Consider the following 54,955-nt stretch of genomic DNA (forward strand, 5'->3'; position numbering starts at 1 on the left):
TTCCTTGCTGTTGGTGTGGGTCTCACTTGGCTGGTGATCGCCGGTCCGAAGCATCACCGCCCGATCGTCCGCTCGATTGCGCAGGGCGTGATCTGGGTGCTCTCGCTGAAATTCCTGCAGCTGCTCGGCCGCCATTCGCTTCAGGTCTATGTCTGGCACGTGGCTATCGTCTATGGCGTCTATTATCTGGATGGCCGTACGGCCGAACTGTCGCAGGTCAGCAAGACGCTGATCGCCCTTACCGCAATAGGCTTGCTGGCTTTGCCGGCCCTGTGGAGGGAGCGCGACAAGTGGATTGGCAGCAGCGGCCAGAAGACGGCGGGCGCTTAACAACCGGTCACCACCTCACTCTGATGGCTTTACGGGGCGGTTTTCCGCCCCGTACTTGCGTGCGCGGCCATTCCTTTCTATATGCAGCCCTTAAATCCGCATGATGGCGAGGCAGGACAGTCTTTTTGGACTAAGGCTTCCCGCAGCGGATGACCGACAGGCGGCGGGGCCTTTACCCCCGTTATGACTGACGATGGGAAAAAACGTGAATACGCTCGATTTTGACAAGAGGCCGGAAGACACCCGGATCGTTGTCGCCATGTCCGGTGGCGTCGATTCTTCGGTTGTGGCCGGTATCCTCAAGCGCGAGGGCTATGACGTCCTCGGCATAACTCTCCAGCTTTACGACCACGGTGCGGCTGTGCACCGCGCCGGCTCCTGCTGTGCGGGACAGGATATTGACGATGCGCGCAGGGTCTGCGAAACGCTCGGCATTCCCCACTATGTGCTGGATTATGAAGCGCGGTTCCGCGAAACCGTCATCAATCCCTTTGCCGAAGCCTATGCGATGGGTGAAACGCCGATCCCCTGCGTTGCCTGCAACCAGACGGTAAAATTCGCCGATCTGCTCGCCACTGCTCAGGAACTCGGCGCAGATGCGCTGGCGACCGGCCACTACATCCGCTCGCGTCCCAATCCCGTTGCCGGCCAACCAGGACGCCGCGCGCTCTATCGCCCGATCGATAGTGATCGTGACCAGAGCTGGTTCCTGTTTGCAACGACGCAGGAGCAGATCGACTATCTGCGGTTTCCGCTCGGCGGTCTCTCCAAGGCCGAAACACGCGCGCTGGCGGAAGACATGGGTCTCGTCGTCGCCAAGAAGGCCGACAGTCAGGACATCTGTTTCGTGCCGCAGGGCAAATATACCGATATCATCAACAAGCTGAAGCCAAATGCGGCGTTCGCGGGCGATATCGTCCATCTGGACGGGCGCGTACTCGGCCGCCATGACGGTATCGTGCATTATACCATCGGTCAGCGCCGGGGTATTGGTGTCGCGACTGGAGAGCCGCTGTATGTCGTGCATCTCGATGCGCGTGGCCGCAGGGTCATCGTCGGCCCGCGGGAGGCGCTGGAGACCCGCCGTGTCTATCTGCGAGACATGAACTGGCTTGGCGATGGCGCGCTTGCGGACGAGGCCGGGCAGGGCTTTGCCTGCTTCGCCAAGGTGCGCTCCACCCGCCCGCCAACCGAAGCGATGTTGCATGCCGATGAAAACGGCATCTACGTGGATTTGATGACCGGCGAGGCGGGTGTCGCTCCCGGTCAGGCCTGCGTGCTCTATTCTGCACCGGGCGCTGATGCCCGCGTTTACGGTGGTGGTTTCATCGAACGTTCGGAACGCTCGGTGGACGCCGAGGCTTCGCTGAAGGCGCTTTTGGAAAAGCCGGTTGCTGCCTGAAACAATTCGGTTTTCACCGTCGTGTGGAAAGCGAATTTTTTGCGCGTCATGCGCTTGACACTTTGGGGAGCGGCACCTTATAAGCCGCTCATCCTGATGGAGCGGACGGTCACATGGCTGTCACGTTTTCCCTGTGGCGGGGTAGCTCAGGTGGTTAGAGCAGCGGAATCATAATCCGCGTGTCGGGGGTTCAAGTCCCTCTCCCGCTACCATTCATCTTCAATGAGAAAAGTAAAGTTTGCGTCGTCTTCTGGACGTACGTTGAGAATTTGCGGCATTCCTCGCACTGCCTGTGGCTGGCCGGACGCCAAAAAAAGGGAAACCCGCTTGCCGTATCGAAACAGCCAGCGGGTCTCAACCTTTACCCCCTCCCACAAGGGCGAGCGAACAAAAGCACATCAAATGAATTATGACAAGATCAAGGCGACCATATTGTTGCGGTAGAAGACTCTGTTTGCCAGTTTAGCGGCGGATGGCAGAGAGTAACCACTTCCGTATGCCGCTCGTAAGGGGAGCGGTAAGACACGATATTCTCGTTGCAGCGTAAGGGCGCGCCGGCAGCATACACATTTGCAACGGCACGTGGATGATGGTGCACTTTGTATTTCGGGGCCGTTTCTCTTCCGTAAGTGATCATGTCGGCAGCGAAAGAAGCAGCCGGGATGGACAGGACGGCAAATACGGCAACCACACAAGTTCGTCTGAGATTTATGGACATGAGCTATCCCCTCGCGTTGAACAACGCAGGAAAACGCGATGCGCCCGGAAGCTGTTCCCTGTGCCAAATGGTATTTTCACGGGGTGACAAAAAAATGCCCGCTCACGGCGGGCAATTCAGAGGGGAACTGAGGTTAGGAGCCTCGCGTCAAGAACGGATATCCTTGCCATAAGTTCCGCCTGATTACATGTCGCCCGATAAAAATCATGCACGACAAGCCGACAGACCAGTAGTGGCGTCTTCATAAGAAGTCGAAATAACGCAAATAACTGTGTCCTGGGAAATTTTGGAGCGGGCGAAGGGATTTGAACCCTCGACCCCAACCTTGGCAAGGTTGTGCTCTACCCCTGAGCTACACCCGCTCAAATCCATCGGTCCGGGGTAGTACGCTGAACCGTGGGCCACCGCAATGCGGCGACGGGCGCTATATCGCTCAATCGATTTTGGAATGCAACAGGGAAATGACAAAAACGCGAAAATTTCTTTGAGAAATGCGACAAGCGGCGGAAATGATTGGGAATTTTCGCGCCGTCGCTTTTTCACGCGTTGCCAAGCCGCGGTTGCCCCCTTAATCATGACGGAGAGGATATCGGAATCGGCAAAGGCAGGCGGCAGGATATGGCGGAAAATTCTCCGAAGACGGCAGCGGACTTGTTCGCGTTTCTGGACGGGCTTGGCATCGAGCATAAGACAAAACAGCATCAGCCGGTCTACACCGTTGCCGAATCCCAGTCGTTGCGTGATCTAATCCCGGGCGGTCACACGAAGAACCTTTTTGTGAAGGACAAGAAGGATCAATATTTCGTTCTGACCGTTGAGGAGAACGCGGTCGTCGATCTGAAAAGCGTTCACAAGACGATTGGCGCGGCAAGCCGCGTATCCTTCGGCAGGCCGGAAAAAATGCTTGAATATCTGGGTGTCGTGCCGGGATCTGTCACGGTTTTCGGCGCCATCAACGACACCGGTGGGCAGGTCACCTTCGTACTCGACAGCGATCTTCTGGAAAACGAGCTGATCAACGGTCACCCGCTTTCCAACGACCAGACGACGACGATAGGAAACAAAGACCTCATTCGCTTCCTGGAGGCGACCGGCCACACGCCGCTTGTCTTGAAAGTCAGCGAGTGAGATACGATCTTTGCTTCAACCAAGACAATACGACAGAGATTACGGGAGACCGGCATGAGCGGCACGAACAATCCTTACGGCAGTTCCTATGGCGGGCAGATGTCCGGCAACGCGCAATATAGCGGGGAGCTGTACGGCGCGTCTTCCGGTCACATCAAGGACACCACAACGGCGGCCTTCTCCAAGGATGTTCTCGAGGAATCGCGCCACCAGCCGGTTCTGGTGGATTTCTGGGCACCGTGGTGCGGCCCGTGCAAGCAGCTGACGCCGGTTCTCGAAAAGGCAGTAAACGAGGCGAATGGCCGCGTGAAGCTTGTGAAATTGAATATCGACGATCACCCGTCTATTCCAGGCCAACTCGGCATCCAGTCCATTCCCGCCATCGTTGCTTTCCTGGATGGCAGGCCGGTGGACGGCTTCATGGGCGCGGTACCGGAAAGCCAGATCAAGCAGTTCATCGACAAGATCGCCGGACCTGATGCGGGTGATCCGAAGGCTGAGATCGAAGCGGTTCTGGCAGAGGCAAAGCAGCTTCTGGCGGATGGCGATCATAATGGTGCGGCACAATTGTTCGGCGCGGTTATGCAGGCCGATCCCGAAAACGCCGCCGCAATCGCTGGTATTGCCGAATGCATGATTGCCGTTGGACAATATGAACGGGCAAGCGAACTCCTCTCGTCCCTGCCGGCGGAAGTGGCCGCAGATGCTGGCATTCAGCTCGTCTCGAAAAAGATCGCGCAATATGAAGAAGCCCGCAAGATTGGCGACCCGGTGGCGCTGGAACGTGATCTCGCGCTCGATCCCGATAATTACGAGGCGCGTGTGAAGCTTGCCAAGGTCCTCAACGCTCAAGGGCGGCGGGATGAGGCAGCGGACCATCTGCTCTATGTGATGCGCAAGGACAGAACCTTTGATGATGACGGCGCGCGCCGCCAGCTTCTGGAATTTTTCGAGGCCTGGGGCTTCAAGGATCCGGCAAGTGTGGCCGGGCGCCGGAAGCTTTCGGCGATCTTGTTTTCGTAATGCGGGCATATCCCGGCCATGGCGGTTGATCCGCCGGCCGGGCAGCGGTGAACAGGGGGCTTGATCCCATGCATGTCGGAAATGCGAGATATGTGAAGAACAACGATTTGCCGGAAACTGTGCCGGTATTTCCATTGTCGGGCGCGTTGCTTTTGCCGGAAGGCCACCTGCCGCTCAATGTCTTCGAGCCTAGATACCTCGCCATGATCGATATGGCACTGGCCGGCCACCGGGTCATCGGCATGGTGCAGCCGGCCCTTCACGTCATTGAGGGGGGGCATGATGGTGGTCCTTTGAGCGCTGTCGGATGTCTTGGTCGCATCACTTCCTTTTCGGAAACCGGGGATGGGCGTTATGTCATTTCGCTCACCGGCATCTGCCGCTTCCGCCTGCTGGAAGAGGTGGATGTGGGCAAACCCTATCGCAGTTTCCGGCACGCGCCCTTCATCGCCGATCTTTCCGGCGAGTATGATGAGGACGCTGTGGACCGCGAAAATCTGCTGCGGGTGTTCCGCGCGTTTCTGGATGCGAACCAGCTGGAAGCGGATTGGGAAAGCGTGGAGCGCGCAGGCAATCGTGTCCTCGTCAATTCGCTTTCCATGATGTCTCCCTTTGGTCCCGCCGAAAAGCAGGCGCTGCTGGAAGCGCCTGACCTGAGGACGCGGGCCGAAACATTGATCGCCATCACCGAGATCGTTCTTGCCCAGGGCTCGGGCGAGGCCGGTACTGTGCTGCAGTAGGATCGCCGCCATGGACGACAGGATGAGCAATGCCGATCCCAAGCTGCTTGAGCTGCTGGTCTGCCCCTTGACGAAGGGACGTCTTTCCTACGATCGCGCCCGCAACGAGCTGGTGTCCGAAAGCGCAGGGCTCGCCTACCCGATCCGCGACGGGGTGCCGATCATGCTGATTTCCGAAGCGCGCAAATTAGAAGACTAGCGTTAGCCCTGCCTGCCGCTCTCTCCACAGTGTCACGTCGCAAATTGACGATGATGCGTTGACAACCGTGCGTGGATTTGACCAGAGTCCCGCCCGACATGTCTGTTGCGGGGAGAAAACTGATGTCGTTGCGCGCGCTCGTCCGGATCTCGTTGATTGCGGTCTCAACCGCCATTACTTTTATTCCAGCTGTGGCGGCGGAACCTTCCCGCAAGGTGGTTACCACCAAAAATGGCGATTATTTCGGGTTCGATCTCAGAACCGAGCAGAATGTCTCGCTTGAGCAGTGCGGCGAGATTTGCGTCGGCGATACCGCCTGCAAGGCGTTCACCTACAATCCCAAGGTGCAATGGTGTTTCCTTAAATCGGATTTCAATCAGCTCAATGCCTTCCCCGGTGCCGTCGCCGGCAAGATCGTGCAGGTTGTCGCTGAAGCCGATATCGGTGCACCGCAGCGTCTTTCTTTCGTGACTGATAGCCTGCAGCAGGAAGCGCGCCGGCTGAAATCGGGCCTTGCGGCAAGCGCGGAGCAGCAGAGCCAGGGACTGGAGAGCCTGCTGCAAACGGCAAGGCAGCAGGCGGCAGCCGACGCGATCGAAACCTACAAGGCGGCTCTTGCGATTTCGCCCGATGACGGTGCTCTCTGGGCCGAATTTTCGCAAAGGGCGGCGCAGGTTACCGACAATTACGCGATTGCCGGCCAGGCCGCTTCCGCTGCCATCAATGCCTATCAGTTGAGCCGCACGGTCAGTGCCCGCACCGAGGCGTTGAACCGGCTGGCCCAGGCTTTCGAAAAGACCCAGAATTATCGCGCGGCGCTTAATGCCTATAAGGAGAGCCTCACACTTTCCGATAATGCGCAGACGAAGGCGGCCTATGCCGATCTGCGCACGCGCCAGGGATTCCGCGTCATCAACAATACGATTGATACGGATAATGTCAGCCCGCGCGCATGCGTGCAGTTTTCCGAACCGCTGGTGAAGAACGGTGTCGATTATTCCTCTTTCGTCACATTGGATGGTGCTGCACCCAAGGCGATCGAGGCGAAGGGCAGTGAGATTTGCGTCGAGGGGCTGACCCATGGTCAGCGTTACAAGATTGCGTTCCGCGCCGGCCTGCCGTCCTCGGTGGAAGAACCGCTGGAAAAGCAGGTCGATCTCGATATCTACGTGCGTGACCGTGCAGCGAGCGTCCGCTTCACCGGCGAGAACTTCGTGCTGCCGGGCACGGCGCGGCGCGGCATTCCCATCGTTTCGGTCAATGCCGAGAAGGCCGATCTGAAGCTTTACCGTATTGGCGACCGTAACATCACGTCGGTCTTGGCAAACTCGCAGTTTTTGACGCAGATGGACGGTTACAACGCCGACCGTATTGAAAACGAGATCGGCGAGCTGGTCTGGCAAGGTTCGATAGACATTCAGCCGGACCTCAACAAGGACGTAGTGACGAGCTTTCCGGTGGACGAAGCCTTGCCGGAGCGGAAGCCCGGCATCTATGTGCTGACCGCCGTACCGCCCGGCACCGCACCGGAGACATGGGATTCGCGCGCCACGCAGTGGTTCCTCGTTTCCGATACGGGCATCACCACCTATGCCGGCACCGATGGCCTGAACGTATTCGTGCGCTCGCTCGGCAGCGCCGCACCGCTTGGCGGGGTGGACTTGCAATTGCTCGCCAAGAACAACGAAGTGCTCGGCACGGCAAAGACGGATGCAGACGGCAGGGCAGTATTTTCGGCGGGCCTGATGCGTGGCACAGCGGCGCAGGCGCCCGCTATCCTCACAGCTCGCAACGGCGACAAGGACTACGTCTTTCTGGACATGACGCGCGCCGGTTTCGATCTTTCCGACCGTGGTGTGACTGGCCGCGCGGCCCCCGGCGCCATCGACGTGTTCAGCTGGACAGAGCGCGGCATCTACCGCGCCGGCGAGACCGTGCACGCGGCAGCGCTGGCCCGTGATGTTGACGGCAAGGCGATCGAGGATCTGCCGCTAACCTTCATCTTCTCGCGTCCTGATGGCGTCGAGGACCGGCGTTTCGTGAGTGACGGCAAGGCGCTCGGCGGCCATGCGGTCGATCTGCCCTTGCAGGCGAATGCCATGCGCGGCACCTGGACGCTGCGCATTCATACCGATCCGAAAACGGCTGCGATCAGCGAAAAGAGCTTTCTGGTCGATGATTTCGTGCCTGATCGCACCGAATTTGATCTCTCCAGCAAGGTGAAACAGATCGAGCCGGGCGCGGAAACGGCAATCGACGTCGATGGCCGTTATCTCTACGGCGCGCCCGCAGCTGGCCTGACGCTGGAAGGTGAGGTCGCCGTCAAGCCAACCCGGACGAGTACCGACTTCGAGGGTTATTTCTTCGGTCTAGCGGATGAGGAAAGCGAAGAGGAAAATCGCACCGCACTTGCCGATCTTCCGGCGCTGGACGAAGAAGGCAAGGCAAGCTTCAATGTCGATCTGACGGATTTGCCTTCCACCACGCAGCTGCTTTCCGCCAACATCACCGTTCGGATGCGCGAGGCCGGTGGCCGCGCCGTCGAACGATCTCTGACGCTGCCGGTGAAGGCGCAAGCACCTGTCATCGGCATCAAACCGCAGTTTTCGGGTGATCTCGCCCAGAATTCCGTTGGCCGTTTCCACATTATCGGCGTGACAGCTGATGGCGCGAAACAGGCGATGAGTGGCCTCAGCTGGAAGCTCATCAAGGTAGAGCGAAACTATCAATGGTATCGTCAGGGTAACTCCTGGCGGTACGAACCGGTGGAATATACCAAACAGACCGAAACCGGCACGGTTTCCGTCGATGCCAATGGCGGGGAGATTTCCGTGCCTGTCACCTGGGGCCGCTACAGGCTGGAAGTGGAAGGTGCCGGCAATGGCGCACCGGTTTCGAGCGTCGAATTCGATGCTGGTTTCTACGTCGAGGCAAGCTCGACAGAGACGCCGGATGCGCTGGAAATCGCGCTGGACAAACAAAACTACAAGATCGGCGATACCGCAAAACTCAAGGTATCGTCGCGTTTTGCCGGTCAGCTGATGGTCACGTCAGGTTCGGAAAAGCTGATTTCCGTGCAGAATGCTGAGATCGGTGAGGATGGCGGCGAGATCGACATTCCCGTTACCGAGGAATGGGGCGCGGGGGCGTATGTGACGGCCACGCTGTTCCGTCCGGGCGATGCGCAGGAAAGCCGCATGCCGATGCGCGCCATAGGCATCAAGTGGCTTGCCGTCGATCCCGCCGAGCGCAAGCTTGCGGTAACGCTAGGCGCGCCGCAGAAGACGCTGCCGCGTCAGCCGCTCGAAATTCCGATCAGTGTCGCTGGCGCGGGCGTGGGCGAAAAGGCCTATGTCATCGTCGCGGCTGTGGATGTCGGCATATTGAACCTCACCCGCTATGAACCGCCGAAGCCGGATGAATGGTATTTCGGTCAGCGACGGCTGGGGCTGGAAATCCGCGACCTCTATGGCCGCCTGATCGACGGTTCGCTTGGCGCCACCGGTCGCCTGAGAACGGGCGGTGATGGCGGGGGCGCAGCACTGCAGGGCAGCCCGCCCACCGAAAAGCTCGTGGCCTTCTTCTCGGGACCTGTCGAACTTGACGCAGACGGCAAGGCGACGGTGAGCTTCGATATTCCTCAGTTCAACGGCACGGCCCGCATCATGGCTGTCGCCTGGACGAAGACGGGCGTGGGACATGCGGTCTCCGACGCCGTCATTCGAGACCCCGTGGTGGTGACTGCCAGTGCACCGAAATTCCTCGCGCCCGGCGATGTCTCGCAATTGCGGCTCGATATCGCCAATACCGATGGCGAGGCCGGCGACTACCGGCTGGATGTGACCAGCAACACGGCACTTACAGTCGATCAGGGTGAGATGTCGCAGACCCTGGCACTGCAAAAGGGCGGGAAGTCGTCGCTGACCGTGCCGTTGACAGGCGAACAGCCGGGCAATGGCGCAATCACCATCAAGGTCTCCAATGCCGCCGGTCTTTCGCTGGAGCAGGTATTGAATGTTCCCGTGCGTCCAGCCGTTCTGCCGGTCACGACGCGGCGTGAAATCAAGATCGCGCCCAATAGCAGCCTGACGATCAATGGCGACCTTCTGGCCGATAGCATGCTTCTCGGTTCGTCCGTCGCCGTCAACGTCACACGCTCGCCAGCCTTCGATATTCCGGCGCTGGTGATGATGCTCGACAAATATCCTTACGGCTGCGCCGAGCAGACGACGAGCCGCGCTTTGCCGCTGCTTTATCTCTCGGAAATGACCAAGGATAGCGGCATTGCCGAGGACCCGGATACCCGCCGCCGCGTGCAGGAGGCGATCTACCGGGTGCTTTCCTTCCAGTCGAGTTCCGGCAGTTTCGGCCTCTGGTCTCCCGGTTACGGAGATCTGTGGCTGGATGCCTATATCAGCGACTTCCTGACCCGTGCGCGCGAGCAGGGCTACGATGTTCCCGAACAGGCGATGGTGCAGGCTTTGAGCAACCTGCAAAACGGTCTTTCCTACGATAGCAATGTCAAGGATCGCGGCAACGAGATCGCCTATTCGCTTTACGTTCTGGCGCGCAACCGCAAGGCGGCGATCAACGATCTCAGATATTATGCGGATACGGCGCTTGCCGATTTCCCCACACCGCTTGCCAAGGCGCAGGTTGCCGCAGCCCTTTCGCTTTATGGAGATCAGGCACGCGCGAAGACTGTGTTCGGTGCCTCGCTCGATATGGCGAGCCGTGCCACCAAGGTTAGCTTCGCAAGGGCGGATTACGGTTCCGCCCTGCGTGATGGCGCAGCGACGCTGGCGCTTGCGGCGGAAAGCCGTCCGGTTCCTGCCGTCGTGCCGCAACTTGCAGGTGCCGTGGCGAAGGAATGGGAAAAGAAACCCTATACCAGCACCCAGGAACAGGCATGGATGCTGCTTGCCGCCCGCGCCGTCAAAGGTGAGGACAAGGATATCCGTCTTGATGTGAACGGCGATTTGCAGACCGGCGGGTTCGGCAAACGGATGACCGGCGACGAATTGCTGGCGGCACCCTTGAAGATCGCCAACGCGTCGGCTGATCCGGTCACGGCGGTGGTAACCACGGTCGCGCCCCCGGCACAACCGCTTGCCGCCGGTGGCGAGGGCTTCACCATTACCCGTACCTATTATTCCATGGATGGCGAGGAGGTGAACGCGAGCGAGGTGGTGCAGAACGAGCGTTATGTGGCGGTGCTGAATGTCACGCCTAAAAATGACTGGCAAGCACGCATTCTCGTGACTGACCTTCTGCCTTCCGGTTTCGAGATCGACAATCCGAGCCTCGTCAATTCTGCCGCCCTTTCGAATTTCGACTGGTTGCCGGAAACCGAAGCTGCGCATACCGAATTCCGCTACGACCGGTTCGTTGCGGCCTTCGACCGCACGGCTGGCGACAGTTCGGAAATCACGCTGGCCTATGTGGTCCGGGCCGTCACCCCGGGCACTTATGATCATCCGGCGGCCTCGGTCGAGGATATGTACCGGCCGCAATTTTCCGCCCGCACGGCAACGGGCCGCATGGAGGTGCGTTCGGCAACCCCATGAGGCGAAAAAAGGCGATCATCGTCGGCATCGTGTCGGCCGCTCTGCTTGTAGGCGGTGCGGCCTTCGGTCTCGATGCGCTGGACAAGGCCTATCCACCACCGCTGGAGGCTGCGCAGCAGCGGTCCTTCGAGGTGCTGGATAAAGACGGGCGGTTGCTGCGCGCATTTGCGACACCTGATGGCCGCTGGCGGCTGAAAACCAGCGCTGCAGAAGTCGATCCGCAGTTCCTGCGCATGCTGATCGCTTATGAGGACCAGCGTTTTTACAACCATCACGGCATTGACCCGTGGGCGCTGCTGCGCTCCGCCTGGCAATTGGCAAGCAACGGCCGGATCGTCTCCGGCGCCTCGACGCTTTCCATGCAGGTGGCGCGGCTGATCGAACCGCGCACCGACCGGTCGTTTTCGGCGAAGTTTCTGCAGGGATTGCGCGCGCTCCAGATCGAAAGACGGCTCGACAAGGCGGAAATCCTCGATCTTTATCTGAATATCGCGCCTTATGGCGGCAATCTTGAGGGTGTTCGTGCCGCAAGCCTCGCCTGGTTTGGCAAGGAGCCCGCCCGGCTCGACACGGCGGAGGCGGCTCTTCTGGTTGCGCTGCCGCAATTGCCGGAGAAACGCCGACCGGACCGCTTTCCGGATGCGGCAAGGCAGGCGCGGGAGAGGGTTTTGCAGCGCCTTGCCGTGGAACGCGTGGTAGGTGAAGGCGAAGCAGAGCGGGCGACCCTTGCAGCCGTTCCCGCCAACCGGCGCGATCTGCCGGCCTATGCACCGCACATGGCGGCTGCCGCACGCGTGAAGTTTGCCAATGCCACCGAGGCGCACTCGACGCTCAGATTGCCGATCCAGCGGGAACTAGAAGCCGTTGCCCGCCATGCAGCGGAAAAGCTGACAGAAAAGGTCTCAGTCGCCATCGTCATGGCCGACGCGCAGACCGGTGATATTCTGGCTGAAGTTGGTTCGGCTGATTATCTCGATACTGCAAGGCGCGGTTTCGTGGAGATGAGCCGCGCCGTGCGCTCGCCGGGCTCCACCCTCAAGCCGTTCATCTATGGCCTTGCCTTTGAAAATGGTCTCATCGGGCAGGAAACTATCATCGAGGATCGCCCGGCGGATTTTTCCGGTTACCGCCCGCGTAATTTCGACATGCACTATCAGGGTGATGTCAGCATCAGGCAGGCACTGCAACTGTCGCTCAATGTGCCCGCCGTAAAGCTTCTGGATGCTGTCAGCCCGTCTGCGCTGATGGTGCGTTTCCGCCGCGCGGGCGTGAAGCTCGTGCTTCCCACCACCGAGGCGCCGGGGCTTGCCATTGCGCTAGGAGGTGCTGGTATTTCGCTGGTTGATCTGGTGCAGCTTTATGCGGGCCTTGCCGGCGGCGGCGACCCTGTGCGGCTGGGGGACGGTGTGCGCTCCGCGCCGCAACGGCTTGCCGGAGATCGGCTGTTTGCCGACGCTGCGATCTGGAACGTCTCCGACATCCTGTCCGGTGTGCTGCCGCCACTCGGCATGAAGCAGCGCGGCATCGCCTACAAGACCGGCACCAGCTACGGTTACCGTGATGCCTGGTCGGTAGGTTATGACGGGCGGCATGTCATCGGCGTCTGGGTCGGTCGTGCCGATAACGGCGCCGTCCCGGGCATTGCCGGTTATGCGACGGCAGCCCCGATCCTCTTCGAGGCTTTCGAGAAATCCGGCGTGGCGATCACGCCAATGCCTGCTGCACCTTCTGGCGTCGCGCGGGTGGCCGTGAGCGACCTTCCCGCCAACCAGCGGCGTTTCACATTGACCGCAAGCGGCCTGCTTTCGGCCTCAAGGCGCGAAAGCGCGCCGCGCATCGTCTATCCACCGGAAGGGGCTAGGGTGGAGCTCTCCAGCCAGTCAGGCATTTCGCCGCTAGTGCTGAAGCTGCAAGGCGGCCGCGCGCCCTTCCGCTGGCTCGCCAACGGCAGGCCTCTCCCGGATGCTTCGCTCCGCCGCAACAGCGAATGGCGACCGGAAGGGCAGGGGTTTTCAACGCTGACCGTGATCGACGCCGATGGCCGCGCTTCGAGCGTGCGCGTTTTCATCGAGTGAATTTTTGACGGCTTGCGCACCACGCTGCTGAACGCCGCGTCGCAGGCAGCTTCTTGCCCGCGTCATAGAAGTTCATTTGCAGAGACCTGATGCAAAGTGGAAGGAGGAACGGCGATCACGCAACGTCGAGTGAATGACGATCGATACGCTCCTGAAGTGCGGCCACAACTGCATGCAGGAATTCTCGGCATCGAGGGTCGACGGTCTTCGCCAGTGTCATTTCCAGCCGGCTGCGGATCTTGTGCATGAACCCAACATGATCGAAGCTATCGGCAGCGATATTTACCTCGACTTCTTCCATATAGTGCAACAGGTGCGGTTCCAGTGCGAGATTTGGGTCCATCCGGTATCGGGTGGCCATCTGCTCTGCAAGCGTTCCCATCTGTACGTATGGGCCATATTCGTTGATCATTCTGTCTCCTTCATCGGGTGTGAGCATCTTAGATAGGTGCTGTTTGTGGATGCACGAGATGTGTTTGCGATCAAACGCGCAAAAGACCGGAGCTAATTGGTAAAACGAACGTGACCAATCGATGCTTCGCCGTTCGAATATGCCGGTGTGCACGCTGAGCGAAACGGGACAGCTATTATGTTTGTCTAGGACTAGAGCCGCATGGCGAGCAGTGAAGCGGGTCACGACATTCCGCTCTTTTTTATATTATTGTTTTAAACTGAATTTACAGGAAAATGGTGTCCACGAGAGGATTCGAACCTCCGACCCCAGGATTCATACCACTTCGGCTTTAGCCGCCGCCCATCTCCATTGGATAGGACGTTCGTGGTCTGGACTGTCCCTTCACCGTGAGCCTTTCGGCTTTTAGGTGCTGCCCATCCAGTCTCTACACCTTCACCGGATTTCTCCGGAGCTTGGCTCGGGATTGGCATGCTGGAAGACCAGCGAAGCTTTCCCCGACTTTGAGCAGATCGATTGCGTCGTTTCCGGGCGCAACCCCCAATTTGTCTTAGGAATCCTGTGCTCTATCCTGCTGAGCTACGTGGACACTGAATTGCTCTTTAACCTGCCGTAGCCGGCGGATCAACCGCGTTCTTTATCGCGGTCGACCTGTTCCTCTGCTTTCTTTGCGTCCCGGCAGTCAGTTCGTCAGGCGTTGCTCGGCAAGTTTCACCCAATAGGAAATGCCGTAGGCGATGGCGTCGTCGTTGAAATCGTATCCAGGGTTGTGAAGGCCGGCCGAATCGCCGTTGCCGATGAAGATGAAGGCACCCGGCCTTTCCTTCAACATGAAGGAAAAATCCTCGCCCGCCATGGAAGGGTCGACATCGGGGTCGACGTTCTTTTCACCAGCCACATCGCGGGCGACGCGGATGGCGTGGTCGGTCTCGTCCGCATGGTTGAAGGTCACCGGGCAATAACGCTCATAGACGACCTCGGCTTCCGCTCCATTTGCTAGCGCTATGCCTTCCGCCATCTGCTTGATGCGATCCTGCGCGAGATCACGCACCGTCTCGTCCAGACTACGAACCGTGCCGGCAATCAACGCGTCGTTGGGAATGATGTTGTGGCTGGAGCCGGCATGAAAGCGGGTGACGGACACGACCACGGATCGGATCGGATCGGCATTGCGCGAGGCGATCATCTGCAGATTGCCGACGATCTGTGCGCCGATCGTGATCGGGTCGATCGTGCGGTGCGGCTGGGCTGCATGGCCGCCACGACCTTTGACCGTGATCGAGAACTTGTCCGGTGCCGCCATGATGCCGCCCTTGCGGATGGCGAACGAGCCGAGCGGAATACCCGGCATATTGTGCATGCCGTAGACCTCATCGATGCCGAACCGCTCCATCAGGCCGTCCTCGACCATGGCGAGAGCACCCGCACCGCCTTCTTCGGCGGGCTGGAAGATGACCGCGATGGACCCGGTGAAATTGCGGGTTTCCGCGAGATATTTGGCTGCGCCAAGCAGCATGGCGGTGTGGCCGTCGTGGCCGCAGGCATGCATGGCGCCTGCGGTTTTGGAAGCCCAGGGTTTGCCGGTTTCCTCAAGGATGGGAAGAGCATCCATATCCGCCCTAAAGCCGATGGTGCGATTGCCCGGAATATTGCCTCTGATGATGCCGACCACGCCCGTGCGGCCAAGACCGGTCACGATTTCGTCAACGCCGAAAGATTTCAGCTTGTCCGCAACGAAAGCTGCGGTGTTGTCGACATCATATAAAATCTCGGGATTTTCATGCAGGTGACGCCGCCATTCGCTGACTTCCTGCTGAAGTTCGGCGGCTCTGTTCAAAATCGGCATTCGTTCATTCCTGGGTTCATCGGTGCGGCATGGCGTAAAAGCCTATCCTCCGCGGTGGATAGTGCGCCGCATAATTGACGTAATCAATGTACTTTGCCATTGCTAGGACATATATGGTGAATATTGCCATTCCCTGACTGAAGACGGGAATTCGAGGATAAGCCTTGCCACAGAATCTTAAATCGCCAAACGCTGCCCGACGGCTCTCCGCAGCCATTGCCATCATGACCGCCGGCCTTGTTGCCGCTGCACCCGTGGCGAATGCCAATCCGAAAATGGTGGTCGATGTCAAAACCGGCAAGGTGATTTCCCACCAGGAAGCGTTCCGCAAGTGGTATCCGGCCTCGCTGACCAAGCTGATGACCGCCTATATCGCCTTTTCGCAGATGAAGGCCGGCAAGCTCAGCCCGCAGACGGAAGTGGTGATGAGCAAGAAGGCCGCCGACCAGCCGGCCTCGAAAATGTATTTCAAGCCCGGCCAGAAGCTGACGATGGACAGCGCACTGAAGCTGCTGCTCATCAAATCCGCCAATGATATCGCCGTGGCGATTGCCGAAACCATCGGCGGCACCAGCGATAATTTCGTGGCGCAGATGAATGCGCAGGCGCAGCGGCTGGGCATGAGCTCCACCCGTTACATCAACGCCAACGGCCTGCCCGGCAAGGGCCAATATACGACGGCGCGTGACCTTGCGCTTCTGGCGTTGATCATCAAGCGGGAATTCCCGGAATATGCCCATTATTTCTCGCTGGAAGGTGTCACCACCGGCAAGAAGGACTACGCCAACTTCAATATGCTTGTTGGCCGCTTTGATGGCGCAGATGGCATGAAGACCGGCTTTATCTGTGCATCCGGTTTCAACCAGGTGTCCTCCGCCGTGCGCAACGGCCGTTCGGTCATAACTGTGGTGCTGGGGGCAGATAGCCTTGCCGGGCGAACCGACCAGTCCGCTGATCTGCTGCAGATGGGACTGACGGCGCCCTCGGGCCAAGGCGTTTCACTCGCCTCGCTGGCACCCTATGGCGATACCGCCGAGGTAAACGACGTCAGTGCCGAAATCTGCAATCCGAAGGCAGCCAAGGTGCGCAGCGAAAGCCGCGACGAGACCGGCCGCATGGTCATCCATTCGCCCTACGTTACGGAAATGACCCGTCCGCCGGAATATTCTTTCGCGGGTCTCATTCCCGGCAGTGAGACGGTGGCGGTCAACACCGCCAAGGGTGCGAGCGCCAAGGGACAAGTGGCCAACGTGCCGATTCCGATCCCGCGTCCGACATTCTGATTTCGCCTAACCGCACTCTTTATGGATGAGGGCGCGCGCGAAGCCTGAACGCTGCGCGGAATCTGTATTCGCAGCTTCGGTTTGTTATGATATTACAGTGTCGCTCGTGGCCTTCAGGCCCCGGGCGATTTTTTGTGATTATTGCGCGGTTCCGGATCTAATCTCGTCCAACGATCTGCCGGAGCGGCCATCAACATACAGGCAAGACATGTCTCGCGATCGCATACCGGTTTCCATCATCACCGGATTTCTCGGCGCCGGAAAATCGACGCTGCTCAACCGGCTTCTCAAAGACCCCGATATGAGCGACGCCGCGATCATCATCAATGAATTCGGCGATGTCAGCATCGACCATATGCTGGTTGAAAGTGCAGGCGAGGGCATCATCGAACTGGCGGAAGGCTGCCTTTGCTGCACCGTTCGCGGCGAGCTGGTGGATACTCTGGCGGAACTGATGGACGGCATCCAGACCGGCAAGCTGAAGCCGGTGAAGCGGGTCGTGATCGAAACCACCGGTCTTGCTGATCCCGCTCCCGTCATGCAGTCTGTCATGGGCAACCCAGTGATTGCGCAGAATTTCGTTCTGAACGGCATCATTACGGTTGTGGATGCCGTGAACGGTCTGTCCACACTCGATAATCACGAGGAAGCGGTGAAGCAGGCGGCGGTGGCCGACCGGCTGGTGATGACGAAGCGCGCGCTTGCTGATGCTTCCACAATTTCCACGCTGACGGCCCGCCTTCAGGCGCTAAACCCGCGCGCGACGATCGAGGATGGTGATCGGGCGGATTGGAGTGCTACCGCACTGCTGGATAACGGTCTTTACGATCCCGGCAGCAAAAATGCCGATGTCGGCCGCTGGCTGGGGGAAGAGGCGGAACACGATCACCACGACCACGACCACGATCATGACCACCACCATCATGGCGACCACGATGGCCACCATCACCACCACGATGTGAACCGGCACGACGCGTCGATCCGTTCCTTCTCGATCATTCACGACCAGCCGATAGCCCCGATGGCAATCGACATGTTCGTGGACTTGCTGCGTTCGGCGCATGGGGAAAAGTTGTTGCGGATGAAGGCCGTCGTCAAGCTGTCGGACAATCCGGACCGACCCCTTGTGCTGCACGGGGTACAGAACATTTTCCACACACCCGAGCGCCTCGCGGCATGGCCGGACCCATCTGACCAGCGCACGCGCATGGTGCTGATTACCAAGGATTTGCCGGAGGCGTTCGTGCAGGACCTGTTTGCTGCGTTCACCGGCACGCCGGGCATCGACCGTCCGGACAGGCAGGCGATGACGGACAATCCGCTGGCGGTTTCGGGGTTGAGGTTTTAGGTCGCAAAACGGTGGTTGAAACCCGCGGGCGGGGCACCCCTTTACCTTGTCGAGTATCTCACCCTCAAGGGGGAGATCGAGTGGAGTATTCTCGGCAGCGAGGGTAATTACGCTCCCTTCACGATCCTGAATCGGTGTCCTTTGGTCAACGTCGTAGTTTCAACCAGGCTATGCCCATCCTGGTTGCACATATGGGCAATATCGATAACCGCCAGCGGGTCGGTCGTCTCTACAACAAGAACATCGCCCGCCTGCAGGCCAGCGAGTTTTTTACGGCTTCTTAAAACCGGAAGGGGGCATTTAAGCCCCCTCAAGTCGAAAACTATGTCAGCCGTGTCGGTCATTCCTTGGCCCAGAACTTCCAGAACGGCTTCTTTTCCGGCGCTTCCGCTGGCGGTGCTGCGGAAAAAGCGAGCGGGTTCATGGCCGGCACAGGGACCTGGGCGGCAGTTCCGTTCTGACCAGGCCCCGAAGCCGCAGGCGTAGCAGTGGCAACCATTGTCGGGGCCGCCGGGGCAGGGTTCGATTGCGGAGCTGCGGGCTGGGTTGCCGAAGGATGCAGCGTCCGCAGAGAAGACGCGGTTGCGGTGGTCGCCGGCGAAGACGAGGTCACCTGCTGCGCCTTCTTCTCCATCAGCGCGGCATATTCCGTTTCCTTCATCAGCTTGCCGGCTTTCAGCGCCGAGCCGGTCGGAGCATAAGCGGGTTCGCGGCCCTTGCGCTTTTCGGCAACCAGCGCCTTGCGCTCCGCCTCGCTCGGGTCGTACCAGGCCATGCCGTCATATTTCTTCATCGCCTTTTCATAGGCGAGATCATAGGTCTTTTCGTAGCTCGAAAGCGCGCTCACCAGTGCCGGCGGCGTGCTCATGGCCGGGCATTGCGCAGATGCGTTGAACGTGCCGCCTTCGGTCTGCTGGTTGAAGACATATTTCTTCTCGCAGACATTCACTTCCGGCGGGCGTTTCGTGACTTCGAAATTGTCGTAACCGACCTTCAGCATCTTCCAGAAATCGAGATGTTCGCTCTGGCGGTGGCGGGCCATGTTTTCCGCGGTCATGCGGAAGGGAAAGGCCTGCAGCTGAACGGTCTTCTGGCCACCCTTGAAGGCGTCGCGGGCGAAACCGTAGATTTCAAGAATCTGCGCATCCGTCATCGAATAGCAGCCGGAGGACGAGCAGGCGCCATGGATCATCAGGTTGGTGCCGTTGCGGCCGTTGGCGGCATCGTAGCGGTTCGGAAAGCCGGTGTTGATGGCGAGGTAATATTTAGAGTTGGGATTGAGGTGCGCGGGCGTCAGGTTGTAGAAACCTTCCGGCGCCTGCCGGTCGCCCTCTTTCACCTTGGGGCCGAGTTTGCCGGACCAGGCGCAAATCTGGTATTCGGCAATCTTGTCGAAGCGGTTGTCGCGCTTGGCCTTCCAGATTTCCAACGCGCCTTCTTCCTTGAAGATGCGGATCATGATTGGCGAGGTGCGATCCATGTTCTTCTTGTCGATCTCGGCAAGAATGGACGGAGAAAGCGGGTAATCAACCTTGTTTTTAACGTGGGAGACGTCGCGTTCGACGGTTTCGAGCGTATCGTTGCAGCCGCTGAGAATGAGCGCGGTGCAGGCGAGAAGTGCAAAATGTGTCAAACGCATGATCTGATCCGAAAGACGATGGCACGGGCGACGGAGTTCTACACCGTCCCGCGTGTATTTTAAATACGGTATTAACCGTTTACATCTTCTTAACTCAAATCGGACCTGCCCCTGCGGCCGCCGATACATCTGTTGATGTGACCGGACTATGGCCGAGTTGGGGCGAGATTCAAGGAAAATAAGGCTGGAGCTAGATTGTTTTGGCTTTTCTTCGATCCACCAAAAAAATCTAACTCCCTCTTTTTGCGCATTTTCCGGACGTAAACCGCTGCGCACTTTTACTGGAAACGCTTTAAAGGTTTCTGCCGATATCCAGGAATTTCTGGCGGCGTTCGGCGCGCAGCTGCGTGCCTGAGCGCTGCGAAAGATCGGCGAGCGCCTTGGCGATAACGTCGCCGGTGGCACCAATCACGGCCGCCGGATCACGATGCGCGCCGCCCATCGGCTCGGGAATGATGCCGTCGATGACGCCAAGCGACTTCAGATCTTCCGAGGTGATTTTCATGTTGGTTGCGGCTTCCTTGGCACGGGTCGAATCGCGCCAGAGAATGGAAGCGGCACCTTCCGGCGAAATCACCGAATAGATCGCATGTTCGAGCATGTAGACACGGTTGCCCGTGGCGATCGCGATTGCGCCGCCCGAGCCGCCTTCGCCGATGACGACGGAGACGATCGGCACCTTGACGTTGAGGCACATTTCGGTCGAGCGGGCGATGGCTTCTGCCTGACCGCGCTCTTCTGCGCCGACACCGGGATAGGCACCAGCGGTATCGATGAGGGTCACGACCGGCAGCGAGAAGCGGTCAGCCAGTTCCAGCACGCGGATCGCCTTGCGGTAACCTTCCGGACGCGGGCTGCCGAAATTGTGCTTCAGGCGGCTTTTGGTGTCATTGCCCTTTTCCTGGCCGATAATGGCGACGGGCTGGCCATTAAAGCGGGCAAGGCCTGCCTGAATGGCAGCGTCTTCGGAAAATTTGCGATCGCCTGCAAGCGGCGTGAAATCCGTGAACAGCGCCTTGGCGTAATCGACGAAATGCGGGCGCTGCGGATGGCGCGCGACCTGCGTTTTCTGCCAGGCGTTCAGCTTGGAATAGATGTCCTGCATCGCGTCATTGACGCGTGATTCCAGGCGATTGATCTCCTCCGAGGTGTCTATGCTCTCGTCTTCATCGGCAAGCTTCTTCAGCTCGATGATCTTGCCTTCAAGGTCCGAGATAGGTTTTTCGAAGTCGAGATAATTGTGCATGAGATCCGTTTCCGATCGTTTTGCGCAAGGTTTGAGCCGGATTATCCGGCGGTTCCGGTCGCTCTAATCAAGGTTTTTGCCCTGTTTGGCAAGGGGGTGATGTGTTTGTACCAGCTCTTGCAGGCGTTCTTCCAGCACATGTGTATAGATTTGTGTCGTGGAAATGTCGGAATGGCCGAGCAGTTCCTGCACGGCGCGCAGGTCGGCGCCGTTCTGCAGAAGGTGGCTGGCAAAGGCGTGGCGCAGGACATGCGGTGACACCGCCGAGGGATTGAGGCCCGCGCGAATGGCAATGTCCTTCAGGTCGCGGGCAAAAACCTGTCGCGGCAGATGCCCTTCCTTGCTGTTTGAAGGAAACAGCCACGGACTTTCCGGACTGTCAGCCTTTTTGGGGGACGCGGGCGTCCTGCTTTTCTCAGGTACGAGCGACTTTCTGGCCGCGTCGTATTTTTCCATCGCCTCGATGGCCGCGCGAGACAGCAGCACCATGCGGTCCTTGTTGCCCTTGCCGCGGATCATCAGGAAGCGTCCCTCCTGGCGCAAAACCTTGACCGGCAGCGAAACGAGTTCGCTGACGCGCATGCCGGTCGCGTAGAGAAGTTCGAGCAGGAGATGCATGCGGATGCGGGCAAGCTGGCCGGGGCCGGTTAAGGCGGCCTCTTCAGCAGCGATGCCAAGAAGTTTCGTTACGTCCGCGACGCTCATCGTCTTGGGCAAGGTGAGGCCCTTCTTGGGCGCATCGATGGTACCGGTCGGGTCGTCGCCGCGAAGTCCTTCAGAATAGAGGAACCGGTAGAATTGCCGCATGGAAGACAGGCGTCTTGCCTGCGACGTGGCTGCAAAGCCCTGAGTGGAAAGATGGGTCAGATAGGCCGACAGGTCTGCCGTGGCGGCTTCCATCAAGGACTGGCCTCGGCCACCGAGAAATTCACGCAGATCGGAAAGGTCGCGTTCGTAAGAAGAGAGCGTATTGGCGGCGGCACCCCGTTCGGCGCTCATCATTTCCAGAAAACTTTCGAGCCGCGCGCCGTCCCGCCCGCTCATCTCTTTGCTACTCATGGGGTGCGCCTTGCCGGCTCCGCCGACGGCGGGTTCAGCCGCTCGGAAGGAATGCGCACCGTCACCTCGCGATCATTGGGCTTGACGAACATGACCAGCAGCACCATGCCGCCATAGATCAGCCCCGCGATGGTTGCCAGTATCATCGTGAAGCGGAAGAGGGTTGGCATGGCGGCTCCGTGAGGGTGGCAGTCTGAATGTATATGCGGTGCAGCGAAAGCGGCGACAAGATCAAAAAGCGGTAGTCCGCCGCTGCCGCATGCGGCGATGAATGTGATTCAACGCAATTCAGTCAGCAATTTGGCTTGACGCTTCGTAAACATTTGCAGATATCCATGCCAAACGGGCTTTCAATTTTATGAATGAAAAGAATTTATCTGTCCCGGTCACACTCGGGGAGCAAGCGCGGGCCAAGCTCGCCGGGCGCAACGTCGTCTTTGTCGGACTGATGGGGGCTGGAAAGTCCGCGATCGGTCGCATGGTCGCCCAGCAGCTCAAGGTCTCCTTCATCGACACGGATGTCGAAATCGAGCGTGTTTCCCGCATGACGATAGCCGAACTTTTCGCCACCTATGGCGAGGAGGAGTTCCGGGCGCTGGAAACGCGGGTCGTCAAGCGGCTGCTGCGTGGTGGCCCCAAGGTCATTTCTACCGGCGGCGGCGCCTTCATCAACGACAATACCCGCCGGCACATCACGCGCGGCAGTGTGTCGCTGTGGCTGAAGGCCGATATCGAGGTTTTGTGGGAAAGGGTCAACAAACGCGATCATCGCCCGCTTCTCAAGACCGAAAACCCCAAGGCCACGCTGGCGGCTCTGATGGAGAAACGTTATCCGATCTATGCGGAAGCGGATCTGACCATCGAATCCCGCGATGTCCGCAAGGAGATCATCGTGACCGAAGTGCTGGCCGCCATCGCCGGCCTTGAACAGAAAGACTGAGCATCATGACGCCTTCCGAAATCCACACCGACGAACGTCTTGTCCATGTGCCGCTCGGTGAGCGCGCTTACGACATTCTGATCGGACCGGGCCTGATCGGCAGGGCGGGCGGCGAGATTTCGTCGCGGCTGAAGGGCAGGCGTGCCGCTATCATCACTGACGAGCATGTTGCACCGCTTTACCTCGAAGGCCTGATGGACGGCCTGCAGACGGATGGCATCGAAGCCGTTTCGCTGACCTTGCCCGCAGGCGAGAAGACCAAGAGCTTCGAACATCTGGTCACTGTTTGCGATGCCGTTCTCTCCGCACGGGTGGAGCGCAACGATGCGGTGATTGCACTTGGCGGCGGTGTTATCGGCGATCTCGCCGGTTTTGCGGCGGGCATCGTGCGTCGCGGCGTGCGTTTCGTGCAGATACCGACCTCGCTTCTGTCGCAGGTGGATTCCTCCGTCGGCGGCAAGACGGGCATCAATACCCGCCAAGGCAAGAACCTTGTCGGCGTTTTCCATCAGCCCGATCTGGTGCTGGCCGATACGGCGGTGCTCGATACGCTGAGCGAGCGCGAATTCCGCGCCGGTTACGCCGAGGTGGTGAAATACGGCTTGATCGACAAGCCGGACTTCTTCTTCTGGCTGGAAAAGAACTGGGATGAAATCCGCACCGGCGGTCCCGCCCGCATCCAGGCGATTGCCACAAGCTGCCAGGCGAAGGCCGATGTGGTGGTGGCCGACGAGAAGGAAAACGGCGTACGCGCCCTTCTGAACCTCGGCCACACATTCGGCCACGCGCTGGAGGCAGCAACGAATTATGACAGCAAGCGGCTGGTGCACGGCGAAGGTGTCGCCATCGGCATGGTGCTGGCGCACCAGTTTTCCGCCCGCCTCAACCTTGCAAGCCCTGATGATGCCGCGCGCGTCGAAGCGCACCTCAAGGCGGTTGGTCTGCCAGTGTCAATGAAGGATATTCCAGGTGAACTGCCGCCGGTCGAGATGCTGATGGCGGCAATTGCGCAGGACAAGAAGGTCAAGGGCGGCAAGCTCACCTTCATCCTAACTCACGGCATCGGCCAGTCCTTCGTGGCCGACGATGTCGCGACGTCCGAGGTGCAGTCTTTCCTGTCGGAAAAGCATCCCGGCTGAGGCTTAAGGCGCGCGTTGCCTAGAACCGCGTCGGCTCCCCCGGCGCCGCCGCCTCGATGGCGAGGGCATGCAGCCCGGCGTCGAGTTCCGGTTTCAAAAGTGCATTGATCGCCCGGTGGCGCTCAATGCGTGACTTGCCTGCGAAGCTTTCAGACACTATCTGAACACGCATATGCGTCTCGCCGGTGCCGGTTATGTCCGGCTGATGGCCGGCATGCATCTGGCTTTCATCGATCACCACCAGGCGTTCCGGCGAAAAGCTCTGCCGAAGCTTTGTTTCTATGCGTTCTCGCAGGGACATGCGATGGGCTCCAATCCTGTTGGCTGGTCTTTAAAAGGGGCTACCTAAAAGCCTGCAACATTCCGCTTTGTCAATTCTTGTTGTGCGCCTTTTCGCACCCCATAATCAGGGCATCATGAAACTGGATTCGAAATATTTCGACCGCATCCGTACACGCAGAAAAAGGGACAGGGAACCTGAGGTTCAGGCCCCGACCTGCCAGTGGGACGGATGCGACAAGCCGGGCGCTCACCGTGCACCTGTCGGCCGCAATGCCGAGGGGCAATTCTTCCTGTTCTGTTTCGAGCATGTGAAGGAATACAATAAGGGCTATAATTATTTCTCTGGCCTGTCTGACACCGAGATCGCCCGTTACCAGAAGGAAGCGATCACCGGCCATCGTCCCACCTGGACGGTTGGCGTGAACAAGACTGCGCGCGACAGCCCGCTGCACTCCACGCTGCGTTCCGGCGCGGCGGGCGCGGCCAATGCCCGCATCCGCGATCCTTTTGGCTTCACGAATGGTTTTGCAAACGGGGCAAAGGCCGGCGGCCAGCGCCTGCAGCAGGACCGCAAGTTGAAGACGCTGGAGGCGAAAGCCTTCGATACGCTCGGCCTTTCTGCGGGTGCAAAGCAGGAAGAGATAAAAAGGCGCTATAAGGAGCTTGTCAAAAAGCACCATCCTGATGCTAATGGTGGCGATCGCGGCTCTGAAGAACGTTTTCGGGCTGTTGTTCAAGCATATCAATTGTTAAAGCAGTCAGGTTTCTGCTAAGCCAACGTTCGTGTTTACCGCCTGATTGATGATGTGGCCGGGTGGCCGCCGCCCGCCTTGGAGACGTGATGAGCAAAATCGACCTTGATATTTCCAACCTGCCCGACACGACGGTGTCCGTGCGGGAGGTTTTCGGCATTGATACGGATCTGCGGGTTCCCGCCTATTCGCAGGGCGACGCCTATGTGCCCGACCTTGATCCCGACTATCTTTTCGACCGCGATACGACGCTCGCTATTCTTGCCGGTTTTGCTCACAACCGACGCGTCATGGTTTCCGGCTTTCACGGCACGGGCAAGTCCACCCATATTGAGCAGGTAGCTGCCCGCCTGAACTGGCCCTGCGTGCGCGTCAATCTTGACAGCCACGTCAGCCGTATCGACCTCGTCGGCAAGGACGCCATCGTCCTTAAAGACGGCAAGCAGGTCACCGAATTCAAGGACGGCATTTTGCCCTGGGCCTACCAGCACAATGTCGCGCTTGTCTTCGACGAATACGATGCCGGTCGCCCGGACGTGATGTTCGTCATCCAGCGCGTGCTGGAATCCTCGGGCCGCCTGACGCTGCTCGACCAGAGCCGCGTTATCCGTCCTCACCCCGCCTTCCGCATTTTTGCGACCGCCAACACGGTCGGCCTCGGCGACACGACGGGCCTTTACCACGGCACGCAGCAGATCAACCAGGCGCAGATGGACCGCTGGTCCATCGTCACCACGCTGAACTACCTGCCGCATGAGCAGGAAGTGAACATCATTGCCGCAAAGGTAAAGAGCCTCAACAACCCGAAGGGTCGCGAAACCGTCTCCAAGATGGTGCGTGTGGCCGATCTTACCCGTTCGGCCTTCGTCAACGGCGACCTTTCCACGGTCATGAGCCCGCGTACCGTCATTACCTGGGCGGAAAATGCGGAAATCTTTGGCGATCTCGCCTTTGCGTTCCGCGTGACCTTCCTCAACAAGTGCGACGAACTGGAGCGCACGCTGGTTGCCGAACAATATCAGCGGGCTTTCGGCGTCGAGCTGAAGGAAAGTGCTGCGAACATCGTTCTCAGCGCCTGATCTTCCCCGGCTTGTCCGGAGAACATCACCGATGACTTGAAGACGCCGGCGGGCCGCGCATCCTTGGATGGGCGGCTCCGAAGCGTCGACAACTGACAGGAAAGACAATGGCAGCGCGCGGCGACAATTCCAGAGCAAAACCGGGTACGGCGGTCGATACCGAACCGTTGCGTCAGGCGATTGCCGGATGTGTGCGATCGGTTGCCGGCGATGCAGAGGTTGAGGTCGTTTTCGCCAATGAGCGGCCTGGCCTTGCCGGAGAGCGCATGCGCCTGCCGGAAATTTCCAAGAAACCCACCGCGCAGGAAATCGCCGTCACCCGTGGCCTTGGCGATTCCATGGCGCTTCGCCTTGCCTGCCATGACGCTGACACCCATGCGGTGATGTCGCCGCAGGGTGCCGAGGCGCGGTTGATCTTTGACGCTGTTGAGCAGGCGCGGGTGGAATCCATCGGTGCACTGCGCATGCCGGGCATGGCCTCCAACATTCAGGCCATGAACACGGAAAAATATGCCAAGGCGAATTTTTCGGGCATCAACACGAAGGACGATGCACCGCTTGCCGAAGCCGTCGCCCTTTTGGTGCGCGAGAAGCTGACCGGCGAAAAGCCACCGGCCAGTGCCGGCAAGGTTCTCGACCTGTGGCGCGACTTCATCGAGGACAAGGCCGCCGGCGACCTGAGCGACCTTTCCAAGGTGATTGGCGACCAGAAGGCTTTTTCGCGGCTGGTGCGCAAGATGCTGACCTCCATGCAGATGGCGGAGGAATTCGGCGACGACGATAACGAGCCGGAAAGCCAGGAGGCAGAATCCGACGAGGAGCAGCCGCGCACTAACGAGACCGAAGAAGAACAGGTCGAGGAAGAAGCCGGTTCCGATGCGACGCCCGCTGATGAAAGCGAGGCCTCGCAGGAGGAGATGGAAGAAGGCGAGATGGACGGCGCCGAGATGTCGGACGAGGAAATGTCCGACGATCTCGATGAGGATTCCGAGACGCCCGGCGAGACCCGCCGCCCCAACAGCCCCTTCGACGATTTCAACGAGAAGGTCGACTACCGCATCTTCACCCAGGAATTCGACGAGGAAATCCACGCCGAGGAACTGTGCGACGAGGCGGAGCTTGACCGCCTGCGCGCGTTTCTCGACAAACAGCTCGCCCATCTTCAGGGCGCCGTCGGACGTCTGGCGAACCGGCTGCAACGCCGCCTGATGGCGCAGCAGAACCGTTCGTGGGATTTCGATCTGGAAGAGGGTTATCTCGATCCGGCTCGCCTCGTGCGGCTTATCATCGATCCCATGCAGCCGCTCTCCTTCAAGAAGGAGCGCGATACCAAGTTCCGCGACACGGTGGTTTCGCTCGTCATCGACAATTCGGGTTCGATGCGTGGCCGCCCGATCACGGTTGCGGCCACCTGCGCCGATATTCTTGCGCGTACGCTGGAACGGTCGGGTGTGAAAGTGGAGATTCTCGGCTTCACCACCAAGGCGTGGAAGGGCGGTCAGTCGCGCGAGCAATGGCTGGCCAGCGGCAAACCCGGCTCGCCGGGTCGGCTCAATGATTTGCGCCATATCATCTACAAGTCGGCGGATGCACCCTGGCGGCGTGCACGGCGCAATCTTGGCCTGATGATGCGTGAAGGCCTGCTGAAAGAAAACATTGACGGCGAAGCGCTGATGTGGGCGCATAACCGCCTCATCGGCCGCCCCGAGCAGCGTAAGATCATGATGATGATTTCGGACGGTGCGCCGGTGGACGATTCGACGCTGTCGGTCAATGCGGGTAACTATCTGGAGCGGCACCTGCGCGCCGTTATCGAACAGATCGAGACACGTTCGCCGGTGGAGCTTCTGGCGATCGGTATCGGCCATGATGTGACGCGTTATTACCGTCGCGCCGTGACGATCGTGGATGCGGACGAACTGGCTGGCGCGATGACCGAACAGCTTGCTGCTCTCTTCGAGGATACCAATACCGTCAGCTCGTCCCGCAAGGTTCGCCGTGCGGGATAAGCGGGGCCGGGCTTTTCTTTCCTGTAAATCGCTGGCGATGGCTGCAGTTCTTGCGGTCGCAGCGCTTGTTCCGGTTCCCATCGGCGCGTCGACCATCGATGTTCCGGTCAGCGTTCGTCTGTTGTCAGGCTTCGAGGTTGGCACCAGCGCCAAGCGTTTCGGCAAGCTGGAATTTATCGGCGGCATGGTGATGAGCACGCCGGAAAAACTATTCGGTGCCATATCCTCCATCCGCTTTCGCCCAAACGGGCAGGAATTCGTTGCTGTGCTGGATACCGGCCACTGGCTCACGGGCAAGATCGCACGCGGCCCGTCGGGCGCGCTGTCCGGGTTGGCTGACGTGCGTATCACTGCCATGCTGGATGCCAGCGGCCGTGAACCTTCCCGCAAGATGGAAATGGATGCGGAAGGTCTGGCGCTGCGGGATGGCAAGGTATTCGTCAGCTACGAGCAGCGGCACAGGATCGATGCCTATCCCGATCCGGGGTTCGAGACCTCAAAGCCGCTCAGCCGCCTGCCTCATCTCATTCCCAACAGCGAACTACGCCACAATGGCGGCATGGAGGCCCTTGCGGTCTCGCCGGCCGATTCGCCGCTTGGCGGTGCCCTTGTCGTGGTGGCTGAGAAAAGCATCGATGCCGACGGCAATCTTCTTGCCGCCATACTGGAAGGCCCGTTGAAGGGCACATTCGCGGTCACCCATCACCCCTCATTCGACGTGACGGACGGCGCTTTCCTGCCCGATGGCGACCTGCTGCTTCTAGAGCGCCGCTTCAATTTCGCTGAAGGGGTGGGGATGCGCATCCGCCGCATCAAGGCTGCCAATATCAGGCCGGGCGCGGTGGTGGATGGCGAAATCCTGCTGGAAGCAGGCATGGTCTACCAGATCGATAATATGGAAGGCATGGATGTGGTGAAGGGGCCTGATGGTTCCACGCGCCTCATCATCGTTTCCGATGACAATCACTCATTTCTCCAGCGCAATCTGATGTTGGAATTCAAGCTGGTGGAGTGAAGGTTCACACCTGCTGCGCCGCCTTGTAGGCAGCCATCAGATCCTCGACGGGAATGCCGTCGATCTTCATCCCTGTCATTCGGCATCCTGTTATCTGCGCGCCGGACAGGTTGGCGTTGCTCAGTTTCAGACCGGAAAGATTAACGTCGTCGATCGACCAGCCGGACATGTTGCTGTCGGTAAATGACGCGCCGGAAAAGTTGATCTGGTTGAAGCTGGTTCCGGCGAGGTTGACGTCGTTGAACACCGTACCCGACAGATTGACGTCGTTGAAGCTGGAGCCTGAAAGCGTGGCGCTGGCGGCCTCCACAATATCGATAACGTCATTGATCTGCATATCTACCTGCCTCTGAGCTGTGCCACGGACCGCAGACTGCAACGCAGTCGGCTGGTTTGCAAGCGCGATTCGATCCACGCTCCCACCCCAGCCTTAAACCTGGATGACAATGGTGTCAGCCCGATTTGGCGACCTTTGGCATCGGCTTCAGCGTGTTCATCAGTGCGCCGTAGGGCAGGAGCATCACGAGGCCAACGAGGATCTTCACTGAGAGGTCGCCGAGCGCCCAGGAAATCCAGCGCGGTGCCTCCAGAGCGAAGATGCCGAGCACGGGGGCATTTTCAATGGCGAAGGCATCGTTGGGACCGACGAAGGAGAAACTCGCAGCAAAGGCGATGGAGAAGAACAGCGCGGTATCCAGCACCGAACCCAGCATGGAGCCGGCAAGAGGTGCGTGCCACCAGCGCTGGCGGCGCAGGCGGTTGAATACGGAAATATCGAGCAGCTGGCCAATCAGATAGGCGGTGCCGGAGGCAACGGCGATACGCGGGATCGAGGTCCAGAAGGACAGTGTGACACCAACAATAAAACCGGCAAGTACGACGCGGCGCGCGACTGACGGGCCGAACTGGCGGTTTGTAAGGTCTGTGACGAGAAAGGCGACCGGATAGGTAAAGGCACCCCAGGTCAAAAGATCGCCGAGATTGACGCCGAACAGCGATCCGGAAAGCGGGTATTGCACCAGAATATTGGACGCGACGACCACCAGTGTCATCAGCAGAACGTAAATGAGCGTGTAGCGCAGGTAGGGCATTTTTTTATCCTGGGTGATGCCACCAGTTGGAGCCGAATTAGAACAAGCAAAAGGCTTGAGCGGCAAAAGCCATTCAAGCCTTCTGAATATCAGTGATGTCGAAACCGCTAATTAAGCAGCTTCGGCCGTCTTCTTGGCGATCTGGCGGCGCAGGAGACGAGCGCGCATGCTCAGTTCGTTTTCGCCGGACTTCAGAAGGAAGGCATCGAGGCCGCCACGATGTTCAACGGAGCGCAGAGCTGCTGCGGAAACACGCAGGCGGAAACGCTGGCCGAGAGCATCGGAGATCAACGTAACCTGGCAGAGGTTCGGAAGGAACCGGCGCTTGGTCTTGTTGTTGGCGTGGCTGACGTTGTTGCCCGTCTGGACGCCCTTGCCGGTCAATTCGCATACACGGGACATGGGTACACCTATTTCGTTTGTCTGTTTCACCACTGGCTCGCCACCGGCAAAACCGTGGTGGCAATCCAACTGGCCATGATTGGAAAGTTGCGGTTCTATAGTCAGACGGGACTTAACAGTCAAGCCGCTCGCGAGCAAATGAAAGGAAATTCCGGCGTTTTCAACCGGCATCCGCTTTTTTATTGCCACAAGTCGGCGTATATGATCGCCCCATAAGGCCGCTTCCGCGCCTCTTTTAAGGTGATATCCAAATGATTGCCAGAGGAAAAAGCATTTTCATGGCTGTGACAATGGCGTTTGCAGGCGTATCTCCATCGCTCGCCGCCGAAGCCCGCCATACAAGCGAATACAGCATCAATCTCGGTATTCTACCAATTGCCAAGGCGAGTTTTTCGACTCGCATGAACGGCCCGAACTATTCGATTTCCGGTTCCTTCAGCTCAGCAGGGCTTGCAAGCGTTCTGGCGGATATTTCCGGCAAGACGACGATTTCGGGTGCCAAACGCGGCCATCGGCTGCAGGCGAACACATATTCGCTTGTTTACAAGGACGGCAAGCGGGTGCGGACCTATGATGTGGTCTATCGTAACGGCAACGTCACATCGACGACGGTGAAACCGGAGCCGAAGGCGCGGCCGGACAATTGGGTGAATGTGAAGGACGGCGACCTGCGCTCCGTCCTCGATCCAATCTCTGGCCTCATCATTCCCGCCGGCGGCCGCATCTGCCCGTCGCGCCTGCCGATCTATGACGGCGAATCGCGGCTGGATCTGGTGTTGAGCCCCAGCGGCACCAAGCCCTTCAAGACGAATGGCTTCAGCGGCGATGCCGTGGTCTGCAAGGCGCGTTACGTGCCGAAGTCGGGTTATCGCCAGGGCCGCAAGGATATCGAATACCTGAAATCCATTTCCATGGAGATATGGTTCGCCAAATCCGACAATATGGATGTCTATGCCCCGGTCTACGCCGTCATTCCGACGCGGGTAGGCCAAGTCTACATCACCGCCACCAAATATGGCGGTTGATGTAGTTATGGGGTATCGCCCGGCGACCATCCGGGTTCGGCCATCACGAAGCTTGAAAAGGCGAAACCCGGCGAGACGGTGCAGCCGACGAGGGTGAAGTCGCCGAGGCTTTCGGCCGATTGCCAGCAATTGGCAGGCACGATCACCTGCGGGCGCTCGCCTTCCAGAATGTCGGGGCCGAGGGTAAAGGTCTGTACCTCCCTGCCATCTTCGGAAAGATGCAGGGTGATCGGAGCGCCGGCATAATAGTGCCAGACCTCCACCGCATCGGTGACGCGATGCCAGTGCGAGCGCGTCCCCTTTTCCAGAAGATAATAGATCGCCGTCGAATGGCCGCGCTCACCACCTGCCTTGTCGCGAAATGTCTGGTGGTAAAAGCCGCCCTCGGGGTGCGGCTCCAGTTCCAGTTCGCGAATGATCGCTGCCGAAGACAGATCGGCGCCCATCAGAAATTGTCCTTGCGTGTGCGGATTTCGGCAAAGACTTCGGCATCGGTTGCGCCTTCAAGGCCAAGATGACTGCGGATGCCAGCATCGGCCACCCGCATATAAGGGTTGGTCTGTTTTTCCAGCCCGATGGTGGTGGGAATGGTGAATTCATTCGCCTGCCGCGCCTTTTCGACGCTTTCGGCGCGCTCGATTAGAGCCGCGTTATCAGGATCGACGGTGAGCGCGAAACGGGCATTCGAAAGTGTATATTCGTGGCCGAAATAGACTTTCGTGTCATCCGGCAGCGCCATTAACTTCTGGAAAGAGTGCCACATATCTGTTGCCGTACGTTCGAACAGGCGACCGCAACCCATGGCGAAAAGCGTATCGGCGGCAAACAGCAGGCCGTCATCGGGAAGGTAGTAGCAGATATGCCCCGCCGTATGACCGGGTGTGGCAATGACCTGAACGCGCCGTCCGGCAAATTCGAACTCGTCGCCATCGGCCTGGGAACGGTCGAGACCGGGGATCGCAATCGCCTCATCATGTGGGCCATGTATTTCGCACTGGAATTTGTCCTTCAGCGCCAGATTGGCTTCCACATGGTCCTGATGGTGATGGGTGGTGAAGATATGCGTGAGCTTCCAGCCATGCCCATGAAGAGCCTGCAGGATGGGGCCTTCCTCCGGCGCATCGATCGCGGCGGTCGCCCCGCTTTCTGGATCGTGCAGCAGAACGCCAAAATTATCACTGCGGCAAAGAAAGACGTCTATTTCCAAAGGTTTCATCGTGGTCCTCTCCATTTGCCGGCCTTGGCCGGCGCATTTGTCCGCCTGAATTTCAATGTAGGCGCAGACGCCTTGAAGTCCAACCGCCTGATGCTACATTCTCGCCCATGAACACCGATATCGTCGATCTGCGCGAATTCTATCATTCCCCGCTTGGCCGCTCGGCCGAGCAGGCGATCACCATGGCGCTTTCATCGCTCTGGCCGCCTTTGCCGGAGGAAAGGCTGGTCGGCCTCGGTTACGCCGTGCCGTTTCTGGAGCGGTTCCGTCATGACACGGAGCGCACCTTTGCCTTCATGCCGGCGGGTCAGGGAGCGGTGAACTGGCCGGCAGGCGAGCTTTCCTCCACGGCGCTGGTGTTTGACGAGGAACTGCCGCTACCCGATTCGTCGATAGACCGGGTGTTGATGGTGCATGCTCTGGAATTTGCCGAAAATCCGCGCGAAACCCTGAAAGAACTCTGGCGGGTGCTGGCGCCCGGCGGGCGTCTGGTGATCGTGGTGCCGAACAGGCGTGGGGTCTGGGCACGCATGGAACACACACCTTTCGGCTCGGGCCGGCCCTATTCGCGCGGGCAGTTGACGGCGCTTCTGCGCGAGACCAATTTTACGCCGGGGGCAAGCGCCGAAGCGCTTTTCTTTCCGCCCACCACCAGCCGCCCGGTACTGAAATTCCGCCGATACCTTGAGCTTACCGGCCGCAGGCTCTGGCCGCTGTTTTCCGGCGTTATCGTGGTTGAGGCACAGAAACGTCTCTATCAGGGATTGCCCGTTACCCAGCGCGCCTCACGCCGGGTTTTCGTGCCGGTCCTGGCGCCTCAGGGTGTGCCCACCACCCGCACCGCCGCAAAGCACGGAAAGCCGCGCTGACCCTCGACAAAGGGGCCATTCCGGTCTAATGCCTCCGGCATTGCTTTTGCCGGGCTCCCCGGCGCATTTCCGAAGGTCGATCAAATGAGTGCAGAGCTTAGCCAACCTCTTCCGCGTCCGGGTATTCTGGATATCGCCGCTTATGTTCCCGGCAAGGAACACGTGGATGGCGTCGCGAAGGTTTATAAGCTCTCCTCCAACGAAACGCCGCTCGGGCCAAGCCCGAAGGCGATCGAGGCATTCGCCGCCACCGCCAGCCATCTGGAAATCTATCCCGACGGACAGGCGATTGCGCTGCGTCAGGCGATTGCAGACGTGCATGGCCTCAACATAGCGAATATCATGTGCGGTAACGGCTCGGATGAGCTTCTTGGCCTGCTCTGCCACGTCTATCTGGGTACGGGCGATGAGGCGATCATCACCGAACACGGTTTCCTCGTCTACAAGATCCAGATCATGGGTGCGGGCGCAACGCCGGTGACGGTGAAGGAAAAGGATTGCGCCGTCGATGTGGACGCGATTCTTGCCGCCGTCACGCCAAGGACGAAGATGGTTTTCATCGCCAATCCCGGCAATCCCACCGGCACCTATGTTCCGGTCGCGGAAATCCGCCGCCTTCAGGCTGGTCTGCCGAAACATGTCGTGCTCGTGCTTGATGCGGCTTATGCCGAATATGTACGCAAGAACGACTACGAGGCCGGTCTCGAGCTGGTGTCTGGGAACCGCAACGTGGTGATGACGCGCACCTTCTCCAAGGTTTACGGTCTGGCCGCACTGCGCGTCGGCTGGATGTATGGTCCGGCCGCCATCATCGATGCGCTGAACCGGGTGCGTGGTCCGTTCAACATGAGCGCGCCGGCGATCGCAGCGGGTGCCGCGGCCATCCGCGATCAGGCATTCCTGGAAAAGGCGATCTCTCACAACACGCTCTGGCTGGAAAAACTCACGACGGTCTTCACCAGTCTCGGCCTCAAGGTCACGCCATCAGTCACCAACTTTGTCCTGATCCATTTCCCGGACCAGGATGGCAAGCGTGCACCAGATGCGGACGAGTTCCTGAGCCGCCGCGGTTATATCCTGCGTGCCGTGCGCGGCTACGGTTTCCCCAATGCCTTGCGTATGACGGTTGGTTCGGAAGAAGCCAATCTTGGCGTCATCGCCGCGCTCACCGAGTTCATGGGGCAGGCGTAATGGGCGAGATCATGTTTGAGCGCATCGCGCTTGTTGGCATCGGCCTGATCGGCTCGTCTATTGCGCGCGACATCAAGGAACTGGGTCTTGCCCGGCATGTCACGATTTCCACCCGCAGCGCGGAAACGCTGAAGCGGGCAGAGGAACTGGCGCTTGGAAGCGAGTATACGACATCCGCCGCGCAGGCCGTCAGGGATGCTGATCTTGTCATCGTTTCAGTGCCGGTCGGTTCATCCGGGGCGGTTGCCGAGCAGATGGCGCCGCATCTGAAGCCCGGCGCCATCGTCACCGATGTCGGCTCTACCAAGGCCTCTGTCATCGCGCAGATGGCGCCGCATATGCCTGACAATGTGCATTTCATTCCCGGCCATCCGCTGGCGGGTACGGAAAAATCCGGCCCGGATGCCGGTTTTTCCGGTCTTTTCCGCGAGCGCTGGTGCATCTTCACGCCGCTGCCGGGCACGGATGCGGAGGCGCTGGAAAGGCTCAAGGATTTCTGGCGGGCGCTCGGTTCGCGCGTCGATGAAATGGATGCCGAACACCACGACAAGGTTCTGGCGATCGTCTCGCATCTGCCGCACATCATCGCCTACAACATCGTCGGCACGGCGGATGATCTGGAGACGGTAACCGAGTCGGAAGTCATCAAATATTCCGCTTCCGGCTTCCGAGATTTCACGCGTCTCGCCGCCTCGGACCCCACCATGTGGCGCGATGTCTGCCTGCACAACAAGGATGCCATCCTCGAAATGCTGGCACGGTTCTCGGAAGACCTTGCTTCGCTGCAAAGGGCGATCCGCTGGGGGGAGGGCGACAAGTTGTTCGAACTGTTTTCCCGCACACGCTCCATCCGCCGCTCCATCATCGAGGCCGGTCAGGACGTCGATACGCCTGACTTTGGGCGTCACGCGCTGGATCAGAAGAAGTAGGGCGCTGAAGTGATATTGATATCGGCGGCGACGGATGACGATATCGAATGGCTGCTGCGGGAAGACAAATGGATCGATGAGGACTGGTTGCGGCGTTGCGTCGGACGCCGCGAATATCTCGTCGCGAAAGAAGATACGATTCTAGTCGGTTTTCTGCGGTTCTCGATGTTCTGGGGTAAGATTCCCTACATGGACATGATCCGCGTCGTTCCCGAGTTTCGGGGACATGGCGTCGGCGCAACGCTTACAGTTTTTTGGGAAACTCTGATGCGTGAGCAGGGTGCCTCACTGGTGATGACGTCCAGCCAGCAGGACGAGCGGGAACCGCAGATGTGGCATCGTCGCAATGGATACAAAGAAGCCGGCATCCTGCATCTTTCAAAAATTCAGGATGCCGCTGAGGTGTTTTTTACAAAAGCTCTCTGTTAAATCGGCGGGATCTTCCCCAGGGGAATGAAACCGCTGACGGTGGCGCGGCCGCGATCCACCACGAGGTCGACGGATGCCCTGTCGCCGCCGCCGGCGAGTGCGCGGAGCATTTTGCGGGCGGTATCGATGGTGGATTGCAGCTGCGGAAACGCCTGCTTGGCATTGTCCGACCAAGCGTCAAGCTTTTCGATCTCCAGCTTGAACTGGCCGGAGAGATAGCCCTCGTTATCGAAGGAGAAAGGGCCGCTGATACGCATGGTGCGGCCTTCGCCGATATCAGCGACCAGCCGGCGAAGCTCGCCGCTCGCACCGTAAAGCCCGGCCGTATCGCTGCCGTCCACCACACCCGCCTTGCCGGCAAGGGTGACATCGGCGATGGCGTTGAGGCGCGGCAGAAGTTGCGGCCAATCCTTGATGACGGTTGACGAGTCGGTCAACGTTATCGCGCCGTCTAGATCGGCGCCGTTCTGGCGCAGATGCATTTCCGTCTTGGCGGCATCGAAATCGATCGTCTGGCCGGTAACGGTGGAAACCGCCTGAGCCTTCAGGCCGTCAATGACAAGCGAGGTGCGGTCGATACCCCTAAGCTTGGTGACGATGCTCGACTGCATGTTCTGCCAGAGGGCTGAAACCGTCAGGCCATGCGCGGTGCGGATTTCAGCCGGTGCATCCAGTTCCCAGACAATGTGGCCGGGATTGTAGACCTGCGCTGCGGAACGCAATTCTCCGAACGAGGCTGAAACGCCATTCTGCTTGTCGTCCACCGTTACCTTGGAGCAGAAAAGGCCGATGCGGAACGGATAACCCTTGAAGGCAATGTCGCCGCATTCGCCGCTGACGTTTCTGGCCTGCGAAGGCGAGATGACGTTCAGAACCGTCTGCTTCAGCTTGTCGGCGGCATAAAACCACCCGGCCGTGTAAAGTCCGATAACCAGCACGACGGCGATACCAAGCCAGAGGAATTTTTTGACCGTGCCGGATTGGCTTGACGATGCCATATTGATCTCCGATGAACAGACTTCAGATAAATTCGATTTGGCTTGGGATATGGACGATTTTTGGGTCTTTGGCTACGGTTCGTTGATGTGGAACCCGGGCTTTGCCTTTGAGGAAAGGCAGCAGGCGCGGCTCCACGGTTATCGACGCTCCCTCTGCATCAGTTCAAATGTGTACCGCGGCACTGAGGAGAATCCCGGCCTTGTTCTCGGTCTGGAGCGCGGCGGCTCCTGCCTCGGCGTTGCCTTTCGCGTGCGCGGAGCGGACCATGGTCCGGTCATGGCCTATCTGCGCGAGCGCGAGCTGGTAACGAATGTCTACAAGGAACGCGTCGTTGCCATTGCGCTCGCCGATGGCACGCGCGGCAGTGCCGTGACCTATGTGGCCGATCCCGCCCACGAGCAGTATATTGGTGGTCTGGGTGTCGCGGAAGCGGCTACGATCGTGGCTGCCGCATCGGGCCGGTCCGGCCCGAATACCGATTACGTCTTCAATACCGTGCAGCATCTGCAGGATATGGGTATTCGCGACACGCTGCTGGAAAGCATTGCCGCCAGTGTCGGCACGATCGCGGTTTAGCCGGCGGGAGTGTCTTGCCCCTGAAGTTCAGCGATACGCTTCACGGCGGTCGGTGGCAGCGGCAGGTGCGGATTGTTGCGCGCGGTCTCCAGCAGCAACTCGTCGCTCGCCTTTTCCGTCACCTCGATCAATGTCTTGAAAAACACGTCCGGGTCCAGTCCCGGCTCGATGGCCGGCAAGATCCGCACCTTGAAATGGCCGGGATAACGCATTGTCGAGCGGCGTGGCCAGAAGAGGCCGGGATGCATGGCGACCGGAATGACGGGGACTTTGAGGTCGCGGTAAAGACGTGCGATGCCATAACGATATTCGGGCTCAGCGCCCGGTGGCCGGCGTGTGCCTTCGGGATAGATTATGAGTTCGCGGCCAGCCGCCATCTCCTCTCTCGCCCGCTCCATGACCTTCAGCATCACCTTGCCGCGCGCGGCGCGGTTGACCGGGATCATGCGCTGCTTCATCGCATACCAGCCGAACAGCGGGATCCACAAAAGCTCGCGCTTCAGAATATAGACCGGATCGGGAAGGTTGGGCAGCAGCGCATAGGTGTCCCAGAAGGACTGGTGTTTGGGGGCGAAGATACAGCCGGTTTCGGGAATGTTTTCCAGCCCCTCGATCTCGAAGGTGGTGCCGACAATGGTCTTCATCAGCCAATGGTTGGATCGCGCCCAGTTCTTGGGGATTTCATAGGCTATTCTGCGCGGCAGGATGAAATAGATCGGCGTGAGCACGATCATGCGGACAATCAGATTGAGATAAAACAGCGTATTGAAAAGAAAAGAGCGCAGCTTGAGCATCGACAGAATTCCCGGGTTGCAGCCGTTCCGAAGCTCAGGCGCGCCTCGATGCCGGATGCCGATGCCAGACGCCTACACGAAAACAAGGCTCCGCAGCAAGCGTGTTCTCTCCGTTCTTCCATTCACGGGGAGGAGGTTGCCGCCTTGATCGTGGGGTGATCGGCGCCCGCCTTGCGCAGACCGTCGCCCTTGCCGAGCCCGGTCAGGTCGCGTCCTGCTGCAATCACGAATTTCATGTATTCGTAGAGCATGGTTCGGACCACATCTGGCTCCGCGAACCAGTTGGTGCGGGCAAGGTCGGCGCTGATAACGGGATAGGCGATGAATTGGGTCTGCGGGCTGGCATTGTGCAATTCATGCAGGCTGCGATGCATATGGTAATTGTTGGTGACGACGACGATGGAGGAATAACCGTGGTCGCGTATCCAGCTCGCCGCCTCATTGGCGTTGCCGATAGTGTCTATGGCCTTGTAGCCCATGTCCACGCAGCAGGAAAACATGTCCGAAGAGCCTTGCGTCATCTTGCGGATTTGCGTGCGGGTGGTGGCCGGATTGACGCCGGAAATCAGAAGGCGCTTGCCAACGCCGTCCCGCAGCAGGCCGACCGCCTGTTCGATGCGCTGATAACCGCCGGTCAGAACGATGATCGCGTCGCCCTTGGCGCCTTCGGGCGGGCGCATGGAGGCGACCGAATCTGCGAACCACAAAAAACCGCCGGAAAAAGCCCCGAGAGTAATGACGCAAAGCAGGATGAGACCGCGAATAAAACGGCGCAGGCGACTTCGCCGCGACAACAGGCCCTTTTTTGCCTGTCGCGTGGTCGTCTGCTCCTGATCATGGCCCGTCCGACTCACAAACATTCCTCCTGAATACTCGCCGATTAAGGCAAGGAACAGGCATTTTTGTCCACCGTCCGCAAGTTACATCCGGCGTGTGAAGGGTGCAGTTTCCTCGCGAGATCCGGGAGACGGCGTCACGATGCGACACCGTCGCTTTTAGACGGATCGGAACGGACGCGGTCGATATCGTCGATCGTGCGGATGACGGTCACACGCGCGGTGATCGTGGTGAGCAGCGCGATGATGATCATCGTCGTGGCGATGCCGATATAACCACTGAGGCCAACGGAAAAGGAGCCGAAAAGCGCACTTGCCTGATCGCTTTGCGGCGTTGCAACCGTGCTCGATTGCCAGAAACCGGCGGCAAGGAAAACCGCCGCGGCAAGGGCGCTGCCCGCTGCCGCACCTTTCAGGCTGATCTTCAGGAAGTGCTTCTGGAATTCCCGCGCGACGAAGCTGCTTTCGGCGCCGACGAAATGCAGCACCTCGACGATGTGCCGGTTGCCGGAAAGCGCGCCGCGCGTTGCAAACACCACCGTCAGCACCATGGCGGTGAAGACGAGGATCAGGACCCCGACGCCGATCATGACAGTGGTCCTGGCCATGGAGACGAGCCTGTCGACCCATGTACGGTGGTCATCCAGAAACGCCTGTGGAATTTCAGCTTTCAGCATATCGCGCATGGCCTGAAAATCGGGCGGGTGGTTTTCGTCGATGGTAATCACGACGAGGCGCGGTACGGGCAGTTCGGAAAGATCTAGGCCACTACCGAGCCACGGCTCCAGAAGACGCGCGGTGGCGGCATCATCGAGGATCGTGCCATCCCGCGTGCCGACAAAGGTGAGCGCCAGAGTACGCGCCTTGGTGAGCGCTGCATTCATGTCCAGCCCGTCCTCGGGTTTGATCTGAATGGTGATTTCGCGAGAAATCTGGCTCTGCCAGGTGGCGGCGGTGGCACGCACCATGGAAACGGCACCAAGCGTCAGGCAGGCGAGAAAGGCCATGATGGCGATCACCACCATCAGCGCATTGCCCTGAATGTTAGAGGGCGGCAGAATGGGTGCCATCGGGCGGATACGCATCGGCGGCCGCTTCGGTGCGGTCGCCTCTGGTCTTAACTGTTTGCGGTTGATCTCATTCATAGATGTCGAGCCGCCCTTCGGTGAGGATCATCCGGCGTGCGTCGATCTGGTCCATCAGGCCGAAATCATGGGTGGCGATGACCACAGCGGTACCCAGCCGGTTGAGCTCCAGAAAGAGGTTGAGAAGGCGCTTGGCCATCGGCGGGTCGACGTTGCCGGTCGGCTCGTCGGCCAGCAAGATTTCCGGCTGGTCCATCAATGCGCGGGCAATGGCAGCGCGTTGCTTTTCCCCACCGGAGAGGATGGCCGGAAGCACATTGATGCGCTCGCCAAGCCCGACCCATTTCAGAAGCTCGATGACGTCGTTGCGGTAGGCGCTTTCTTCCTTGCCGCGCACACGCAGCGGCAGGGCGACATTCTCATAGGTCGTCAGATGATCGAGCAGCCGGAAATCCTGAAAGACGATCCCGACGCGGCGGCGCAGCATGGGTAACTCGCTGCGCGGAATGCGCGACACATCGCGGTTGAACATGCGGATATTGCCGCGTGTGGGCTGCAGCGACATAAGCAGAAGGCGCAGGAACGTGGTTTTGCCGGCACCGGAAGGGCCGGTCAGAAACTGGAACGAACCCTTGGGAATGTCGAAGGTCATGTCCCTCAGGATTTCGGGGCCCATGCCGTAACGCAACCCGACATTTTCGAAATGGATCAACGGACTTCCAGTCTCTTCGTTTCGTGGTGGTTCGCAAACCGCTGGCGCGTGAGGCCCGGATGGGCCGTTTAACCCGGTTCCGGTGGCCTATGCGAGCCGTTTTTGCGAAGCATTAACCAATTAAATTTAAAACTTGGCAGGATTCGTTGCAATGCCCAGTTTTGCGGGCCGGAAAACCTCACCCAAGGAATTCTATGGCTATGTTCCGTTCATCTCGCCGGCAAGCGGCATTCGATTTCGACCTCCTGATGCCGGAAGCGCCAGTGCGCCGTACGGCGCGGGCAACCCACACCGGCCCCGATGTGGTAGACGCGGAATTTGTCACCATCAAGGAAAACCGTGTCCGTCAGCCCGGAAACGATAATCGCGGCGCGATGCGCCGGCAGATGGAAAAACCGCCCGTCACCGCCAGTGCTCTTGGTTACGCGTTCATCGGCTGGGTGGACCGCAAATTGTCGCGCCTGTCTGTGGATGCCTATTCGGCGCTCGTTGCGGCGCTCGTCATTTTTGTTTTCATCTGCTCAGGCGGCCTTTCGGTGGTCGTGCCGGAAAAGCCGGTCGTTGCGGCCGCAAACCCGCTTGCCATTTCTCATGTCACCATCACGCCGCAGGAGGCTGGCGGCATGGATGTCCTGCTCATCAACGGTATTGTGGAGAACAACGGTATCGCTCTGGAAGAGGTGCCGGCACTTCGCGCCGACCTCTTCGTTGCCAAGGGGCAACTGGTCGCCAGCATGGTCATCGAACCGCCGGTCAGGCAGATGCAGCCCGGTTTCAGCCACGGATTTTCGGCAAAGTTGCGCCATCCCGGTGGAAAAACGCCTGAGATCAAGCTTTCCTTCGTCGAAGCGGGTGCTTCCGAACGTTGACTGTGCTAACGCGTGGTCTTCGTATTTTTACTGAAAGGTAAAATCGGCAAGGCGCAGCACAGGAGAAAGAATGCCCGTCGTCCGTGGAAAAAACATTGAGCCGCTTTACACCGCCGAGCAGATTGCCGAGCGCAATCGCGACATGGCCAAGCATATAGCGAGCGGCCCGACCAAGGATTTGCTGGTCATCGCCGTGCTCAAGGGATCGTTCATTTTCGCGGCCGATCTCATCCGCGCGCTGCATGACAGCGGCCTTGCCCCCGAAGTCGAATTCATCACGCTTTCGAGCTACGGTGCCGGCACCGTTTCGCAAGGGGTGAAGATCGTCAAGGATATCGACAGCGACGTGAAGGACCGCGATGTTCTTCTGATCGACGATATTCTCGAATCCGGCCGCACGCTGCGTTTCGCGAAGGAACTGCTTTACGAACGCGGCGCCCGTCACGTCACCATCGCCGTGCTGCTCGACAAGAAGGTCAAGCGCAAGGAAGATCTGGAGGCCGACTATGTCGGTTTCGAATGTCCCGATTATTTCGTTGTCGGTTACGGAATGGATGTGGCTTACGCCTTCCGCGAACTGCCCTTCGTAGGCGTCGTCACGGGCGACGCCTGACGATTTCTGCCGTGCCGGGATGGGACATGCCGGAGACGCCTCATTAACCATTCACCCAGCGAAACCCTGGGTGTTTACCTCTTGAAAAGAGGAGCCTGCGATGTTGCTCACGGCTGGAAATGATGCCCAGGAGCAATGATTAATGGCGAAGATTCTGATTACCGAAGATGAGGATGCATTGCGGGCTTTCGTTGCCCGTGCGCTGCGTCTCGACGGTCACGAGACCCATGAGGCGGCAGACGGCGAGCAGGGGCTGGAGAAGCTTCAGGAAACCAATTTCGATCTCCTTCTTTCGGATATCCGCATGCCGGTCATGGATGGCATCGAGCTGGCGCACCGCGCCGCCGAACGCTTCCCGGCCATGCGCATCCTGTTGATGACGGGTTATGCCGAACAGCGCGAACGTGCTGATGATCTGGCAGAAAAGATCGTGGACGTGGTTTCAAAACCTTTTGCGCTTCCGGATATCCGCAAGGCTGTTGCGCGGGCGCTTGCGGCCTGAGCGATAAGGCTACAGAGATTTGAGAAAGGGCGGCCCTTTGGGCCGCCTTTTTTTGTTGTGGAGTTGTAAACTCTCTCCGCCGTCATGCTCGGGACAAGGCCGAGGATGACGTTGAGTGTTTGATAAGCTGGCCTTTCCTCAAAAATGCGCGAGGTTAAACACGCCCGATCGCTAGGAATGGCGGCCTCCATCCTCACCGTATATCCAGCAACCGCTCCAGATAACGCCGCTCGATTTCACCCGGCGGGTTGTTGCCGAGCTTTTCGCGGATAGCCTCGAGAATTTCGCGGGCGCGCTGCACGTCGATCTCATCAGGGACCTTCACCTGGTCGCCGAAATCGGGGCCGGTTGTGCTGCGCGGACGGCCGAGTGGATCGCGGCCGTTCTGTCCGCCTTGGCCCGCCATGCCTTCCTGCCCCTGGCCGGGCTGCTGTCCCTGCTGGCGCATGGCCTGCATGATCTGGCCCATCATATCCTGCGCGCCCTGTCGCAGCGCGTTCAGCGCATTGCCCTGACCTTCGACCGCCTGTTCGCCCTGGCTTTTGCCGAGTGCTTCTCCGGCGCCTTCCATTTCCTGCTGCGCCTTGCCGAAGTTTTCGCCCGGCTCCATGCCGAGATCACGAAGGCCCTGCTGCAATTCGCCCAGCTGCTTGCCCAGCGCGTCCTGCTGCGCCCTCAGATTTTTCAGCGCCTCGCGCAATTGTTCGGCCGTCATCTGCTCGCTCGGCTGTCCGCCTTGCTGGCCCTGCTGGCCCTGTTGCGGTGATTCACCGTTTTCACCCGTCTGCGGGTCCTGACCTTCGCCGCCATCCTGCGGGTCGCCGCGCTGCATGCGGTCACGCAGCGCCTGATCGAGCTTGAAGGTCTCGTCCATCAGCTTCTGCTGCTGTTGCAAAATTTCACCCAGCTTGTCGATCTGCTGGCGCATCTTGCTGCTTTGCTGCTGCCCCTGCTGGCCCTGACGTTGCGGCCGTCCCGCCTGCAGGTTGTTCATCATGCGTTGCAGCTGCGAGAGCATTTCCTGTGCTGCGTCACGGTTGCCGGAGCGCGCGAGGTTTTCGATCTGGTTCATCATGTTTTCCAGATCGCGCTGCCGCAAGACGTTTTGTGCCTGCTGGTTCATGTTGGCTTGCGGCGCATTCTGCATGCGCTGCGCAAGCTCGCTCATGAACTGCTGCATCGCCTCACGCAGTTCCTGCATCAGCTTGGCGACTTCCTCATCGGAGGCATTGCGCTGAAGCGCCTCGGAAAGCGCTGTCTGCGCATCACGCAGGCGTTTTTCCGCCTGCGAAAGATCACCATCCTCGATGCCGAGCGCGATCTCCCAGAGATAATCGGCGGTGTTCTTCAGCATCTCCTCATTATAGGCGAGCCGCATGCGGGTCTGCGCCGATTGCAGCAGGAGATAGTGCGTGGTGTTGGGAATGGTTTCATCCGGACGCAGACCAACCGCCTCGTTATAGGCGATCGCCTTTGGCATCTGGCGCGTGTCGAGCGAGAATATCTGCCGCTGTTCGGCAACCGAAGCCGCCAGCGGTTCAGAGAAATTGCGGCCCGGCAGCACCATTTCATGCGCGGGGCTGCGGCCGGTCTGGCCGGCACCATCTGTTGCCACCAGCGTGATGCGCACGCGCTTACCTGCCATGGGATGTTCGGTCATGTTGCGGCTGGTCAGCCCCTTGATCTCGCGGTTGTTCTGCCGCGGCAGGTCGAGCTTGAATTCCGGCGGTGGGTAAAGTGCTGTTGCACCCTCCGCAACGCCAAGCGGCTCGATGATGGCGTGGGCTTCCTTGATGCCATAGTCGTCCTTGGCGGTGAAACCCACCTCCAGCGCACCATTGACGGCGCGGCGCGGCATGTTGTCGAAGCCAATGCTCGGTGGCTGGTCAGGAATGACGTTGAACACCCATTGTTCGCCATTGGCGGTGATCATGCCGCTTTCGGTCACATCCATTGCAAAGGTGCGCGGCGTGACAGGTTGATCCGGCGCGCGTTTTTCTGTCTGTGCCGCCACATCGCCACTTGCGCTGTCGGCGCGCGCCGCTTCGGGGGCAAGCTTCTGCAAGGCGCCGGCGGTCTCAGGCTCGAAGGTCACTTCCTCGCCGCCATCGCCACCGGTCATGCGGATCGTCAGTTTGGAGGATTGCGGCACGGACACCGCGTCGTGGCCTGTCGCATCGCGCCCTGTCAGAAAAATCGGGGCGCGGCCGGTATAGGCGGGCGGCGTGACCCAGGCGTCGAGACGGATATCGGGATTGAGCGGACCGGCTGCCGGCCGGCTACGGAAGGCATCCGCAATCGTGCCTGCACCATTGGAATAGGAAAAACCGAAGGCGACAACCAGAAAAAGGGCGGGAATGGCGCGTAGTGCCGAGCGGTCGTAACGGGCGATATCGGGTTTCGGCAGGCCGGCGTTCAGCGCGGCGATGCGTTCCGCCATACGGATCTGGTGTTCTTTCCACAAGGCGCGGGAAATGGGGGTGTCCAACGCCGGTTCGTCTTCCTGCACACCGACTGGCTGGTGGGCGAGACCATTGCGTTCTTCCAGAAGGCGGGACGCGTCGTTGTCTGTCGGCCATTTCAGCCGGACGATTGGCAGGATGGTGCTGATGAAACCAAAAACCAGCAGGAAAACGATGCCCAGCCGCACGAAATCAGGCATTTGCCGGTAGAGGCCGAACCACGCGAGCGCCAGAAATGCGGCGGTGATGGAAAGCGGCCACAGCGTCTTCGGTGCTACTCTTTCCGAAAACAACACGATTTTTGCGAAGAAGCGTTTAGCCGCAACCCGGCGGGCAAGATCCGGCCGCTGCGCGAATGCGCCGGTTGGGCGCTTTCTGCCTGTCCTGTCCTCTCCGGCTGTGGTCATCAATCCGTTCTCCCGGTTCTGGCCACGTCAAACGCCATTCCCGGAACGGCGAGCTGCTTGTATTATGAGAAGCAAGGATAACATTCTTTGTGGCGAAGACGAGGGCAAGCGGATGCTCACCCCCATTTTTTAGGCAGCTTCGCTCAATTGTGATCGACCAAGCCGGATATATGGCGGATCAATCGAGCCAGGCGGGTACTGAATCGAGAGCGATCAGCTCCTCATAGGTTCCGCGCGGGCGGATGACGTGGAACTTGTCACCCTTTACCAGTACTTCCGGCACCAGCAGGCGCGAATTATAGGTGCCTGCCTGCACGGCGCCGTAAGCACCGGCGGAGCTGACGGCAATCAGATCACCCGGCTGCGGTGCGGCCATCTCGCGGTCCAGCGCCAGATAGTCACCCGTTTCGCAGACGGGGCCAACGATATCGGCCTTGATGCGAGGGGCGTCCACCGCGGGCTGCACGACCGGGCGGATGCCGTGATAGGCCTCGTAAAGCGTCGGGCGGATGAGGTCGTTCATCGCGCCATCGACAATCACGAAGTTCTTTTCGCCGCCATCCTTCACATAGATCACTTCCGTCACCAGAATGCCGGCATTGCCGACGATCAGGCGTCCCGGTTCGGTGATGATCTTGCAGTTGAGGCTCTTCAGCTCGTTCTTGACGATATGCGCATAGGCATCCGGCAGCGGCGGCGGATTATTGTCCTCGCGGTAGGGAATGCCGAGACCGCCGCCGATATCGACGTGGCTGATCGTGTGCCCGTCCGTGCGCAGGGATTCCACCAGTTCGCGCAGCAAGCGGAACGCATCCTCGAAGGGCTGCAATTCGGTGATCTGGCTGCCGATATGCATGTCGATGCCGGTGACTTCGATGCCGGGCAGGGTGGCGGCGTGGGCATAGACCGCACGCGCCCGCTCATAGGAAATGCCGAACTTGTTCTCTTTTTTGCCCGTGGAAATCTTGGCATGAGTGCGCGCATCCACATCCGGATTGATGCGGAAGGACACATGCGCCCTTTTTCCGGCCTTGACGGCGCGCAGGTTGAGAACTTCAAGCTCCGGCTCGGATTCGATGTTGAAGCAGTAGATGCCGGCTTCCAGCGCGTAATCCATTTCCGCCACCGTCTTGCCGACGCCGGAGAACATGATGCGGTTTGCCGGTACGCCGGCGCCAAGCGCGCGGCGCAATTCGCCGCCGGATACCACGTCGATACCCGCGCCAAGCTTTGCCAGCGTCTTCAGAACGGCCTGGTTGGAATTGGCCTTCATGGCGTAACAGACCATGGCGTCCACATCGGCGAAAGCGCCTGAGAACACCTTGTAGTGGCGCTCCAGCGTCGCGGTCGAATAGACATAGAACGGCGTGCCGACCGTCTTGGCGATCTCAGGCACGGGCACGTTTTCGGCGTGAAGCACGCCGTCGATATAGCCAAAATGGTTCACAGGCTTTTTCCCGTCAGAGAAGCTTGTCGAGGATGAACGGTCGCTCCGCCGTTGCCGGCTTCGTCTCGGTTCCGTCGGCATTGCGCTTGTTGCGCATTTCGACCGGCGTGCTCGGCGGATCGATATCGCCTTTTCGCCCGCAGGCACTGAGAGCAAGACTGACGGCGAGCGTCATGCCGATGGGAACGATGAGATTGCGCGCGGTTTTTGAAAGCATGAGCCTGTCCAAAGGAAATATGTGCTTCTCTGATAACGAAAAACAGGGCGCTTGTGCACCCTGTTTCTTGTGATCGCAGCGTAACGCAGATTTATGAGGGCGGCGGAGAAAAATGAAATCGTTTCCGCCGTTCATTTTAATTTGTCTGCGCATCGGATTTTCCGAAAACCGCTTCACACTTTTCGGTCCGATGCGTTAGTTGCGTCCACGCCACCAGGCGATCTGCTTCTTGACCTCGGAAGGAGCCGTGCCGCCGAAGCTGGTGCGGCTGGCAACCGATGCCTCGACTGAAAGGACGTCGAAAACGCCGCTTGTAATGGCCGGATGGATCGCCTGCAGGTCTTCCAGCGAAAGATCGGCCAGATCGCAGCCTTTCTTTTCCGCCAGTGCCACCGCATTTCCGGTCACATGGTGGGCGTCGCGGAAGGGCAGGCCTGCCTCGCGCACCAGCCAGTCAGCAAGATCGGTGGCGGTGGAATAGCCCGAACCGGCGGCCGCACGCATGCGGTCCTTGCGCACCTCAAGGTCGCGGATCATGCCGGTCATGGCGGCGATGGCCAGTTCCAGGCTTTCGGCGGCATCGAAAACCTGTTCCTTGTCTTCCTGCATGTCCTTGGAATAGGCGAGTGGCAGGCCCTTCATCACAGTCAGAAGCGCCACCAGCGAGCCGTTGATGCGGCCGGTCTTGGCGCGCACCAGTTCGGCGGCGTCGGGGTTCTTCTTCTGCGGCATGATCGACGAGCCGGTGGAAAAGGCATCGGACAGGCGGATGAAGCCGAATTGCGGCGTCGACCAGATGACGATTTCTTCGGCGAGGCGCGACAGATGCGTGGCGCAGATCGAGGCGATCGACAGGAACTCGAGTGCGAAATCGCGGTCGGAAACGGTGTCGATGGAGTTGCGGGTCGGCTCGCGGAAGCCGAGGGCCTTTGCCGTCATATGGCGGTCGATAGGATAACCGGTGCCGGCCAGCGCTGCTGCACCGATCGGGCTCTCATCCAGATGTTCGATCGCGTGACGCACGCGGGCGCGGTCACGGCCGAACATTTCCACATAGGCCATGCAATGATGGCCGAAGGTGACGGGCTGGGCCGTCTGCAGATGGGTGAAGCCGGGCATGACCGTATCGGCATTTTCCTCGGCGCGGTCGAGGAAGGCGGCGATGAGCGCGGTCAGCATGCCTTCCGTCTTCTGCAGCTCTTCCTTGACCCAGAGGCGGAAATCGAGCGCCACCTGGTCGTTGCGCGAGCGGGCGGTGTGCAGCCGCCCTGCCGCCGTGCCGATGAGGGTGGCAAGCCGCGCCTCGATGTTCATGTGAATGTCTTCGAGCTTGCGCGAGAATTCGAAGCTGCCGGCCTCGATTTCTGACAGGATCGTGTTCAGGCCGTGAACGATCTTGTCTTTATCTTCCTGCGAAATAATGCCTTTTTCCGCCAGCATGGTGGCATGCGCTATAGAGCCGCGGATGTCCTGGGCATAAAGCTTCTTGTCGAAGCCGATGGAGGCATTTATCTCTTCCATGATGGCTGATGGCCCGGAAGCGAAACGTCCGCCCCACATCTGGTTGGAGGATTTCTGATCTGTGCCGTCAGCCATGTTCTGCGTGCCCTGGAGTATTCGATGACAGAAAAAAGGCCGTTCAGGCTTCCTTCCGCCAGATTGGTTGCAATTGCTGCCGTTGCCGGTGTCGTGTTCGGCGCGGGTGCGGTCTGGTTCAGGCATATTGGGTCTGAGAGCCCGGTTCAAGGGGCAGCGGTTGCCGAGGCCGGTTTATGTGAAGGTGCGGCAAACCGCATCGCCTCGCTGAAACCCCTCCTGAAGGGCCAGGTGGCGGCCATGTCGGCCACGGATACGCCGCGCGTCATCCCGCTGTCCTTCAAGGGTCCGCAAGGGTCGGACATGTCGCTTGCCGATCTCAAGGGCAAGGCGGTTCTCCTCAATCTCTGGGCCACCTGGTGCGTGCCATGCCGGGAGGAAATGCCTGCGCTGAACGCACTCGAGAAGGAAAAGGGCAGCGATGGCTTTGAGGTTGTTGCGGTCAATATCGACACCGGCGCGGACGAAAAACCGAAAGCCTTCATTGACGAATACAAGATCGACGCGCTGAAACTTTATCGCGACAGCTCCATGGGCGTCTTCAATGTTCTGAAAAAGGAAGGGCTGGCTTTCGGCCTTCCCGCAACTCTTCTGCTGGACGAAAAAGGCTGCCTGATTGCCGCCATGAACGGTCCGGCAGCCTGGGACAGCGAAGATGCCAAGGCGTTGGTATCGGCAGTGAAGGCTAAATAATTGTCCAGTGCGGGAGGGACTTACCTCCCGTCATCTCGAATGATTTCAGAGGAATATCTCTTGCGCCTTAGCGCGTCGGAACAGGTGTCTCGCCACGGTAATCGTAAAAACCGCGACCAGATTTGCGGCCGAGCCAGCCGGCCTCGACATATTTCACCAGCAGCGGGCAGGGGCGGTATTTGCTGTCGGCCAGCCCGTCATGCAGCACCTGCATGATCGACAAACAGGTGTCGAGACCGATGAAGTCGGCAAGCTGCAACGGTCCCATCGGATGGTTGGCGCCGAGCCGCATGGCGGTGTCGATGGCTTCCACCGAACCGACGCCCTCATAGAGCGTGTAGATCGCCTCGTTGATCATCGGCAGCAGGATGCGGTTGACGATGAAGGCGGGGAAATCCTCGGCGACGGTGATCGCCTTTTCCAGCGTCCGCACATAGTCCTTCGCCGCATCGAAGGTCTTTTCGTTGGTGGCGATACCGCGCACCAGCTCCACCAGCTTCATCACAGGCACCGGGTTCATGAAGTGGATGCCCATGAACTGTTCGGGACGATCGGTGGCGGACGCAAGGCGGGTGATGGAGAGGGAAGACGTGTTGGTGGCCAAAAGCGCTTCGGGCTTCAGTACCGGGCAGATCTGCGCATAGATCTTGCGTTTGATTTCCTCGTTTTCGGTAGCAGCCTCAATGACCAGATCCATGGGCGCCAGATCGTTGACGTCAGTCGAACCGCTGATGAGCGCGAGCGCATCTTTGCGGGCGTCGTCGGAGAGCTTGCCGTTGGTGACCTGACGGGCAAGATTGCCGTTGATCGTTGCAAGGCCGGCTTCGATGCCGTCTTTGGAAAGATCGTAAATGTGCACCTTGTAACCGGCCAAGGCGGAAACATGCGCGATGCCGCAACCCATTTGACCGGCTCCGATGATACCGATGTTTTTAAAGGGGGCGGTCATATGCTGGTCTCCTCATGGGATTTCATCTGCGTCATTTGCGGCGATGTTACGCATATCGCCGAAAAAGAGAAGGCGGCGCGTTCAAAAAACGCGCCGCCTTTGGCTAAAGGCTTAAAATCACAGAGCCTTCTGGAGTTCCGGCAGAGCCTCGAACAGGTCTGCGACGAGGCCGTAATCGGCAACCTGGAAGATCGGCGCTTCCTCGTCCTTGTTGATGGCAACGATGACCTTCGAGTCCTTCATGCCGGCCAGATGCTGGATGGCGCCCGAAATGCCGGCAGCGATGTAAAGCTGCGGTGCCACGACCTTGCCGGTCTGACCGACCTGCCAGTCGTTCGGTGCATAACCCGCATCGACGGCTGCGCGCGATGCGCCGACGGCTGCACCGAGCTTGTCGGCAACCGGCAGGATCACTTCGCGGAACTTTTCCGAGGAGCCGAGTGCGCGACCGCCCGAGATGATGATCTTCGCAGAGGTCAGTTCCGGACGATCGGAAGAGGCGAGCGCGTCGGACACAAAGACAGAAACGCCGGGGTTCTCGGCAGCGCCGATGGTTTCCACCGGTGCCGAACCGCCTTCAGCGGCTGCCGCAAACGCGGTGGGGCGCACGGTGATGACCTTCTTGGCGTCGCTTGCCTGCACCGTCTGGATGGCGTTGCCGGCATAGATTGGACGTTTGAAAGTATCCGGGCTGACGACCTCGATGATTTCCGAGACCTGGGCCACATCGAGAAGGGCTGCGACGCGCGGGGCGACATTCTTGGCCGAAGCGGTCGCCGGTGCGATGATGACGTCATAGGAAGGGCTGAGCGAGACGATCAGCGCCGCCAGCGGCTCGGCAAGCGCGTTGGCATAGGATGCGTCGTCGGCAAGCAGTACCTTGGCAACGCCGGACAGTTTCGCCGCCGCGTCGGCGGCACCCTTCGCACCGGAGCCGGCAACGAGCACGTGGACGTCGCCGCCAATCTGCGTTGCCGCCGTCAGCGTCTTCGCCGTCAGGTCGGAAAGGGTTGCGTTGTCGTGTTCTGCCAGAAGAAGAATGGCCATAATGTAATCTCCCTTTTCCGAAACCTTAGAGGACGCCGTCGGCTTTGAGCTTTTCGACCAGCTCAGCCACCGAGCCGACCCTGATGCCGGCCTTGCGGCCTGCGGGCTCCTCGGTCTTCAACACCTTCAGACGCGGCGTGACATCGACGCCGAAATCGGCCGGGGTCTTCTTGTCGAGTGGCTTCTTCTTTGCCTTCATGATGTTCGGCAGCGAGGCGTAACGCGGCTCGTTCAGACGAAGATCGGTGGTCACGACAGCGGGAAGTTTCAGTTCGACCGTCTGCAGGCCGCCATCGACTTCACGCGTCACAGCGACCTTGCCATCAGACGGTACGACCTTGGAGGCGAAGGTGCCCTGGCCCCAGCCGAGAAGGGCGGCCAGCATCTGACCGGTCTGGTTACTGTCGTCGTCGATCGCCTGCTTGCCGACGATGACGAGGCCGGGCTGCTCGGCTTCCGCCACGCCCTTCAAAAGCTTGGCGACGGCTAGCGGTTCGACCGTCTCGTCGGTCTCGATCAGGATGGCGCGGTCGGCACCCATGGCGAGCGCCGTGCGCAGCGTCTCTTCCGCCTTGGCAGGGCCGATCGACACGACCACGACTTCTTCGGCCTTGCCGGCTTCTTTCAGTCGCAGAGCCTCTTCCACCGAGATTTCGTCGAACGGGTTCATCGACATCTTCACATTCGCGAGTTCAACGCCCGAACCATCCGACTTCACGCGGATCTTGACGTTGTAATCAACAACTCGTTTGACAGGGACAAGGATCTTCATCGGCGGTTTTCCTCAAACTCCTGTCCGCGAGGCGACAAGACCGCGCGGACCTCCAAAAACAGGTTGGCGACATGGATAAGCATTTTTCCCGCAAATACAACGGAGCAATGTTCATTATCACATGCACGCAAGGCATACCTTACGTTGACGTTAACGTAAATAATTTATCTCTTCGTCAACGGCTCATCTGCTCCCGTCATAGCCCCGTTCGATTTGCGACAACCCCGCCGTTTGCGACGGATTCTTGAACTGCGCCGCCCTTGGCGGAACAATCGTGCGGTCGAACAGGGGAACGTCCGGCCGGCGCATGAAAATTACCATCACAGCCCCGGCCAATATGCCGCCCACATGTGCCCCCCAGGAAACATTTTCCTCAAGGCCAAGTGCCAGCATCAGAAATTGCTGTCCGATCCATAGCGCCAGCGGAATGAAGGCAGGCAAGGGCAACGGAATGCGCATGAACACCAGAACCCAGACGCGCACCTTGGGATGCAGGAGAAAATAGGCCGCGACGACGCCGGAAACAGCGCCTGATGCACCGATAAGCGGCCCTTCCGACATGGGTGCGACAAAGCCGTGCAACAGCGCGCCGGCTATGGCGCAGGCGATGTAAAAGATAAGGAAACGGAAGTGGCCGAGTGCGTCCTCGACGTTGTCGCCGAAGACCCACAGAAACAGCATATTGCCTGCCATGTGCCAGAAATCCAGATGCAGGAACGCATAGGTGACGACGGTCAGGTCATCCGGCACCACCTGCAAGGCGGGCTCCAGGTAGGCGTAGTCGAACACCACAGCCGGGATGAAACCGAGGCCGAGCGCTGCGGCATTGGCCTGGACGTCGCTGGCAAGCACGCCGGTAAATAGCCATACCAGCACGTTGACCACGATCAGGCCGATCGTGACATATTGCAGCCGGATATGTTTGAGGGAATTCGCATCGTGCAGCGGTATGAACATCGAATGCCCTTCGTTTGTGCGAGAGATAGGCTTTAGCGGTTCTTGCCGGGAACCCACAATATGTCAGCCTTGCCCATATCATTGGCAAAACGGGCGGCAACGAACAGGAAGTCGGACAGGCGGTTGACATATTTCAGCGCTTCCGGGCTGACGATCTCGTTTTCAGCAACCGAGAGCTCCACCATGAGCCGTTCCGCCCGTCGGCAGATCGTGCGCGCCAGATGCAGATTGGCCGCCGCCGCATTGCCGCCCGGCAGCACGAAGGAGGTCAGCGGTTCAATTGCGGAGTTGAGGTCGTCGATTTCGTTTTCCAGCCGCGTGACCTGGCTCTCGACAATGCGCAGCGGTTCGTAGGCCGGCGGCTCGCCGGTTTCCGGGGTCGCGAGATCCGCGCCGAGGTCGAACATGTCGTTCTGGATGCGGAACAGCATGGCATCCAGCTTTTCCATGCTGGCAATATCAGTATTGGCGGTATGCAGCCGCGCCACGCCGATCGCCGAATTCGTTTCGTCCACCGTGCCATAGGCCTCGACGCGAAGATCGTGCTTCAGGCGGCGGGGACCGGACACCAGCGCCGTCGTGCCCTTGTCGCCGGTGCGGGTGTAGATCTTGTTCAGTTTCACCATGTCAGCGTCCGCCGCCGGTGAGCCAAAGGGTCAGCATGATGAGCACGATGGCGATGGCCTGCAACAGGAGGCGAAGCTGCATCAACTTGTTGGAACGGTTGGCGTCTTGGCCCTTCAGCATGTTGAAAAGGCCTCGTATCAGCACGATGACAACGAGGCCCATAACGATAAGGGCCAGAACAGTGGTGAAGCCGGACATTTAGGGGGTACTCCTCCTCAATCGAATCTGCGCAGCAGACGATAGAACAGTCCGGCAGGCAAGAGCCGTTTCAGCAACAGCCCCTGTTTGGCGGGAACGGTGACGGGATAATGCGGTCTTGGCTTTGCGGCGGTCAGGGCGTGTTTCAGCACGGCGTAAACGGCATCGGGGCCAAGCTTGTGGCGGTTGACCGGGCCGGACCCATCCATCCGCG

The 54,955-nt window shown here is 59.4% G+C and carries 55 protein-coding genes and 2 tRNA genes (2 of these 57 running past the window's edge); 27 read left to right on the forward strand and 30 right to left on the reverse strand.

What is annotated here, in order from left to right:
• The 3 genes from ACZ5A6_RS15225 to ACZ5A6_RS15235 all read left to right on the forward strand — a co-directional run.
• Nucleotides 1-330, forward strand: partial view of an OpgC family protein gene (locus tag ACZ5A6_RS15225; RefSeq protein ID WP_035199646.1) — the 3' end only. 861 nt of this gene lie to the left of the window's left edge; the window shows 330 of its 1,191 coding nt (coding positions 862-1,191); the start codon falls outside the window, past its left edge; it ends in the stop codon at nt 328-330.
• 205 nt (nt 331-535) lie between these two features.
• On the forward strand, nt 536-1,732 hold the full coding sequence (gene mnmA, locus ACZ5A6_RS15230; RefSeq protein ID WP_464111087.1) for a tRNA 2-thiouridine(34) synthase MnmA: 1,197 nt from the start codon (nt 536-538) through the stop codon (nt 1,730-1,732).
• A gap of 135 nt (nt 1,733-1,867) precedes the next feature.
• Nucleotides 1,868-1,944, forward strand: a tRNA-Met gene (locus ACZ5A6_RS15235).
• A gap of 793 nt (nt 1,945-2,737) precedes the next feature.
• Here the strand turns inward: ACZ5A6_RS15235 and ACZ5A6_RS15240 are convergent.
• A tRNA-Gly gene (locus ACZ5A6_RS15240) sits at nt 2,738-2,812 on the reverse strand.
• A 256-nt stretch (nt 2,813-3,068) separates the two neighbouring features.
• Between ACZ5A6_RS15240 and ACZ5A6_RS15245 the strand changes: the two genes are divergently transcribed.
• The 6 genes from ACZ5A6_RS15245 to pbpC all read left to right on the forward strand — a co-directional run bounded on the left by ACZ5A6_RS15245 (nt 3,069) and on the right by pbpC (nt 13,182).
• The gene (locus ACZ5A6_RS15245) at nt 3,069-3,578 is read left to right on the forward strand and encodes a prolyl-tRNA synthetase associated domain-containing protein (RefSeq protein ID WP_111789839.1); all 510 of its coding nucleotides are present in this window, start codon (nt 3,069-3,071) and stop codon (nt 3,576-3,578) included.
• 54 nt (nt 3,579-3,632) lie between these two features.
• Nucleotides 3,633-4,601: a thioredoxin gene (trxA, locus tag ACZ5A6_RS15250; RefSeq protein WP_421418536.1), complete on the forward strand. Its 969-nt coding sequence runs from the start codon at nt 3,633-3,635 to the stop codon at nt 4,599-4,601.
• Nucleotides 4,602-4,669: 68 nt separating this feature from the next.
• Entirely contained in the window at nt 4,670-5,341 is a 672-nt protein-coding gene (locus ACZ5A6_RS15255) for an LON peptidase substrate-binding domain-containing protein (RefSeq protein WP_003511372.1), read from the forward strand.
• 10 nt (nt 5,342-5,351) lie between these two features.
• Entirely contained in the window at nt 5,352-5,540 is a 189-nt protein-coding gene (locus tag ACZ5A6_RS15260) for a Trm112 family protein (protein ID WP_003511371.1), read from the forward strand.
• Between the two features lie 122 nt (nt 5,541-5,662).
• Nucleotides 5,663-11,107, forward strand: coding sequence for an alpha-2-macroglobulin family protein (locus ACZ5A6_RS15265; RefSeq protein ID WP_464111088.1), 5,445 nt, complete (start codon nt 5,663-5,665; stop codon nt 11,105-11,107).
• Complete coding sequence (gene pbpC, locus ACZ5A6_RS15270) at nt 11,104-13,182, forward strand: penicillin-binding protein 1C (RefSeq protein WP_065687921.1); 2,079 nt, start codon at nt 11,104-11,106, stop codon at nt 13,180-13,182. The genes ACZ5A6_RS15265 and pbpC overlap by 4 nt, the downstream gene beginning before the upstream one ends.
• Nucleotides 13,183-13,297: 115 nt before the next feature.
• On the opposite strand, the gene ACZ5A6_RS15275 is transcribed toward pbpC, so the two are convergent.
• The gene (locus tag ACZ5A6_RS15275; RefSeq protein WP_065687920.1) at nt 13,298-13,594 is read right to left on the reverse strand and encodes a hypothetical protein; all 297 of its coding nucleotides are present in this window, start codon (nt 13,592-13,594) and stop codon (nt 13,298-13,300) included.
• A 682-nt stretch (nt 13,595-14,276) separates the two neighbouring features.
• Nucleotides 14,277-15,440 carry a M20 aminoacylase family protein gene (locus ACZ5A6_RS15280; RefSeq protein ID WP_019564885.1) on the reverse strand — a complete coding sequence of 388 codons (1,164 nt, stop codon included), beginning with the start codon at nt 15,438-15,440 and terminating at the stop codon, nt 14,277-14,279.
• A gap of 224 nt (nt 15,441-15,664) precedes the next feature.
• On the opposite strand from ACZ5A6_RS15280, the gene ACZ5A6_RS15285 reads away from it, so the two are divergent.
• Entirely contained in the window at nt 15,665-16,723 is a 1,059-nt protein-coding gene (locus ACZ5A6_RS15285; protein ID WP_046205618.1) for a D-alanyl-D-alanine carboxypeptidase family protein, read from the forward strand.
• Between the two features lie 208 nt (nt 16,724-16,931).
• Nucleotides 16,932-18,071, forward strand: coding sequence for a CobW family GTP-binding protein (locus ACZ5A6_RS15290; RefSeq protein ID WP_065687919.1), 1,140 nt, complete (start codon nt 16,932-16,934; stop codon nt 18,069-18,071).
• Between the two features lie 107 nt (nt 18,072-18,178).
• Here the strand turns inward: ACZ5A6_RS15290 and ACZ5A6_RS15295 are convergent, their stop codons facing one another.
• From ACZ5A6_RS15295 to ACZ5A6_RS15315, 5 genes are all read right to left on the reverse strand, one after another.
• Nucleotides 18,179-18,415 carry a sulfurtransferase TusA family protein gene (locus tag ACZ5A6_RS15295; RefSeq protein ID WP_003511363.1) on the reverse strand — a complete coding sequence of 79 codons (237 nt, stop codon included), beginning with the start codon at nt 18,413-18,415 and terminating at the stop codon, nt 18,179-18,181.
• Nucleotides 18,412-19,710, reverse strand: a complete 1,299-nt coding sequence (locus ACZ5A6_RS15300) for a L,D-transpeptidase family protein (RefSeq protein WP_121557210.1) — start codon at nt 19,708-19,710, stop codon at nt 18,412-18,414. Before ACZ5A6_RS15300 ends, ACZ5A6_RS15295 begins: the two co-directional genes overlap by 4 nt.
• Nucleotides 19,711-20,002: 292 nt before the next feature.
• On the reverse strand, nt 20,003-20,956 hold the full coding sequence (locus tag ACZ5A6_RS15305; protein ID WP_003511360.1) for an acetyl-CoA carboxylase carboxyltransferase subunit alpha: 954 nt from the start codon (nt 20,954-20,956) through the stop codon (nt 20,003-20,005).
• Between the two features lie 63 nt (nt 20,957-21,019).
• The gene (gene xerD / locus ACZ5A6_RS15310; RefSeq protein ID WP_003511359.1) at nt 21,020-22,000 is read right to left on the reverse strand and encodes a site-specific tyrosine recombinase XerD; all 981 of its coding nucleotides are present in this window, start codon (nt 21,998-22,000) and stop codon (nt 21,020-21,022) included.
• Between the two features lie 11 nt (nt 22,001-22,011).
• Nucleotides 22,012-22,185 (reverse strand): hypothetical protein, encoded by a 174-nt coding sequence (locus ACZ5A6_RS15315; protein ID WP_003511358.1) that lies wholly within the window; start codon nt 22,183-22,185, stop codon nt 22,012-22,014.
• Nucleotides 22,186-22,373: 188 nt separating this feature from the next.
• Here ACZ5A6_RS15315 and ACZ5A6_RS15320 point away from each other — a divergent pair, with 188 nt between their 5' ends.
• Nucleotides 22,374-22,955, forward strand: a complete 582-nt coding sequence (locus tag ACZ5A6_RS15320) for a shikimate kinase (protein WP_003511357.1) — start codon at nt 22,374-22,376, stop codon at nt 22,953-22,955.
• A gap of 5 nt (nt 22,956-22,960) precedes the next feature.
• Nucleotides 22,961-24,094 (forward strand): 3-dehydroquinate synthase, encoded by a 1,134-nt coding sequence (gene aroB / locus ACZ5A6_RS15325; RefSeq protein ID WP_003511355.1) that lies wholly within the window; start codon nt 22,961-22,963, stop codon nt 24,092-24,094.
• A gap of 19 nt (nt 24,095-24,113) precedes the next feature.
• Here aroB and ACZ5A6_RS15330 read toward each other — a convergent pair whose 3' ends face one another.
• On the reverse strand, nt 24,114-24,395 hold the full coding sequence (locus ACZ5A6_RS15330; protein ID WP_019564879.1) for a BolA family protein: 282 nt from the start codon (nt 24,393-24,395) through the stop codon (nt 24,114-24,116).
• A 115-nt stretch (nt 24,396-24,510) separates the two neighbouring features.
• Between ACZ5A6_RS15330 and ACZ5A6_RS15335 the strand changes: the two genes are divergently transcribed.
• From ACZ5A6_RS15335 to ACZ5A6_RS15350, 4 genes are all read left to right on the forward strand, one after another.
• On the forward strand, nt 24,511-25,149 hold the full coding sequence (locus tag ACZ5A6_RS15335) for a J domain-containing protein (protein WP_013761799.1): 639 nt from the start codon (nt 24,511-24,513) through the stop codon (nt 25,147-25,149).
• Between the two features lie 68 nt (nt 25,150-25,217).
• A complete protein-coding gene (gene cobS, locus ACZ5A6_RS15340) occupies nt 25,218-26,207 on the forward strand; it encodes a cobaltochelatase subunit CobS (protein ID WP_003511352.1) in 990 nt (329 codons plus the stop codon).
• A gap of 107 nt (nt 26,208-26,314) precedes the next feature.
• A complete protein-coding gene (gene cobT / locus ACZ5A6_RS15345; RefSeq protein ID WP_038494204.1) occupies nt 26,315-28,216 on the forward strand; it encodes a cobaltochelatase subunit CobT in 1,902 nt (633 codons plus the stop codon).
• A 37-nt stretch (nt 28,217-28,253) separates the two neighbouring features.
• On the forward strand, nt 28,254-29,231 hold the full coding sequence (locus ACZ5A6_RS15350) for an esterase-like activity of phytase family protein (RefSeq protein WP_065688021.1): 978 nt from the start codon (nt 28,254-28,256) through the stop codon (nt 29,229-29,231).
• A gap of 4 nt (nt 29,232-29,235) precedes the next feature.
• On the opposite strand, the gene ACZ5A6_RS15355 is transcribed toward ACZ5A6_RS15350, so the two are convergent.
• From ACZ5A6_RS15355 to rpmB, 3 genes are all read right to left on the reverse strand, one after another.
• Nucleotides 29,236-29,568 carry a pentapeptide repeat-containing protein gene (locus tag ACZ5A6_RS15355; RefSeq protein WP_013761796.1) on the reverse strand — a complete coding sequence of 111 codons (333 nt, stop codon included), beginning with the start codon at nt 29,566-29,568 and terminating at the stop codon, nt 29,236-29,238.
• A 115-nt stretch (nt 29,569-29,683) separates the two neighbouring features.
• Entirely contained in the window at nt 29,684-30,322 is a 639-nt protein-coding gene (locus ACZ5A6_RS15360; RefSeq protein ID WP_003511348.1) for a queuosine precursor transporter, read from the reverse strand.
• Nucleotides 30,323-30,433: 111 nt separating this feature from the next.
• Entirely contained in the window at nt 30,434-30,724 is a 291-nt protein-coding gene (gene rpmB / locus ACZ5A6_RS15365; RefSeq protein WP_003509888.1) for a 50S ribosomal protein L28, read from the reverse strand.
• Nucleotides 30,725-30,975: 251 nt separating this feature from the next.
• Between rpmB and ACZ5A6_RS15370 the strand changes: the two genes are divergently transcribed.
• Nucleotides 30,976-31,749, forward strand: a complete 774-nt coding sequence (locus ACZ5A6_RS15370; RefSeq protein ID WP_013761795.1) for a DUF3108 domain-containing protein — start codon at nt 30,976-30,978, stop codon at nt 31,747-31,749.
• A 5-nt stretch (nt 31,750-31,754) separates the two neighbouring features.
• Here ACZ5A6_RS15370 and ACZ5A6_RS15375 read toward each other — a convergent pair whose 3' ends face one another.
• A complete protein-coding gene (locus ACZ5A6_RS15375; protein ID WP_013761794.1) occupies nt 31,755-32,195 on the reverse strand; it encodes a cupin domain-containing protein in 441 nt (146 codons plus the stop codon).
• Nucleotides 32,195-32,965, reverse strand: a complete 771-nt coding sequence (gene gloB, locus ACZ5A6_RS15380) for a hydroxyacylglutathione hydrolase (protein WP_003511345.1) — start codon at nt 32,963-32,965, stop codon at nt 32,195-32,197. The genes ACZ5A6_RS15375 and gloB overlap by 1 nt, the downstream gene beginning before the upstream one ends.
• Nucleotides 32,966-33,072: 107 nt before the next feature.
• Here gloB and ACZ5A6_RS15385 point away from each other — a divergent pair, with 107 nt between their 5' ends.
• From ACZ5A6_RS15385 to ACZ5A6_RS15400, 4 genes are all read left to right on the forward strand, one after another.
• Complete coding sequence (locus ACZ5A6_RS15385; protein WP_003511344.1) at nt 33,073-33,834, forward strand: class I SAM-dependent methyltransferase; 762 nt, start codon at nt 33,073-33,075, stop codon at nt 33,832-33,834.
• 84 nt (nt 33,835-33,918) lie between these two features.
• Entirely contained in the window at nt 33,919-35,025 is a 1,107-nt protein-coding gene (hisC, locus tag ACZ5A6_RS15390; protein WP_019564874.1) for a histidinol-phosphate transaminase, read from the forward strand.
• Nucleotides 35,025-35,954 carry a prephenate/arogenate dehydrogenase family protein gene (locus ACZ5A6_RS15395; RefSeq protein ID WP_019564873.1) on the forward strand — a complete coding sequence of 310 codons (930 nt, stop codon included), beginning with the start codon at nt 35,025-35,027 and terminating at the stop codon, nt 35,952-35,954. Before hisC ends, ACZ5A6_RS15395 begins: the two co-directional genes overlap by 1 nt.
• Before the next feature lie 9 nt (nt 35,955-35,963).
• Entirely contained in the window at nt 35,964-36,383 is a 420-nt protein-coding gene (locus ACZ5A6_RS15400; RefSeq protein WP_013761790.1) for a GNAT family N-acetyltransferase, read from the forward strand.
• Here ACZ5A6_RS15400 and ACZ5A6_RS15405 read toward each other — a convergent pair.
• A complete protein-coding gene (locus ACZ5A6_RS15405) occupies nt 36,380-37,381 on the reverse strand; it encodes a DUF2125 domain-containing protein (protein ID WP_464111089.1) in 1,002 nt (333 codons plus the stop codon). The two genes, ACZ5A6_RS15400 and ACZ5A6_RS15405, sit on opposite strands and share 4 nt — an antisense overlap.
• A gap of 49 nt (nt 37,382-37,430) precedes the next feature.
• Here ACZ5A6_RS15405 and ACZ5A6_RS15410 point away from each other — a divergent pair, with 49 nt between their 5' ends.
• Nucleotides 37,431-37,958, forward strand: coding sequence for a gamma-glutamylcyclotransferase (locus ACZ5A6_RS15410; RefSeq protein ID WP_464111090.1), 528 nt, complete (start codon nt 37,431-37,433; stop codon nt 37,956-37,958).
• On the opposite strand, the gene ACZ5A6_RS15415 is transcribed toward ACZ5A6_RS15410, so the two are convergent.
• From ACZ5A6_RS15415 to ftsE, 4 genes are all read right to left on the reverse strand, one after another.
• Nucleotides 37,955-38,752, reverse strand: a complete 798-nt coding sequence (locus ACZ5A6_RS15415) for a lysophospholipid acyltransferase family protein (protein ID WP_025595414.1) — start codon at nt 38,750-38,752, stop codon at nt 37,955-37,957. The two genes, ACZ5A6_RS15410 and ACZ5A6_RS15415, sit on opposite strands and share 4 nt — an antisense overlap.
• 122 nt (nt 38,753-38,874) lie before the next feature.
• A complete protein-coding gene (locus ACZ5A6_RS15420) occupies nt 38,875-39,612 on the reverse strand; it encodes a YdcF family protein (protein WP_174068900.1) in 738 nt (245 codons plus the stop codon).
• A gap of 113 nt (nt 39,613-39,725) precedes the next feature.
• A complete protein-coding gene (locus ACZ5A6_RS15425) occupies nt 39,726-40,733 on the reverse strand; it encodes a cell division protein FtsX (RefSeq protein WP_003511335.1) in 1,008 nt (335 codons plus the stop codon).
• A complete protein-coding gene (gene ftsE / locus ACZ5A6_RS15430; protein WP_003511334.1) occupies nt 40,726-41,385 on the reverse strand; it encodes a cell division ATP-binding protein FtsE in 660 nt (219 codons plus the stop codon). Before ftsE ends, ACZ5A6_RS15425 begins: the two co-directional genes overlap by 8 nt.
• Nucleotides 41,386-41,585: 200 nt before the next feature.
• Here ftsE and ACZ5A6_RS15435 point away from each other — a divergent pair, with 200 nt between their 5' ends.
• From ACZ5A6_RS15435 to ACZ5A6_RS15445, 3 genes are all read left to right on the forward strand, one after another.
• Complete coding sequence (locus ACZ5A6_RS15435; RefSeq protein WP_464111091.1) at nt 41,586-42,254, forward strand: hypothetical protein; 669 nt, start codon at nt 41,586-41,588, stop codon at nt 42,252-42,254.
• Nucleotides 42,255-42,324: 70 nt separating this feature from the next.
• On the forward strand, nt 42,325-42,867 hold the full coding sequence (gene hpt / locus ACZ5A6_RS15440) for a hypoxanthine phosphoribosyltransferase (protein WP_003511330.1): 543 nt from the start codon (nt 42,325-42,327) through the stop codon (nt 42,865-42,867).
• A gap of 142 nt (nt 42,868-43,009) precedes the next feature.
• Nucleotides 43,010-43,369, forward strand: coding sequence for a response regulator (locus tag ACZ5A6_RS15445; protein WP_003511329.1), 360 nt, complete (start codon nt 43,010-43,012; stop codon nt 43,367-43,369).
• Between the two features lie 193 nt (nt 43,370-43,562).
• On the opposite strand, the gene ACZ5A6_RS15450 is transcribed toward ACZ5A6_RS15445, so the two are convergent.
• From ACZ5A6_RS15450 to argH, 4 genes are all read right to left on the reverse strand, one after another.
• Nucleotides 43,563-46,238, reverse strand: coding sequence for a TIGR02302 family protein (locus tag ACZ5A6_RS15450; RefSeq protein WP_464111092.1), 2,676 nt, complete (start codon nt 46,236-46,238; stop codon nt 43,563-43,565).
• Nucleotides 46,239-46,416: 178 nt separating this feature from the next.
• Nucleotides 46,417-47,685: a diaminopimelate decarboxylase gene (gene lysA / locus ACZ5A6_RS15455; protein ID WP_464111093.1), complete on the reverse strand. Its 1,269-nt coding sequence runs from the start codon at nt 47,683-47,685 to the stop codon at nt 46,417-46,419.
• A gap of 13 nt (nt 47,686-47,698) precedes the next feature.
• Entirely contained in the window at nt 47,699-47,902 is a 204-nt protein-coding gene (gene lptM / locus ACZ5A6_RS15460; protein ID WP_003511326.1) for an LPS translocon maturation chaperone LptM, read from the reverse strand.
• 195 nt (nt 47,903-48,097) lie between these two features.
• Nucleotides 48,098-49,498: an argininosuccinate lyase gene (gene argH, locus ACZ5A6_RS15465; protein ID WP_025595424.1), complete on the reverse strand. Its 1,401-nt coding sequence runs from the start codon at nt 49,496-49,498 to the stop codon at nt 48,098-48,100.
• Between the two features lie 24 nt (nt 49,499-49,522).
• Between argH and tlpA the strand changes: the two genes are divergently transcribed.
• A complete protein-coding gene (gene tlpA, locus ACZ5A6_RS15470) occupies nt 49,523-50,191 on the forward strand; it encodes a thiol:disulfide interchange protein TlpA (protein ID WP_003511324.1) in 669 nt (222 codons plus the stop codon).
• A 67-nt stretch (nt 50,192-50,258) separates the two neighbouring features.
• On the opposite strand, the gene ACZ5A6_RS15475 is transcribed toward tlpA, so the two are convergent.
• From ACZ5A6_RS15475 to ACZ5A6_RS15505, 7 genes are all read right to left on the reverse strand, one after another.
• Nucleotides 50,259-51,140 (reverse strand): 3-hydroxybutyryl-CoA dehydrogenase, encoded by an 882-nt coding sequence (locus ACZ5A6_RS15475; RefSeq protein ID WP_013761782.1) that lies wholly within the window; start codon nt 51,138-51,140, stop codon nt 50,259-50,261.
• A gap of 117 nt (nt 51,141-51,257) precedes the next feature.
• Nucleotides 51,258-52,187 carry an electron transfer flavoprotein subunit alpha/FixB family protein gene (locus ACZ5A6_RS15480; RefSeq protein ID WP_003511321.1) on the reverse strand — a complete coding sequence of 310 codons (930 nt, stop codon included), beginning with the start codon at nt 52,185-52,187 and terminating at the stop codon, nt 51,258-51,260.
• A gap of 25 nt (nt 52,188-52,212) precedes the next feature.
• Nucleotides 52,213-52,959, reverse strand: coding sequence for an electron transfer flavoprotein subunit beta/FixA family protein (locus tag ACZ5A6_RS15485; RefSeq protein WP_013761780.1), 747 nt, complete (start codon nt 52,957-52,959; stop codon nt 52,213-52,215).
• A 183-nt stretch (nt 52,960-53,142) separates the two neighbouring features.
• Nucleotides 53,143-53,916 (reverse strand): rhomboid family intramembrane serine protease, encoded by a 774-nt coding sequence (locus ACZ5A6_RS15490; protein WP_003511318.1) that lies wholly within the window; start codon nt 53,914-53,916, stop codon nt 53,143-53,145.
• 32 nt (nt 53,917-53,948) lie between these two features.
• Nucleotides 53,949-54,542: a cob(I)yrinic acid a,c-diamide adenosyltransferase gene (locus tag ACZ5A6_RS15495; protein WP_174060051.1), complete on the reverse strand. Its 594-nt coding sequence runs from the start codon at nt 54,540-54,542 to the stop codon at nt 53,949-53,951.
• Between the two features lies 1 nt (nt 54,543).
• Nucleotides 54,544-54,741 carry a twin transmembrane helix small protein gene (locus ACZ5A6_RS15500; protein WP_003497428.1) on the reverse strand — a complete coding sequence of 66 codons (198 nt, stop codon included), beginning with the start codon at nt 54,739-54,741 and terminating at the stop codon, nt 54,544-54,546.
• A gap of 17 nt (nt 54,742-54,758) precedes the next feature.
• Nucleotides 54,759-54,955, reverse strand: the 3' end of a protein-coding gene (locus ACZ5A6_RS15505) for an SDR family oxidoreductase (protein WP_464111094.1). The gene runs 637 nt beyond the window's last position; 197 of the gene's 834 nt are visible here — the last part of the coding sequence; its start codon lies beyond the right edge, outside the window; its stop codon occupies nt 54,759-54,761.

Source organism: Agrobacterium sp. 6Ca8, from assembly GCF_055382765.1.

What these genes read in the sequence shown, in the direction of transcription:
- ACZ5A6_RS15245 (WP_111789839.1), top strand. Translation starts at nt 3,069, where the DNA reads ATGGCGGAAAATTCTCCGAAGACGGCAGCGGACTTGTTCGCGTTTCTG.
- trxA (WP_421418536.1), top strand. Translation starts at nt 3,633, where the DNA reads ATGAGCGGCACGAACAATCCTTACGGCAGTTCCTATGGCGGGCAGATG.
- ACZ5A6_RS15255 (WP_003511372.1), top strand. Translation starts at nt 4,670, where the DNA reads ATGCATGTCGGAAATGCGAGATATGTGAAGAACAACGATTTGCCGGAA.
- ACZ5A6_RS15260 (WP_003511371.1), top strand. Translation starts at nt 5,352, where the DNA reads ATGGACGACAGGATGAGCAATGCCGATCCCAAGCTGCTTGAGCTGCTG.
- ACZ5A6_RS15265 (WP_464111088.1), top strand. Translation starts at nt 5,663, where the DNA reads ATGTCGTTGCGCGCGCTCGTCCGGATCTCGTTGATTGCGGTCTCAACC.
- pbpC (WP_065687921.1), top strand. Translation starts at nt 11,104, where the DNA reads ATGAGGCGAAAAAAGGCGATCATCGTCGGCATCGTGTCGGCCGCTCTG.
- ACZ5A6_RS15275 (WP_065687920.1), bottom strand. Translation starts at nt 13,594, where the DNA reads ATGATCAACGAATATGGCCCATACGTACAGATGGGAACGCTTGCAGAG.
- ACZ5A6_RS15280 (WP_019564885.1), bottom strand. Translation starts at nt 15,440, where the DNA reads ATGCCGATTTTGAACAGAGCCGCCGAACTTCAGCAGGAAGTCAGCGAA.
- ACZ5A6_RS15285 (WP_046205618.1), top strand. Translation starts at nt 15,665, where the DNA reads ATGACCGCCGGCCTTGTTGCCGCTGCACCCGTGGCGAATGCCAATCCG.
- ACZ5A6_RS15290 (WP_065687919.1), top strand. Translation starts at nt 16,932, where the DNA reads ATGTCTCGCGATCGCATACCGGTTTCCATCATCACCGGATTTCTCGGC.
- ACZ5A6_RS15295 (WP_003511363.1), bottom strand. Translation starts at nt 18,415, where the DNA reads ATGACCGACACGGCTGACATAGTTTTCGACTTGAGGGGGCTTAAATGC.
- ACZ5A6_RS15300 (WP_121557210.1), bottom strand. Translation starts at nt 19,710, where the DNA reads ATGCGTTTGACACATTTTGCACTTCTCGCCTGCACCGCGCTCATTCTC.
- ACZ5A6_RS15305 (WP_003511360.1), bottom strand. Translation starts at nt 20,956, where the DNA reads ATGCACAATTATCTCGACTTCGAAAAACCTATCTCGGACCTTGAAGGC.
- xerD (WP_003511359.1), bottom strand. Translation starts at nt 22,000, where the DNA reads ATGAGCGGGCGGGACGGCGCGCGGCTCGAAAGTTTTCTGGAAATGATG.
- ACZ5A6_RS15315 (WP_003511358.1), bottom strand. Translation starts at nt 22,185, where the DNA reads ATGCCAACCCTCTTCCGCTTCACGATGATACTGGCAACCATCGCGGGG.
- ACZ5A6_RS15320 (WP_003511357.1), top strand. Translation starts at nt 22,374, where the DNA reads ATGAATGAAAAGAATTTATCTGTCCCGGTCACACTCGGGGAGCAAGCG.
- aroB (WP_003511355.1), top strand. Translation starts at nt 22,961, where the DNA reads ATGACGCCTTCCGAAATCCACACCGACGAACGTCTTGTCCATGTGCCG.
- ACZ5A6_RS15330 (WP_019564879.1), bottom strand. Translation starts at nt 24,395, where the DNA reads ATGTCCCTGCGAGAACGCATAGAAACAAAGCTTCGGCAGAGCTTTTCG.
- ACZ5A6_RS15335 (WP_013761799.1), top strand. Translation starts at nt 24,511, where the DNA reads ATGAAACTGGATTCGAAATATTTCGACCGCATCCGTACACGCAGAAAA.
- cobS (WP_003511352.1), top strand. Translation starts at nt 25,218, where the DNA reads ATGAGCAAAATCGACCTTGATATTTCCAACCTGCCCGACACGACGGTG.
- cobT (WP_038494204.1), top strand. Translation starts at nt 26,315, where the DNA reads ATGGCAGCGCGCGGCGACAATTCCAGAGCAAAACCGGGTACGGCGGTC.
- ACZ5A6_RS15350 (WP_065688021.1), top strand. Translation starts at nt 28,254, where the DNA reads ATGGCTGCAGTTCTTGCGGTCGCAGCGCTTGTTCCGGTTCCCATCGGC.
- ACZ5A6_RS15355 (WP_013761796.1), bottom strand. Translation starts at nt 29,568, where the DNA reads ATGCAGATCAATGACGTTATCGATATTGTGGAGGCCGCCAGCGCCACG.
- ACZ5A6_RS15360 (WP_003511348.1), bottom strand. Translation starts at nt 30,322, where the DNA reads ATGCCCTACCTGCGCTACACGCTCATTTACGTTCTGCTGATGACACTG.
- rpmB (WP_003509888.1), bottom strand. Translation starts at nt 30,724, where the DNA reads ATGTCCCGTGTATGCGAATTGACCGGCAAGGGCGTCCAGACGGGCAAC.
- ACZ5A6_RS15370 (WP_013761795.1), top strand. Translation starts at nt 30,976, where the DNA reads ATGATTGCCAGAGGAAAAAGCATTTTCATGGCTGTGACAATGGCGTTT.
- ACZ5A6_RS15375 (WP_013761794.1), bottom strand. Translation starts at nt 32,195, where the DNA reads ATGGGCGCCGATCTGTCTTCGGCAGCGATCATTCGCGAACTGGAACTG.
- gloB (WP_003511345.1), bottom strand. Translation starts at nt 32,965, where the DNA reads ATGAAACCTTTGGAAATAGACGTCTTTCTTTGCCGCAGTGATAATTTT.
- ACZ5A6_RS15385 (WP_003511344.1), top strand. Translation starts at nt 33,073, where the DNA reads ATGAACACCGATATCGTCGATCTGCGCGAATTCTATCATTCCCCGCTT.
- hisC (WP_019564874.1), top strand. Translation starts at nt 33,919, where the DNA reads ATGAGTGCAGAGCTTAGCCAACCTCTTCCGCGTCCGGGTATTCTGGAT.
- ACZ5A6_RS15395 (WP_019564873.1), top strand. Translation starts at nt 35,025, where the DNA reads ATGGGCGAGATCATGTTTGAGCGCATCGCGCTTGTTGGCATCGGCCTG.
- ACZ5A6_RS15405 (WP_464111089.1), bottom strand. Translation starts at nt 37,381, where the DNA reads ATGGCATCGTCAAGCCAATCCGGCACGGTCAAAAAATTCCTCTGGCTT.
- ACZ5A6_RS15410 (WP_464111090.1), top strand. Translation starts at nt 37,431, where the DNA reads ATGGACGATTTTTGGGTCTTTGGCTACGGTTCGTTGATGTGGAACCCG.
- ACZ5A6_RS15415 (WP_025595414.1), bottom strand. Translation starts at nt 38,752, where the DNA reads ATGCTCAAGCTGCGCTCTTTTCTTTTCAATACGCTGTTTTATCTCAAT.
- ACZ5A6_RS15420 (WP_174068900.1), bottom strand. Translation starts at nt 39,612, where the DNA reads ATGTTTGTGAGTCGGACGGGCCATGATCAGGAGCAGACGACCACGCGA.
- ACZ5A6_RS15425 (WP_003511335.1), bottom strand. Translation starts at nt 40,733, where the DNA reads ATGAATGAGATCAACCGCAAACAGTTAAGACCAGAGGCGACCGCACCG.
- ACZ5A6_RS15435 (WP_464111091.1), top strand. Translation starts at nt 41,586, where the DNA reads ATGTTCCGTTCATCTCGCCGGCAAGCGGCATTCGATTTCGACCTCCTG.
- hpt (WP_003511330.1), top strand. Translation starts at nt 42,325, where the DNA reads ATGCCCGTCGTCCGTGGAAAAAACATTGAGCCGCTTTACACCGCCGAG.
- ACZ5A6_RS15445 (WP_003511329.1), top strand. Translation starts at nt 43,010, where the DNA reads ATGGCGAAGATTCTGATTACCGAAGATGAGGATGCATTGCGGGCTTTC.
- ACZ5A6_RS15450 (WP_464111092.1), bottom strand. Translation starts at nt 46,238, where the DNA reads ATGACCACAGCCGGAGAGGACAGGACAGGCAGAAAGCGCCCAACCGGC.
- lptM (WP_003511326.1), bottom strand. Translation starts at nt 47,902, where the DNA reads ATGCTTTCAAAAACCGCGCGCAATCTCATCGTTCCCATCGGCATGACG.
- argH (WP_025595424.1), bottom strand. Translation starts at nt 49,498, where the DNA reads ATGGCTGACGGCACAGATCAGAAATCCTCCAACCAGATGTGGGGCGGA.
- tlpA (WP_003511324.1), top strand. Translation starts at nt 49,523, where the DNA reads ATGACAGAAAAAAGGCCGTTCAGGCTTCCTTCCGCCAGATTGGTTGCA.
- ACZ5A6_RS15475 (WP_013761782.1), bottom strand. Translation starts at nt 51,140, where the DNA reads ATGACCGCCCCCTTTAAAAACATCGGTATCATCGGAGCCGGTCAAATG.
- ACZ5A6_RS15480 (WP_003511321.1), bottom strand. Translation starts at nt 52,187, where the DNA reads ATGGCCATTCTTCTTCTGGCAGAACACGACAACGCAACCCTTTCCGAC.
- ACZ5A6_RS15485 (WP_013761780.1), bottom strand. Translation starts at nt 52,959, where the DNA reads ATGAAGATCCTTGTCCCTGTCAAACGAGTTGTTGATTACAACGTCAAG.
- ACZ5A6_RS15490 (WP_003511318.1), bottom strand. Translation starts at nt 53,916, where the DNA reads ATGTTCATACCGCTGCACGATGCGAATTCCCTCAAACATATCCGGCTG.
- ACZ5A6_RS15495 (WP_174060051.1), bottom strand. Translation starts at nt 54,542, where the DNA reads ATGGTGAAACTGAACAAGATCTACACCCGCACCGGCGACAAGGGCACG.
- ACZ5A6_RS15500 (WP_003497428.1), bottom strand. Translation starts at nt 54,741, where the DNA reads ATGTCCGGCTTCACCACTGTTCTGGCCCTTATCGTTATGGGCCTCGTT.